This window comes from Teichococcus aestuarii (genome assembly GCF_042651065.1).
In the GTDB taxonomy this organism is placed as follows: Bacteria; Pseudomonadota; Alphaproteobacteria; order Acetobacterales; family Acetobacteraceae; genus Pseudoroseomonas; species Pseudoroseomonas aestuarii.
This window is the reverse complement of sequence record NZ_JBHSCH010000027.1, coordinates 1-49,168: the sequence shown is the minus strand read 5'-3', so window position 1 is coordinate 49,168 and position 49,168 is coordinate 1. Positions and strand designations below refer to the sequence as shown.

Below are 49,168 nucleotides of genomic sequence, written 5' to 3'. Positions count from 1 at the left end.
TCGCGCCGATCGCGATGGACCAGGGCCTGCGCTTCGCCATCCGCGAGGGCGGCCGCACCGTCGGCGCCGGCGTCGTCGCCTCCATCAGCAAGTAAGCGGCAGCGGAAGAAGAGACAGGCGCCAGACATGGACAGCCAGAACATCCGCATCCGCCTCAAGGCGTTCGATCACCGCGTGCTGGATGGCAGCACGCGGGAGATCGTCAACACCGCGAAGCGGACGGGCGCGCGCGTGCGTGGGCCCATCCCGCTGCCGACGGAAATCGAGCGTTTCACCGTGAACCGCTCGCCGCACGTCGACAAGAAGAGCCGTGAGCAGTTCGAGATCCGGACTCATCGGCGTCTGCTTGATATCGTCGACCCCACTCCGCAGACCGTGGACGCGCTGATGAAGCTCGACCTGGCCGCCGGCGTGGACGTCGAGATCAAGCTCTAAGGCCCGGGGAGCAATCTGCCATGGCCGCGAAGAATGGTCGCACCGGCCTGATCGCGAAGAAGCTGGGTATGACCCGGCTGTTCAACGACGACGGCTCGACCGTGCCCGTTACCGTGCTGCACCTGGATCAGGTGCGCGTGGTGGCCGCCCGCACGGAAGAGAAGGACGGTTACAATGCGGTTCAGCTTGGCTTCGGCCAGGCGAAGCCGAAGAATGTCTCGAAGCCCAACAAGGGTCACTTCGCCAAGGCGGGTGTCGAGGCGCCGAAGAAGGTCGTGGAGTTCCGCGTGGCGGCTGACGCCATGCTGGAGCCCGGCGCGAAGCTCTCCGCGAATCACTTCGTGAAGGGCCAGATCGTCGACGTGACGGGCACCTCGAAGGGCAAGGGGTTTGCCGGCGCCATGAAGCGCTGGAACTTCTCCGGCCTCGAGGCCTCGCACGGCGTGTCGATCTCGCACCGTAGCCACGGTTCGACGGGCAACCGTCAGGATCCGGGCAAGACCTTCAAGAACAAGAAGATGGCTGGCCATCTGGGCGTTGAGCGCGTGACCACGCAGAACCTGGAGGTCGCCGGTTTCGACCTCGACAAGGGCCTGCTGATGGTCAAGGGCGCGGTGCCTGGTGCGAAGGGCGGGTATGTGCTGGTTCGTGACGCCGTGAAGGTGTCGCGCCATGCCGACGCGCCGTTCCCCGCGGCCGTGGCCTGAGGGTAAGGACATGCAGGTTCCTGTCATCACCCTGGACAACGGTCAGGCCGGCGAGATCGACCTCCCGGACGCGCTGTTCGCCGCCTCCCCCCGCGCCGACATCATGGCGCGCGTGGTGCACTGGCAGCTCGCCAAGCGCCGCGCCGGCACCCACAAGGTGAAGGGCATGGGCGAGGTTTCCGGGACGACCAAGAAGCCGTATCGGCAGAAGGGCACCGGTAACGCGCGCCAGGGCTCGCTCCGCGCGCCGCAGTTCCGCACCGGTGGCGCCGTGCACGGCCCCGTCGTGCGCGACCACGGCTACTCGCTGAACAAGAAGGTCCGCCGCCTGGGCCTGATCAGCGCGCTGAGCCAGAAGGCCGCCGAGGGCAAGCTGATCGTCCTCGACACCGCCTCGCTCGGCGACGCCGCCAAGACCTCCGCCATGGCCTCCAAGGTCAAGGCGCTGGGCTGGAAGAGCGCGCTGGTGGTGGATGCGTCGGTCGAGGACGGCTTCGGCCGTGCCGTGCGCAACCTTCCGAACGTGAACGTGCTGCCCACGCTGGGCGCCAACGTTTACGACATTCTGAAGCATGACGTGCTGGCGGTGACCCGCCAAGCCGTCGAGGCTCTGAAGGAGCGGCTGGCATGAGCGAGACCGCGACCAAGAAGAAGCCCGTGATCTCGCGCGAGAAGATGTATCTGACCATCCTCGCGCCGGTCATCACCGAGAAGGCCACCGGCCTCGCGGAGCAGAACCAGGTCACCTTCAAGGTGCCGCTGACTGCCTCGAAGCCGGAGATCAAGGCCTCCGTCGAGGGCCTGTTCGGGGTGACGGTCGTCGCCGTGAACACCCTCGTCATGAAGGGCAAGACCAAGCGGGTGCGCGGCCGTGAGGGCGTGCGCTCCGACTGGAAGAAGGCGGTCGTCCGCCTGGCCGAGGGCCAGAGCATCGACCTCACCACGGGGCTCGCTTAACGCCATGGCGCTGAAGCACTTTAACCCGGTCACCCCGAGCCTGCGCGGCACGATCCTCATCGATCGTTCCGAGCTGTACAAGGGCAAGCCGGTCAAGCAGCTGACGGAGGGCAAGAGCCACTCCGGCGGCCGCAACAATCATGGCCGCATCACCGTCCGGTTCCGGGGCGGCGGGCACAAGCAGAGCTACCGCGTCGTTGATTTCAAGCGCCGCAAGTTCGATGTGCCGGCCACCGTGGAGCGGCTGGAATACGACCCGAACCGCACCGCCTTCATCGCGCTGCTGAAGTACGAGGACGGCGAGCTCGCCTACATCCTCGCGCCGCAGCGCCTGAAGGTGGGCGACACGGTCGTGGCCGGTGAGCGTGTGGACATCAAGCCGGGCAACGCGATGCCGCTCGGCTCGATCCCGGTCGGCACGATCATCTACAACATCGAGATGAAGCCCGGCGCGGGTGGCAAGATCGCCCGCTCGGCCGGCACCTACGGGCAGCTCGTCGGCAAGGACGCCGGCTACGCGCAGGTGAAGCTGATGTCCGGTGAGCTGCGCCTGGTGCGTGGCGAGTGCATGGCCTCGATCGGTGCGGTGTCCAACCCGGACAACCAGAACCAGCATATCGGCAAGGCCGGCCGCTCGCGCTGGCTGGGCCGCAAGCCGCATCAGCGCGGCGTCGTCATGAACCCGGTCGACCACCCGCATGGTGGTGGCGAGGGCCGGACCTCGGGTGGCCGCCACCCGGTGACGCCGTGGGGCAAGCCGACCAAGGGCTACAAGACCCGCACCAACAAGCGCACGGACAAGCTGATCGTCCGTCGCCGCAACGTGACGAAGGGCTGACCGCGATGTCGCGCAGTGTCTGGAAGGGGCCGTTCGTCGACGGCTACCTGCTGAACAAGGCGGACGCGGCCCGTGCGTCGACGCGCAACGAGATCATCAAGATCTGGTCGCGTCGCAGCACGATCCTGCCGCAGTTCGTCGGGCTGACCTTCGGTGTCTACAACGGCAAGAAGTTCATTCCCGTCCAGGTGTCCGAGAACATGGTGGGCCATAAGTTCGGCGAGTTCTCGCCGACGCGCACCTTCACCGGGCACTCCTCGGACAAGAAGGCGAAGCGGGGCTAAGCGATGAGCAAGCCAAAGCACGAGCGCACGCTCGCCGAGACCGAGGCGAAGGCCGTGACCCGGAACATCCGGGTCTCGCCCTACAAGCTCAACCTGGCCGCCGGGCTGATCCGTGGGAAGAAGGCGCAGGACGCGGTGGCGATCCTGACCTTCTCCAAGCGCCGCATCGCGCAGACGGTGAAGGCGACGCTGGAGAGCGCCATCGCGAACGCGGAGAACAACCACCAGCTCGACGTCGACCGCCTGGTCGTGTCGAAGGTGGAAGTGGGCCGCGCCATCGTGATGAAGCGCTTCCACGCGCGCGGCCGCGGCAAGGCGGCCCGCGTGGAGAAGTGGTTCAGCCACCTGTCCATCGTGGTTGCCGAGAAGCAGGCGGACGCCGAGCCGGCGCAGCAGGAGGCCGCGTAAACATGGGCCATAAAGTCAATCCGATCGGGCTGCGGCTCGGCATCAACCGGACCTGGGATTCCCGCTGGTTCGCCGATGCCGACTATTCCCGGCTGCTGCACGATGACCTGAAGCTTCGCAACACGCTGAAGTCGCGCCTGAAGGGCGCCGGCGTGTCGAAGGTGATCATCGAGCGCCCGGCGAAGAAGCCGCGCGTGACGATCCACGCCGCCCGCCCGGGCGTCGTGATCGGCAAAAAGGGCGCCGACATCGAGGTTCTGCGCAAGGATCTGGCCAAGCTGGCCGGGGCCGAGGTGGCGCTGAACATCGTCGAGATCCGCAAGCCGGAGATCGAGGCGCAGCTGGTTGCCGAGAGCATCGCGCAGCAGCTGGAGCGCCGCGTGGCGTTCCGCCGCGCGATGAAGCGCGCCGTGCAGTCCGCCATGCGCCTCGGCGCCGGCGGCATCCGGATCAATTGCGGCGGCCGCCTGGGCGGCGCCGAGATTGCCCGGATGGAGTGGTACCGCGAGGGCCGCGTGCCCCTGCATACCCTCCGCGCGGATATCGACTATGGCACGGCGACCGCGAAGACCACCTACGGCACCTGCGGTGTGAAGGTCTGGATCTTCAAGGGCGAGATCATGGCGCACGACCCGCTCGCGCAGGATAAGCGCGCGGCGGAGCAGGCGCCGCAGCGCTGAGGATAACGGACAATGCTTTCCCCGAAGCGCACGAAGTTCCGTAAGGCGCACAAGGGCCGTATCAAGGGCGTGGCGAAGGGCGGCTTCACGCTGTCCTTCGGCGGCTTCGGCCTGAAGGCGCTCGAGCCGGAGCGCGTCACCGCGCGCCAGATCGAGGCCGCGCGTCGTGCCATCACCCGCGCCATGAAGCGCCAGGGCCGGGTGTGGATCCGCATCTTCCCCGACGTTCCCGTCTCCACGAAGCCGGCGGAAGTCCGCATGGGTTCGGGCAAGGGCGCGCCGGAGTACTGGGCGGCCCGCGTCAAGCCTGGTCGCATCATGTTCGAGATCGACGGCGTCTCGCTCGAGACGGCGCGCGAGGCGCTGACCCTCGGTGCGGCGAAGCTGCCGATCAAGACCAAGCTCGTGACCCGCCTGGGCGCGGCGGAGGCCTGATCCTATGACCAAGATCGTGGATGTCCGCGCCAAGAGCGCGGACGAGCTGAAGACGATGTTGCTGGACCTCCGCAAGGAGCAGTTCAACCTGCGCTTCCAGCGCGCGACGGGCCAGCTTGAGGCGGTTTCCCGCATCAAGGTGGTGCGCCGCGACATCGCCCGTGTTAAGACCGTCCTGGCCGAGCAGTCCCGCTCGGCCGCCAAGGCCTGACGAGGAGACCCCGGCTATGCCGAAGCGCGTCCTCACCGGGCGGGTGGTTAGCGACAAGATGGACAAGACCGTCACGGTTCTTGTCGAGCGTCGCGTGATGCATCCGCTCTACAAGAAGTTCATCCGGCGCTCGAAGAAGTACGCCGCGCATGACGACGCCAACCTGTGCAAGGAAGGCGATGTCGTGGCGATCGAGGAGTGCCGCCCGATCAGCAAGCGGAAGACCTGGCTGGTGATCGAGCGCAACGGCGCCGCGGTCGAGACGGCCGGCTTCACCGTGGGCGCCCCCGTGGCCGCCGACGCGCAGGCCTGAGAATCGAGACTGACCGATGATCATCGTTGAGTCCAACCTCGAGGTCGCCGACAACTCGGGCGCGCGCCGCGTCCAGTGCATCAAGGTGCTGGGCGGCTCCAAGCGCCGCACCGCCTCGGTGGGCGACGTCATCGTGGTGTCCGTGAAGGAAGCGATTCCCCGCGGCAAGGTGAAGAAGGGCGACGTGCAGCGCGCCGTGATCGTGCGGACGGCCTATCCCGTCCGCCGTCAGGACGGCACCGTCATCCGCTTCGATCGCAACGCGGCCGTGCTGCTGAACAAGCAGAACGAGCCGATCGGCACCCGCATCTTCGGGCCCGTCGTGCGCGAGCTGCGCGCGCGGAAGTTCATGAAGATCATCTCGCTGGCGCCGGAGGTTCTGTAATCCATGGCCGCGAAGATCAAGAAGGGCGACCGCGTCCAGATCCTGACGGGTAAGGACAAGGGCAAGCGCGGCGAAGTGCTGCGCGTGCTGCCCGCCGAGGGCCGTGCCGTCGTGCAGGGCCTGAACATGGTGAAGCGCCATACCAAGCCGAAGGGCATGGGCCAGCAGGGCGGCATCGTGGAGAAGGAAGCGTCGCTGAACCTCTCCAACATCGCCCTGATCGATCCCAAGTCCGATAAGCCGACCCGCGTCGGCTTCAAGGTGCTTGAGGACGGCAAGAAGGTCCGGGTCGCGAAGGCCTCGGGCGAGGTGATTGACGCATGAGCGACGCCAAGGAACTGCCCCGTTTCCAGCAGCTTTACGCTGAGACGCTGCGCCAGGCCCTGACGGAGCAGTTCGGCTACCAGAACCCGATGCAGGTTCCGAAGCTGAGCAAGATCGTCATCAACATGGGCGTTGGCGAGGCCGCGGCCGATCAGAAGAAGCTCGATGCCGCGCTGGCCGAGCTGACCGTGATCGCGGGCCAGAAGCCGGTGAAGACCCTGGCGAAGAAGGCGATTGCCGGCTTCAAGATCCGCCAGGGCCAGGCCATCGGCTGCAAGGTGACGCTGCGTCGCGCCAAGATGTTCGAGTTTCTCGACCGTCTGGTGACGATCGCGCTGCCGCGCATGCGTGACTTCCGTGGCCTTCCGGGTAATAAGGGCTTTGACGGCCGCGGGAACTACGCCCTCGGCCTGAAGGAGCAGATCGTGTTCCCCGAAATCAGCTATGATAAGGTGGACGTGGTCCGCGGCATGGACATCGTGTTCGTCACGACGGCGAAGACGGACAAGGAAGCCAAGGCTCTGCTGAAGGGCTTCGACCTTCCTTTCGTCAACTGAGTTTGGAAAACCGCCCAGGTGCCCTCAGCCAGGGGTGCCGGGCAGGTTCCGGAGGATTTAAACCGCATGGCCAAGACCTCGGCTGTCGAGAAGAACAAGCGCCGCGAGCGCCTCTCGAAGCTGCATTCCGCCAAGCGCTCTGCGCTGAAGGCCACGATCATGGATCGTGAGCTGCCGGTGGAGGAGCGCTTCGAGGCGACGCTGAAGCTCGCGGAGATGCCGCGCAATGCTTCGCGCGTTCGCGTGCGCCTGCGCTGTGAGCTGACCGGCCGCCCGCGCGGCAACTACCGCAAGTTCAAGCTGAGCCGTAACGCGCTCCGTGACCTGGCCTCGAACGGCCAGATCCCGGGTCTCGTCAAGGCCAGCTGGTAAGGGGGACGCATGTCGCTGTCCGATCCGCTGGGCGATATGCTGACTCGCATCCGCAACGGGCACCGTGCCCGTAAGGCGCGCGTCACGTCTCCCGCCAGCCGCCTTCGCGCCGATGTGCTCGAAGTCCTGAAGCGTGAAGGCTTCATCCGCGCGTACCGGGCCGAGGAAGTTCGCCCCGGCATCAACGTGCTGGACATCGAGCTGAAGTATTCGGAGGGCGAGCCCGCCATCAAGGAGATCATGCGTGTCTCCAAGCCTGGCCGGCGCGTCTACTCCAAGATCAAGGAGCTGCCGAAGTTCTACAACGGGCTCGGCATTTCCATCCTCTCCACGCCGCGTGGCGTGATGAGCGACAACGAGGCCCGCGCTGCCAATGTCGGCGGCGAGGTCCTGTGCCGCGTGTTCTGAGGGAGGGATAGGTATGTCGCGCGTCGGCAAGTATCCCGTCACGGTTCCCGCCGGTGTTACGGTCGCTCTGAAGGACGGCGTCATCTCCGCCAAGGGCAAGCTGGGCGAGCTCTCGCTCCCGCTGGTCACGGATGCGGTGGATGTGTCCGTCGAGGACAACAAGGTCACGGTCAAGCCGCTGGGCTCGGACCGCCGTGCGCGCACCCTCTGGGGCACCACGCGGAGCCTGATCAACGGCATGGTCACCGGCGTCTCCGCCGGCTTCACCAAGTCCATGGAGATCACCGGCACGGGTTACCGCGCCGCTGTCCAGGGCAAGGAGCTGGTGCTGAACCTCGGCTACAGCCACGAGATCCGCTACGCGATCCCGGAAGGCATCAAGATCACCACGGAGCGCCCGACCGCCATCAAGGTCGAGGGCGTGAACAAGCAGGTGGTCGGCCAGGTTGCCGCTGAGATCCGCGCCTTCCGCGGCCCCGAGCCGTACAAGGGCAAGGGCGTGCGGTACACGGACGAGACGATCCTCCGGAAGGAGGGGAAGAAGAAGTAAGATGGCGAACAAGCTCAACCTGCTGGAGCGGCGGCGCAAGCGCCTGCGCTACCAGCTGCGCCTCAAGAGCGGTGGTCGGCCCCGTCTTTCGGTCTTCCGCTCCGGGAAGCACATCTACGCCCAGGTCATCGACGACAAGGCGGGCCGTACGCTCGCCGCGGCCTCCTCGATCGAGAAGGCCCAGCGCGAGGGCCTGCGCACGGGCGCGGACCGCGAGGCGGCGACCGCGATCGGCAAGCTGCTGGCCGAGCGCGCTCTGGCCGCCGGCGTGACCCAGGTCGTGTTCGATCGTGGTCCCTACCTGTATCACGGCCGGGTGAAAGCCCTGGCGGACGGCGCCCGCGAGGGCGGGCTGTCGTTCTAAGGAGCACAGAATATGGCACGTGAACCGAGGAGCGGCGGCGGCGGTGACCGCGATCGCCGCGGCCGGGGTCCGGACCGCAACACTGAGCGCGAGCCGGGCGACGAGCTGAAGGACAAGCTGGTCACCATCAACCGCGTCGCCAAGGTGGTGAAGGGTGGCCGTCGCTTCTCCTTCGCCGCGCTGGTCGTGGTGGGTGACGAGAAGGGCCGCGTGGGCTGGGGCGCCGGCAAGGCGCGCGAGGTTCCGGAAGCGATCCGCAAGGCGACCGAGCGCGCCAAGCGGACGATGATCCGAGTGCCGATGCGCGAGGGCCGCACCCTGCATCACGACGTGATCGGCGAGTTCGGCGCCGGCCGCGTGATCCTGCGCGCCGCCCCCGCGGGTACCGGCATCATCGCCGGCGGCCCGATGCGCGCGGTGTTCGAGACGCTGGGCATGGGCGACGTCGTCGCCAAGTGCACCGGCACCACGAACCCGCACAACATGGTCAAGGCGACCTTCGCCGCCCTGACGCGCTGCACCAGCCCCCGCGCTGTGGCCGCCCGTCGTGGCAAGAAGGTGTCCGACCTGCTCGGCCCGCGCAAGGATGCGGAGCCGGCGGCGCAGGAGGCTGCCAGTGTCTGAGGCCAAGAAGACCGTTCGGGTGACGCAGGTCGCGTCCCCCATCGGCCGCAAGCCCGGTCAGCGCGAGACGCTGATCGGTCTCGGGCTCAACAAGATCCGCCGTTCGCGCGAGCTGGAGGATACTCCGGCCGTGCGTGGCATGATCCGCAAGGTCGCGCACCTGATCCAGGTGGGCGAGACCACGGAGAAGTAAGATGAAGCTCAACGAGCTGCGCGACAACGCAGGCGCCCGCCTGAAGTTCAAGCGCGTCGGCCGTGGCATCGGGTCGGGCAAGGGCAAGACCTCCGGCCGCGGCGTGAAGGGCCAGAAGGCCCGCACGGGCGTGTCGCTGAACGGGTTCGAGGGCGGTCAGCTCCCGATCTACCGGCGGCTGCCGAAGCGGGGCTTCGTCAACCTGTTCCGCAAGGCATACGCGCCGCTGAACCTGAAGGCGCTCAACGCCGCGCTCGAGTCGGGCCGCCTGCCGGCGGACCAGCCGATCGACGAGGCGGTGCTGGAGGCGGCCGGCCTGGTCCGCACCGGCGCCAAGATCGCCGGCGTGCGCCTGCTGGCGCATGGCGAGATCAGCCGCGCGGTGACCATCACGGTCTCCGGCGCCTCGGCGGCCGCGAAGGCGGCGATCGAGGCGGCGGGCGGCACCATCACGGTGCTGGTGCCGGCGAAGGAAGCGGCGCCCGCGGCGTGACGCTTGCGCCCCCCGCCTCCGGGGGGCTAGGTGATGCATCGTCAGGGCTGGCAGCGGCGCCGCGGGAATTGCCCCCCGGCGCCGCAGTCATGTTGCCCGCCGGATGAAGAAGGGCGAAATCATGGCGTCCGCCGCCGAACAGCTTGCGGCCAACCTCAACCTCGGCGTCCTTGCCAAGGCCACCGAGCTCAAGAAGCGCATCTGGTTCACGCTGGCCGCGCTGATCGTCTACCGCATCGGCACCTACGTGCCCGTGCCGGGGGTCGATGCCGCCGTCATGGCGGACATCCTCCGCCAGCATGGCAGCGGCATCCTGGGCATGTTCGACATGTTCACGGGTGGCGCGCTGGGCCGCATGACGGTCTTCGCGCTGAACATCATGCCGTACATCTCGGCCAGCATCATCATCCAGCTCATGAGCGCGGCGGTGCCGGCGCTCGAGGCCCTCAAGAAGGAGGGCGAGTCGGGCCGGAAGAAGCTGAACCAGTACACCCGCTACCTGACGGTGCTGATCGCCGTGTTCCAGGCCTACGGCATCGCCGTGGGGCTCGAGCAGATGCAGGGCAGCTTCGGCCCGGCGGTGTACGATGCCGGCCTGTTCTTCCGCATCTCCTGCGTGGTCACGCTGGTGGGCGGCACCATGTTCCTGATGTGGCTGGGCGAGCAGATCACCGCCCGCGGCGTCGGCAACGGCATCAGCCTGATCATCTTCGCGGGCATCGTGGCCAACCTGCCCTCCGCCCTGGTGGCGACGCTGGAGCTGGGCCGCACCGGCGCCCTCTCGCCGGTGTTCATCATCGCCTTCCTGCTGATCGCGCTGGCCGTCATCGCCTTCGTGGTGTTCATGGAGCGCGCCCAGCGGCGCATCCCCATCCAGTACCCGAAGCGCCAGGTCGGCAACCGCATGTTCGGCGGCGAGAACACGCACCTGCCGCTGAAGCTGAACACGGCCGGCGTCATCCCGCCGATCTTCGCCTCCTCGCTGCTGCTGCTGCCGGCCACCTTCGCGGGCTTCGCGGCGGCGGACCCCACGGCCGATTCCTGGCTGCTGCGGGTGGCGAACATGCTGGCGCACGGGCAGCCGCTCTACATGGCGCTCTACGTGGCGCTGATCATCTTCTTCGCCTTCTTCTACACGGCCGTGGTGTTCAACCCGACCGAGACGGCGGACAACCTCAAGAAGCATGGCGGCTTCGTGCCTGGCATCCGCCCCGGCCAGGCCACGGCGGACTACCTCGACCGCGTGCTGAGCCGGCTGACGGGCGTGGGCGCCATCTACCTCTGCATCGTCTGCCTGCTGCCCGAGATCCTGATCAGCCAGTACGGCGTGCCCTTCTACTTCGGCGGCACTTCCCTTCTGATCATCGTTTCGGTCACCATGGACACGGTGGCGCAGGTGCAGTCGCACCTGTTCGCGCACCAGTATGAGGGCCTGATCCGCAAGGCCCGCATGGGCGGCGGCCGCGGCGGCACCCCGCGGCTCCGCTGAAGGGAAGGGGACGGAGCATGTGCATGAGGCCGGGAAAACAGCGCCGATGAACCTGATTCTGCTGGGGCCCCCGGGGGCCGGGAAGGGCACCCAGGCCAAGCGGCTGGAGGAGCGCCACGGCATCGCGCAGATCTCCACCGGAGACATGCTGCGCGCCGAGGTGCGGAGCGGCAGCGCCATCGGCCAGCAGGCCAAGGCGATCATGGAGGCGGGCCAGCTGATGCCGGACGCCATCATCACCGCCATGCTGGCCAACCGGGTGTCGCAGCCCGATTGCGCGAAGGGCTTCATCCTGGACGGCTTCCCGCGCACCACGCCCCAGGCCGAGGCGCTGGACGTGATGCTGCGGGACAAGGGGCTGCGGCTCGACCACGTGATCGAGCTGAAGGTGGACGACGCGGCGCTGGTCGAGCGCATCGCCGGCCGCTTCACCTGCGCCCAATGCGGCGCCGGCTACCATGACAGCTTCAAGCCCACCGCGAAGCCGGGGGTCTGCGATGCCTGCGGCAGCACCGAGTTCGTGCGCCGCGCCGACGACAAGGCGGAGACGGTGGCCGCACGGCTCGAGGCCTACCACCGCCAGACGGCGCCGCTGCTTCCCTACTACGACGCGCAGGGCAAGCTGAGCCAGGTGGACGGCATGGCCTCGATGGACGAGGTGGCCCGCCAGATCGAGGCGGTGCTGGGCCGCTGAGCCATCGGGGCCGCGGGCCGGGGTGGCGAGGGGGGCGGGTTTTCCGCCCCCTTTTTCATGCGGTCGTTCCGGCTTGACTCCTGGGGCGCGCCCTCGCTAAACCCGCCCCTCTCGCGGGCGGAGGCAACTCCGGCCGCGATGATGGCCGTGTCTGAGGCACTTCCGACCCCGGGCCCGGCTGATCACCTTCGCCGGACACATTCTGCCGGTACCGAACGGGAGCCCATGAAGGCTCCAGGAGCAGGTCATCGATGGCACGCATTGCAGGCGTGAACATTCCTACCAACAAGCGCGTTCTCATTTCTCTTCGCTACATCTACGGCATCGGTCCGTCGAACGCGAAGGTGATCTGCGAGCAGCTCGGCATCCCCGAGGATCGCCGCGTCAACCAGCTGACGGATGAGGAAATCCTCAAGATCCGCGAGCTGATCGACCGCGAGTACCGGGTCGAGGGCGATCTGCGTCGCGAGAACGCGATGAACATCAAGCGCCTGATGGACATGGCCTGCTATCGTGGCCTGCGTCACCGCAAGGGCCTGCCCGTCCGTGGCCAGCGCACCCACACGAACGCCCGTACCCGCAAGGGCAAGGCCGTGGCGATTGCCGGCAAGAAGAAGGTGACCAAGTAATATGGCCCGTCAGCCCACCGGTCGCCCGCGGAAGAAAGAGCGCAAGAACATTGCCTCTGGCGTGGCGCATGTCCTCGCCTCCTTCAACAACACCATCGTCACCATCACCGACAGCCAGGGCAACGCCATCGCGTGGTCCTCGGCCGGCAGCCAGGGTTTCAAGGGCAGCCGCAAGTCGACCCCGTACGCCGCCCAGGTCGCCGCGGAAGACGCCGGCCGCAAGGCGCGCGAGCACGGCATGGAGACGCTGGAGATCATGGTCTCCGGTCCCGGCTCGGGGCGTGAGTCGGCCCTGCGCGCCCTGCAGGCCGTCGGCTTCTACGTGACGGCCATCAAGGACGTGACCCCCATCCCGCACAATGGCTGCCGTCCGCGCAAGCGGCGTCGGGTCTGAGGCGAGGCTGCAGGAGAAACCGTAGTGCTCGAGCGCAACTGGCGTTCCCTGATCCGTCCCGAGAAGCTCGATGTCGAGCCTGGGGCCGACCCCTCGCGCGTTGCGACGGTGGTGGCGGAGCCGCTCGAGCGCGGCTTCGGCATGACCCTCGGCAACGCGCTGCGGCGCGTGCTGCTGTCGTCGCTGCAGGGTGCGGCGGTCACCGCCATCCGCATCGACGGCGCGCTGCATGAGTTCTCCAGCCTGCAGGGTGTGCGGGAGGATGTCACCGACATCGTCCTGAACATCAAGCGCCTGGCCATCCGGATGCAGGGCGAGGGCGCCAAGCGCCTGCAGCTCACCGCCTCCGGCCCCGGCGAGGTGACGGCGGGGCAGATCCAGACCACCGGCGACATCGAGATCGCCAACCCGGAGCTGGTCATCTGCACGCTCGACGACGGCGCCAAGCTGTCGATGGAGCTGACCGTCGATGTGGGCAAGGGCTATGTCCCCGCCTCCGAGAACCGCCCCGAGGATGCGCCCATCGGGCTGATCCCCGTGGACGCCATCTATTCCCCCGTCCGCCGCGTGGCGTACCAGGTGCAGCCGACCCGCGTGGGCCAGCGCACCGACTACGACAAGCTGGTGCTGACGGTGGAGACGGACGGCACGGTGGCGCCGGACGATGCGGTGGCGCTCGCCGCCCGCATCCTGCAGGACCAGCTGCAGCTCTTCATCAACTTCGATGAGCCTCGCGAGCGCAAGGTGGAAGAGGTGCAGGACGACCTGCCCTTCAACCGCAACCTGCTCCGCAAGGTGGACGAGCTGGAACTGTCGGTCCGCAGCGCGAACTGCCTGAAGAACGACAACATCGTCTACATCGGCGACCTGGTGCAGAAGACGGAGCAGGAGATGCTCCGCACTCCGAACTTCGGCCGCAAGTCGCTGAACGAAATCAAGGAGGTTCTCGCCTCGATGGGGCTGAGCCTGGGCATGACCGTGCCCGGCTGGCCGCCGGAGAACATCGAGGACCTCGCCAAGAAGATCGAAGAGCCGTTCTGATTTTCGGCCGCGTGAAGGAATAGGACCATGCGTCACGGGGTTGCCGGCCGGAAGCTCGGCGTTACCTCCACCCACCGTATTGCGATGCTCCGCAATATGGCGACCAGCCTGCTCAAGCACGAGCAGATCACCACGACCCTGCCCAAGGCGAAGGAGCTGCGCCCGTATGTCGAGCGCATCATCACGCTCGGCAAGCGTGGCGACCTGCACGCCCGCCGGCAGGCCTACGCGCAGATCATGGACAAGAAGGTGGTGGACAAGCTCTTCACCACCATCGCCGAGCGCTACAAGGCGCGCCAGGGTGGCTACACCCGCGTCCTGAAGGCCGGCATCCGCTACGGCGACGCCGCCGACATGGCGGTGATCGAGCTGGTGGAGCGCGACGTCGCCGCCAAGGGCCTGGATTCCGGCCCGAAGCCCGAGGTCGCCGAGACCGAGGGCCAGCAGGACGCGGCGTAAGCCGCTCCTGCCACGGCAGGGTTGAGCGGGCGGGGCGGATGGGCAACCATCCGCCCCGTCTGCGTTCGCGGGGATCTTGCGGTGGGCCGTGCCGCGGGGCTTGATGCCCGCCACAGCGGAAGGAGCGCCCCGCCATGCGTGTCTCGGTCGTGCAGATGAACCCCGGCCACGACAAGGCCGAGAACATCGCCCAGGCCACCCGGCTGGTCGAGGCGGCCATCGCGGCGGACCGGCCTGGCCTTGTCGCCTTGCCGGAGATGTGGACCTGCCTCGGCGGCGACCGCGCCACCCGCCTCGCCGCCGCCGAGGCGCTGCCGCCCGAAGGCTCCGGCGCGGCGGGCGGCGAGGCCTATGAGTGCCTGCGCGGCCTGGCGCGGCGCCATGGCGTCCATCTCCATGGCGGCAGCATCGCCGAGAGCGGGGCGGAGGGCGGGCGGCTCTACAACACCACCCTGGCCTTCGGGCCAGACGGCACCGAGCTGGCGCGCTACCGCAAGATCTTCCTGTTCGACATCACCCGGCCGGACGGCAGCGGGCACCGGGAGAGCAACACCTACGCGGCCGGCGATCAGGTCGTCACCTATCGGGCGGGCGATCTCCGCGTCGGCTGCGCCATCTGCTACGACCTCCGCTTCCCCGAGCTGTTCCTGGCGCTGCGGCGGCAGGGGGCGGAGCTGATCCTGCTGCCTTCCGCCTTCACGCTGGAGACGGGCAAGGACCATTGGGAGCCGCTGCTGCGGGCGCGCGCCATCGAGACGCAGTGCTGGCTGGCCGCCCCCGCCACCTGGGGCCAGCACCAGGAGCGCGCCGGGCCGCGCCGCACCTACGGCCATTCCCTCGTCGTCGATCCCTGGGGCCATGTGGTCGCCCGCGCCAGCGACGGGAAGGGCTGGGCCACCGCGCGGCTGGACCCGGCGCTCACCGCCCGGCTGCGGCGGGACATGCCGGTGCTGGAGCACCGCGACGCCGCGCGGGTGCGCTGGGCATGACCGCCGCGCTGCTCGGCCCCGGCCATCTAGGCGACATGCCGGACCTGCCGCGGGAGCTGCACGGCCGCATCGCCTTCCTCGCCGCGCCCACGGAGGTGGCGGAATCGGCGCGGGCGCATTTCGTTGCCCTGCATGGCGATGCGCCGCCGGAGGAGGCCGCGGTGGTGGTGGCGCTGGGGGGCGACGGCTTCATGCTGGAGACGCAGCACCGCTTCCTCGGCCGCAACCTGCCGGTCTATGGCATGAACTGCGGCAGCGTCGGCTTCCTGATGAACGCCTTCCAGCCGGAGGAGCTGCCGGCGCGGCTGGCCGTGGCGCAATCCGCCACGCTGCACCCGCTGCGGATGCGCGCGGTGGACGCCACCGGCACGCTGCGCGAGGCGCTGGCCATCAACGAGGTGTCGCTGCTGCGGGAGACGCGCCAGGCGGCCAAGATCCGCATCCTGGTCGATGGCAAGGAGCGCCTGGCGGAACTGATCTGCGACGGCATCCTGGTGGCCACCCCCGCCGGCAGCACCGCCTACAACCTCTCGGCCTATGGCCCGATCGTGCCGCTCGGCGCCAACCTGCTGCCGATGACGCCCATCTCCGCCTTCCGCCCGCGCCGCTGGCGCGGCGCGCTGCTGCCGGCCGACGCGGTGGTGCTGTTCCAGATCCTGGAGCCGGGCAAGCGCCCCGTTGCCGCCGTGGCCGACAATGTGGAGGTGCGCGACATCCGCTCCGTCGAGGTGCGGGAGGATCGGAGCCTGCGCATGACCATGCTGTTCGACCCCGACCATGGCCTCTCGGAGCGGATCATCGCCGAGCAGTTCACCGTGTGATCCCGAGGCGCCGCTTCCCGTGCCTGATGCCGCCGGTCTATCGTTGCGGGTGTGCAAAAAGTTCCTGGGAGGAACGGGAATGTCGAACGGTGTTTCGCGGCGGCTGGCGCTCGCCATGCCCGCCTTGCTTCTGGGCGCCCCGCCGCTGAGCAGGCCCGGGCGGGCGCAGGGTGGCTTTCCCGGCCGACCGGTCCGCTTCATCGTGCCCTACACGCCGGGTGGCGTCTCCGACATCACAGCCCGGCTGATGGCCGAGCCGCTGGCCGGCAAGTGGGGCTTCCCCGTGCCGGTGGAGAACCGCCCGGGGGCGGATGGCATCATCGGCACCGAGGCGCTGGCCCGCGCGGCGCCGGATGGCCACACGCTGGCGCTGGTCTCGGTCGGCCACCCGGTGAACGCGGCCTTCTACAGGCTGCCCTACGACACCATGGCCGATTTCAGCTTCGTCACCCTCACCACGCGCACGCCGCTGGTGCTCTGCGCCGCGCCCGGCTTCGGCCCCTCCACGCCGGAGGAGCTGGTGCGGCATGCGAAGGACAAGCCGCCGGGCACCGTCACCTTCGCCGGCACGGGGGGCGTGGTGCGGCTGGCGCCGGTGCTGTTCGCGCAGCGGGCGGGGGTGGAGTTCACCTACGTGCCCTATCGCGGCAGCACCCAGGCGCATCCGGACCTGATGTCCGGGCGGGTGGACATCATGTTCGACACGGTGCCGGCGGCGCTGGGCCATATCCGGGCGGGCAAGCTGAAGGCGCTGGCCACCACCGGCGCCGAGCGCGCGCCGCAGCTGCCCGACGTGCCGACCATCGGCGAGGCGGCCATGCCCGGCTTCGAGGCCAGCACCTGGGGCATGGTGATCGCCCCCGCGAAGCTGCCGCCGGCGGTGCTGGCGAAGCTCTCGGCCGATTGCGCCGAGGCGGTGCGCCAGCCCCCGGTGGTGGAGCGCCATGCCGCGCTCGGCGCCGCCATCCAGACCTCCGCGCCGGAGGAGACGCGCGCCTTCGTGCAGGCGGAGATGGAGAAATGGGGCGAGGCCGCCCGCCGCGCCGGCATCCAGCCGCAGACGGTGGGCTGAAGCGGGACGGGATGGCGGGGGAGGGAGGCCTCCCCCGCCGCGTGGCTCAGTTGGCCTTGCGCACGCCCATGGCGACGGTGCGCTCATCCATGCGCGGCTCGTAGGTGAGGCCCTTCCGCACCGCCCAGGTGTTCACCAGCTGGTAGAGCGGCGTGACCGCCACATCGTCCATGGCGAACTTCACCGCCTCCTGCAGCAGCTTCTCGCGCTGCGCGTCGTCGATGGTGGCGGCGGCGCGGGCGGTCATGGCATCCAGCTCGGGGTTGGAGTAGCGGCCGGAATTGCTGGCGCCGGTGCGCTTCTCGCGGTCGTAGGTGCCGATGATGTTGACCAGCAGGTAGCTCGCCTCGCCGGTGGTGCTGCCCCAGCCAGACAGCCGCATGCCGAATTCCTGCCGGTTGGAGCGCACCGAGAAGGTGGTCCAGGGCAGCGCCTCCACCTGGGTCTGCACGCCGATGCGGGTCCACATCTGCGCCACGGCCTGGGCGGTCTTGGCATCGTTCGGGTAGCGGTCGTTTGGGCTGTGCAGGGTCATCCTGAAGCCCTGCGGGAAGCCGGCCTCGGCCAGCAGCTTCTTCGCGCCGTCCGGGTCGTAGGCCGGCGGCTTGACGGCGGGGTTGTAGCCGAAGGTGCCCGGCGGCAGCCACTGGCCGGTGGGCTGGGCAGTGCCCTCCATGATGCGCTCGGCCAGCGCCTCGCGCTGGATCGCCATGGAGAGGGCGCGGCGCACGCGCAGGTCCTGGAAGGGGTTCTGCGGCAGCGGCTTGCCGGCATTGTCGGTGACGAAGGGCACCTCGCCGGTGCGCGAGAAATCCGCCATCAGGTAGATCAGCCGCACGCCCTGGATCTCGGCGATGGTGATGCGGCTGTCGCGGCGCAGCCTGGCGAGATCGGTGGAGGGCACCTGGTCGATCACGTCCACATCGCCGGCCAGCACGGCGGCGCTGCGCGCCCCGTCATTGCCGATGAAGCGGAAATTGACCTTCTCCCACGGCTCCTTGCCGCCCCAGTAGGCGTCGTTGCGCACCAGCTCGGCGCGGTCGCCGGGGCGGTAGGCCTGCAGCCGGTAGGGGCCGGTGCCGATGGCGGCCTTGCCGCTGTTGTAGTCCTCGGTGGTGGCGCCCTCGCCCGCATGGCGGGAGATGATGGAGATGGCGCCCAGTTCCACCGGCAGCAGCGGGTGCGGCGCGGCGGTGTGGAAGCGGATGGTCAGCGGATCGACCACCTCGACCTTGGTGATGGCGCGCACGAAGCCGCCCATGCCGCCCGGGCTGTTCGGCACGTTGGGCGCGCGGGCGATGCTGAAGGCGACGTCATCGGCGGTGAAGTCACGGCCATCGTGCCACTTCACGCCGGAGCGGAGCTTGAACTCCCAGAGGGTGGGTTCCACCGCGCGCCAGCTCTCGGCCAGCATGGGGTAGGGCTGCGCGTTGGCGTCGCGCCCCACCAGGTAGTCGAAGACATGCATGGCCAGCGCGTGGTTGGGCGCCGCGTTGTAGAAATGCGGGTCGGCCGAGGTGACGGCGCCGCCGATGCCGATGTTCAGGGTCTGCGCCTGCGCCGGCAGGGCGATGGCCGAAAAGGCCAGCGGCACCGCGAGAAAAGTAGCGCAAAGCGATATTTTTCTTGGAATTTCCATGTTTGTTTCTCCGGACTGTCAGAACGCCGCAACCTAGCGACCCGGGGCCGCGCCTGCTACACTCCGCCGTGAAGAGGGTGTAATCTCCCGGGGGACGGTATCATGATGATCAGCATGCGGGCGGCCGCGATGGCCGCCGTTTCGGCGTTTGCGCTGAGTTCGGCGGTACCCGCCTCGGCGCAGAACCTCTCCATGGCGGTGGGCGCGCAGGTCACCTCGCTCGACCCCCACTATCATGCGCTGTCGCCGAACCTCGCCGTGGCGACGATGATCTTCGACACGCTGACGGCCTTCGATTCGGAATCCCGGATGGAGCCGGGCTTGGCCGAGAGCTGGCGCGCGGTGGAGCCCACGGTGTGGGAGTTCAAGCTCCGCCCGGGCGTGAAGTTCCACAACGGCAACGCCTTCACCGCCGAGGACGTGGCCTTCACCATCGCCCGCGTGCCGCAGGTGGTGAACAGCCCCTCCTCCTACGCCATCTACACCCGCGCCATCGAGCGGGTGGAGATCGTCAACCCGCTGACGGTCCGCTTCCACACCCGCTCGCCCTACCCGGTGCTGCCGAACGACCTCGGCCAGGTGGCGATCCTCGACAAGGAGACGCATGAGGGCGCCTCCACCGAGGATTTCAACAGCGGCAAGGTGGCGGTGGGCACCGGCCCGTTCCGCTACGTCAACTTCCGCTCGGGCGACCGGCTGGAGCTGGAGCGCAACGACGCCTACTGGGGCGACAAGCCGCACTGGGCCCGCGTGAACTACCGCATCCTGCCGAACGACGCCTCGCGCACCGCGGCGCTGCTGGCCGGCGACGTGGACTTCATCGACCAGGTGCCGACCAGCGACCTCGCCAACCTGCGCCGCAGCGACAAGGTCCGCGTCTCCGAGAAGGACGGGCTGCGCATCATCTTCCTGGCGCTGGACCACCTGCACCCGGAAGGCTCGCCGCAGATCACCGACGCCGAGGGCAAGCCGCTCGGCAAGAACCCGCTGCACGATCTGCGGGTGCGCCGCGCCCTCTCCACCGCCATCGACCGGCCGGCCATCGCCAGCCGCGTGATGGAGGGCACCTCGATGCCCTCCGGCCAGTTCCTGCCGCCCACCGCCTTCGGCGCCATCCCCGACCTCGCCGCCCCCAAGGCGGACCCGGACGCGGCGAAGAAGCTGCTGGCCGAGGCCGGCTACCCGAACGGCTTCCGCATCACGCTCAGCGGCCCGAACGACCGCTACATGAACGACGCCCGCATCGTACAGGCGATCGGCCAGATGTGGACGCGCATCGGCGTGCGCACCCAGGTGGACGCGCAGCCCTGGACCACCTTCATCAGCCGCGCCGGCCGCCAGGAATTCTCCGCCTTCCTGGTCGGCTGGGGCAGCTCCTCCGGCGAGGCGTCGAACCCGCTGCGTTCGCTCGTCGCCGGCTACGACCGTGACAAGGGCTTCGGCACCTCCAATCGCGGCCGCTATTCCAACCCCGAGGTGGACGCCAAGCTCGAGGCCGCGCTGCGCGAGCTGGACGACCCCAAGCGCGAGGCGCTGCTGCGCGACGCGACCCGGCTTGCCATGGAGGATGTCGCCATCATCCCGATCCACATCCAGAAGAACCTGTGGGCGATGCGCCCGACGCTGCAGCATGACAGCCGCGCCGACGAGCTGACCCGCGCGCAGGATGTGCGCCCCGCCAGCAGCCAGCCCGCGGCGCGCTGACGGCCATGGCGGTCTATCTCCTCCGGCGGCTGCTGCAGTCCGCCCTCGTCATGCTGGCGATGTCCGTCATCGTCTTCATCGGCGTCTATGCCATCGGCGACCCGGTCGAGATCCTGATCTCGCCGGACGCCGACCAGATGGAGCGCGAGCGCGCGATCAAGGCGCTCGGCCTCGACCTGCCGCTGTGGATGCAGTACCTCTCCTTCCTCGGCAACGCGCTGCGCGGCGATCTCGGCCGCAGCTTCGTGTTCAACGAGCCGGCGCTGCAGCTGATCCTGCAGCGCATGCCGGCGACGCTGGAGCTGGCCTTCGGCGCCATGTTCATCGCGCTGCTGATCGGCCTGCCGCTCGGCCTCTATGCCGGCCTCAAGCCCAACTCGACCGGCTCCAAGCTGGTCATGGCCGGCTCCATCCTCGGCTTCTCGCTGCCCACCTTCTGGGTGGGGCTGATGCTGATCATGGTGTTCGCCGTGCAGCTCGGCTGGCTGCCCTCCACGGGCCGCGGCCCGACGGTGGAGGTGCTCGGCCTGCGCTGGTCCTTCCTCACCTGGGACGGGCTGCGCCACCTGGCGATGCCGGCGCTGAACCTGGCGCTGTTCAAGATCAGCCTCGTCATCCGCCTGACCCGCGCCGGCGTGCGCGAGACGATGCTGATGGACTACGTGAAGTTCGCCCGCGCCAAGGGCCTCAGCCCGGCGCGCGTGACCTATGTCCACGTCTTCAAGAACATCCTGATCCCGGTCGTCACCGTGGTCGGGCTGGAGCTGGGCTCCACCATCGCCTTCTCGGTGGTAACGGAGAGCGTCTTCGCCTGGCCGGGCATGGGCAAGCTGATCATCGACAGCATCAACGTGCTCGACCGCCCCGTGATCGTCGCCTACCTGATGATCATCGTGCTGATGTTCATCACCATCAACCTGCTGGTGGACCTCGCCTATTCGGCGCTCGACCCGCGGGTGCGGCTGGAGAACAAGTGAGATGAGTGTTTCCACAGCCGAGACCGCCGTGCCGCCCGCCAAGGCGCCCAAGGTCGAGACGCCGTTCCGCCGCTTCGTCTCCGAGTTCTGCGAGAGCAAGCTGGCCCTGGTCGGGCTGATCGTCTTCGCGATCATCGTCTTCATCGCCGTCTTCGCGCCCTTCCTGTCGCCGCAGAACCCCTACGACCTGGCGCAGCTCGACATCATGGACGGCCGCCTGGAGCCGGGCACGCGCGACGGCGCCGACACCATGACCTACTGGCTCGGCACCGATGACCAGGGGCGCGACATGCTCTCCGGCATCATGTACGGGCTGCGCATCTCGCTGATGGTGGGCGCGGGCTCCGCCATCATCGCCTGCGCCGTCGGCGCCTCGCTCGGCCTGCTCGCGGCTTACGCCGGCGGGCGGACCGACACCGTCATCATGCGGCTGGTCGACCTGCAGCTCTCCTTCCCGACCATCCTGGCGGCGCTGATGATCCTGGCCTTCCTGGGCAAGGGTATCTTCAACGTCGTCATCGCGCTGGTCATCGTGGAATGGGCCTACTACGCCCGCACCGTGCGCGGCACGGCGCTGGTGGAGCGGCGGCGGGAATACATCGAGGCGGCGCAGTGCCTGGCGCTGCCGACGCGCCGCGTCATCTTCCGCCACCTGCTGCCGAACTGCCTGCCGCCGCTGATCGTCGTCGCCACCATGCAGATCGCCCGGGCCATCGCGCTGGAGGCGACGCTGTCCTTCCTCGGCCTCGGCGTGCCGATCACCGAGCCCTCGCTCGGCCTGCTGATCTCGAACGGCTACGAGTACATGCTCTCCGGCAAGTACTGGATCAGCTTCTACCCGGGCATCGCGCTGCTCGTCACCATCGTCTCGATCAACCTGGTGGGCGACCAGATGCGCGACGTGCTCAATCCGCGGCTGAAGAAGTAAGGGGCGGCATGTCTCAGACCCAGATGCAGACCACCTCCATGGCCGCCACCGCCGCGGCCCCCACGCTCGAGGTGCGTGACCTGCAGACCCACTTCTTCACCCGCGCCGGCGTGGTGAAGGCGGTGGACGGCGTCTCCTTCACCGTCGGCCGCGGCAAGGTGCTCGGCCTGGTGGGCGAGTCCGGCTCCGGCAAGACGGTGACGGGCTTCTCCATCCTCGGGTTGGTGGACGCGCCGGGCCGCATCGTCGGCGGCGACATCCTGTTCCACGGGCAGAACCTGGCGAAGCTCAAGGAAGAGGAGATGCGGCAGCTTCGCGGCAACCGCATCGCCATGATCTTTCAGGACCCGATGATGACGCTGAACCCGGTGCTCCGGGTCGACACGCAGATGATCGAGACCGTGCTGGCCCACACCAAGGTCAGCAAGGAGGAGGCCCGCCAGCGTGCCCGCGACACGCTGGGCATGGTGGGCATCCCCTCGCCGGACGAGCGCCTCAAGAGCTACCCGCACCAGTTCTCGGGCGGCATGCGCCAGCGCGTGGCCATCGCCATCGCGCTGCTGCACCGCCCCGAGCTGATCGTGGCCGACGAGCCGACCACGGCGCTGGATGTCACCATCCAGGCCCAGATCCTGGCCGAGGTGCAGAAGCTTTGCGCCGAGACCGGCACGGCGATGATCTGGATCACCCACGACCTCTCCGTCGTCGCCGGCCTCGCCGACGACATCGCGGTGATGTATGCGGGCCGGGTGGTGGAGCGCGGCGCGGTGAGCGAGGTGCTCGACCAGCCGCTGCACCCCTACACCCACGGCCTGATCGGCAGCGTGCCCAGCCGCAACAAGCGCGGCGAGAAGCTGCGGCAGATCCCGGGCATGACGCCCTCGCTGCTGAGCCTGCCGCCGGGCTGCGCCTTCCGCACCCGCTGCCCCCGCGCCCAGGAGGATTGCGCCCGCGACCCGGCGCTCTCCGAGCTGATGCCCGGCCGCCTGGCGCGCTGCTTCCATCCGCATCTGGCGGCCCAGGGCTCCGCAGTCCGGGGCGCGGCCGCCGAGGGGAACCCCGCATGAGCGCGACCAGCACCGTCCGTTCCGCCGCCTCCGTGGCGGCAGGTGAGGCCGCCGCGCCGATCATCGAGCTGAAGGGCGTCTCCAAGCGCTTTTCCAAGAAGCTCGATTTCGCCGGCAAGATCGCCCAGAAGCTCGGCGCCCCGGTGAAGGACGAGACCGTCCATGCGGTGGACGGCGTCGACCTCGTCGTCCGCAAGGGCGAGGTGGTCGGGCTGGTGGGCGAATCCGGCTGCGGCAAGTCCACCCTCGGCCGCATGGTGGCCGGGATCATGCCGGCCAGCGCCGGCGAGATCTTCTGGCACGGCAAGAAGCTGGACACGCTGACGGGCGCCGAGGCGCGCAACGCCAAGCTGCAGACCCAGATGATCTTCCAGGACCCCTATGCCAGCCTGAACCCGCGCATGCGGGTGGCCGACATCGTGGGTGAGGCGCCGCTGGTGCACGGCCTGACCCGCCGTGGCGAGTGGGACGCCTATGTGGACAACCAGATGCGCCGCGCCGGGCTCGACCCGGCCTTCAAGCGCCGCTACCCGCACCAGTTCTCGGGCGGCCAGCGGCAGCGCATCGGCATCGCCCGCGCGCTGGCGGTGCAGCCCGAGTTCATCGTCTGCGACGAGGCGGTGGCCGCGCTCGACGTCTCCATCCAGGCACAGATCCTGAACCTGTTCATGGAGCTGCGGCAGGAGCTGAACCTCACCTACCTGTTCATCAGCCATGACCTCGGCGTGGTGGAGCACCTCTCCGACCGCGTGGTGATCATGTATCTGGGCCGGGTGGTGGAGGAGGCGCCGGCCGAGGAGATCTTCGCCCGCGCCAACCACCCCTACACCCAGGCCCTGCTGGCCGAGGTGCCGCGGATCGAGGCGCGCAAGAAGAGCTTCGCCGGCATCAAGGGCGAGATCCCCTCGCCGCTGAACCCGCCTTCGGGCTGCCACTTCCACCCGCGCTGCCCGCACGCCTTCGCGCGCTGCAGGGTGGAGCGGCCGGCGCTGCGCGAGATCGCACACGGCCACAAGAGCGCCTGCCACCTGAACGACGCCGCCTGAGTTACAAGCCGGCGTGAGGGAAGGGGGCCGGGGCCTTGCGGCCCTGGCCCCTTCCTTGCGAGGTGGCGCCCATGCGCCGCTTCCCGCTCCCCATCCTCCTCCCGCTCCTCCTGGCCAGCTGCGGCATGGCTGATTCGCGCGACGTGGAATTGTCCCGCACCAGCCTCATCGGGCTGACGCGCGCCGACCTGTATGTCTGCGCCGGCTTCCCCACCAAGCGCGAGCGGATCGACGTGGTGCGCGAGATGCTCAGCTACGAGCTGAAGAGCGGCCAGGGCGGCGGGCTCAACCTCACCCTGCCGGTGGCGGGCGACCTGACCGTGACCGGCAGCGGCCATTACTGCCATGCCACCTTCGAGCTGATCGATGCCCGCGTCACGCGCGTGGGCTTCGCGGGGGACAAGGACATCCCCGGCGCGCCGGGCGCCTATTGCGCGCCGCTGATCCGCGAATGCCTGCGCCCCGTGGGCGCCGCCGCGAGCCCGCCCGCCGAATAGGGCAGGGGAGAGGGGCCTACTCCTCCTCCGCCTCCGCCACGGGCAGGATGGCGGTTTCCTTGGCGGAGGTGATGGCGAGGATGGTCTCCGTCCGCTCCACCCCCGCCTGGCCGCGCACCTGCTCGGCCACGAAGCGCTCCAGCGCGGCGAGGTCGGGCAGGCGCAGCTTCAGCAGGAAGGTCCAGGCGCCGGTGACGTGGTGGCACTCCAGCACCGGCTCCGCCGCCCGCATGGCGATGCGGAAGGCGTTCTCCTCCCGCCCCGGCCGCATCGAGACGAAGACGAAGGCGAGCATGGGGCAGCCGATGGCGGCGGGGTCCAAGTCGGCGCGCCAGCCGCGGATGGTGCCGCGCTCCTCGAGTCGCTTCACCCGTTCGGCGGTGGCTGAGACGGAGAGGCCGGCCACCTTGGCAAGCTCGGCAAGGCCCGCCGCGCCATTATCCTGGAGGGCGACGAGGATGTTCCGGTCGATGACGTCCATGGCGCGAGTTTATCCGGCGTTTCCCGCGCAGGAAACGTGCAAATCTCGCGGAGCAGGGTGGCCCGGAAGGGAAAAGGGGAAGGCGGAGGGAAAAATGCCCCTCCGCGGTCCGGTCAGATGTAGTGCTCGGCCAGCGGCGCGAAGCCGTTGAAGCCCTGGCTGGCATAGGTGGTGACATAGGCGCCGGTGGAGAGCAGCTCCACCCGGTCGCCGCAGTCGAGCGCCAGCGGCAGGCGGTAGTTGGACTTCTCGTACAGCGTGTCCGTGCTGTCGCAGGTGGGGCCGGCGATGGTCACCGGACCCTCGGCGCCGCCGTCATGCGGCGTGCGGAAGGCGTACTTGATGGCCTCGCCCTCGGTTTCGGCCAAGCCGCCGAAGCGGCCGATGTCGAGATACACCCAGCGCACCGGGTCGTCCTGCTCCTTGCGGGAGACCAGCACCACCTCGGCCGAGAGCACGCCGGCATCGCCCACGATGAAGCGGCCCGGCTCGATCAGGATCTCGGGCAGGGCATTGCCGAAATGCTCGACCATGGCGCCCATGATGGCGGCGCCGAACGCGTCGATCTCCGGCACCTCGGCGCGGTAGCGCACCGGGTAGCCGCCGCCGAGATTGGCCATGCGCAGGTTGATGCCGGCGTCCTTCAGGTCGGTGAACAGCATCGCAACGCGGGCGATCGCGGCCTCATAGGCGGCGGTGCGGGTCTGCTGGCTGCCGACATGGAAGGAGATGCCGTAGGGGTCGAGGCCGAGGTCGCGCGCCATCACCATCAGGTCGCGCGCCATGTCGACCTCGCAGCCGAACTTTTTCGACAGCGGCCACTCGGCGCCGACATTGCCCACCAGGATGCGGCAATAGACCTTGGCGCCCGGCGCCGAGCGGGCCAGCTTGCGCAGCTCCGGCTCGGAGTCGAAGGCGAACATGCGCACGCCGGCGGCGTAGGCGGCCTGGATGGCGCTCTCCTTCTTCACCGTGTTGCCGAAGGAGATGTCCTCGGGCCGGGCGCCGGCGTCGAGGCAGAGGCGGACCTCCTCCAGCGAGGCGGCGTCGAAGCAGGACTGCATGTCCACCAGGCGGCCGAGGATCGGCGCGGCCGGGTTGGCCTTCACGGCATAGTAGATACGGGCCAGCGGCATGGCGGCCTTCAGCCGGCCATAGTTCTCCGCGACGCGGTCCACGTCCACGACAAGGCAAGGCGTCGCCGGGGCGGCGTCGCGCAGGAAGCGGGAGACCTTCGGGGTCATCGCACACCCTCCGATACGGGAGGACTGCCCGGTTTTGCCAGGGTCAGCCCCAAGTTGACGAAACGGTCGAACGAACCAGCGACCAAAGAGAGGCCGGGTGGGGGCTTGCGCCCTTTGCCGGGGTTGCCAGAACGCTTGACGTCGTTGCGTAAACCTTTGGCCGGACAAGACCGGCCTGGGGCCAGAGGCACGTGCGTACTGCGTCTGAGGGGGCATATAGAGATCTCTGCCCCGCGCGCAAAGCGTTTTCGGGCCTCAACCCGGTTTTTTTCCGCATACCTCCCCCGCAGCGCAGGAAAGTTCCGGTGAAGAAGCGCAAGGCGGCGGGAAGCCTCGCGCGCCAAAGCCCCGCTTCAGGCGAATCCCTCCGTTTCCGCCGCAGCCAGCGCGGCGGGGCTGCCGTGCAGCCGCACCACGGCCCGCGCCGCCTCCCGCGCCAGGGCCAGGATCTCCGCCTCGGAGGGCGAGTCGGCCAGCCCCAGTGTGGCGCGCAGGAACAGGTCGCCGCGCAGCAGGGCCAGGAACTGGTCCGCCACCAGCACCGTGTCGGTGCCGGGGCGGAGCTGGCCCCGCGCCGCCTGCTCCTCCAGCCAGCCGGCCAGCCAGTGCCGCAGCGCCTGGGGGCCGGCGGTGTAGAAGGCGCGCGCCAGCTCCGGCGCGCGGATGCACTCGGCCACCACCACGCGGTGCAGCGCGCGCACCCGCGGCTCCAGCAGGAAGCGCAGCCACCGCGCGCCCAGCGCCGCCAGGGCGGGGGCCAGCGCATGGCCCGTCCCGGCCTGCGCCGCCGAGGCCATCTCGTCCTGCATGCGCCGGCAGTTGTTGCCGACGATCTCGGCGAAGAGCGCGTCCTTGCCCGGGAAGTGCGCGTAGAGCGTGGCCTTGGAGACCTGCGCGGCGCGCGCCACCGCGTCCATCGAGACGGCGGCATAGCCTTCCGCCATGAACAGCCGCGCTGCCGAGTCGAGCACGGCGCGGCGCTTGGGGGAGGCGTCGTCGCAGCAGGGGCCGGGGAGCGGGCCGGGAGGCGGAACGGGGGCGGTTGCGGACATGATGCGTTGAATAGGGGGAGGAGAAGCCCGGCTTCAAGGAGGAAACTGAACGGTTCAGTTCAGTCTTGACTTGGGGTGGCGCCGGGCGCATCTGCCCTCCTAAATGAACTGAACCGTTCAGTTCCGAGGCTGTCCCGATGAACGCTCCCGTCTCCCCCGCCGCCGAAGCCGCCCGCGCCACCCCGGCCGGGCCGCCGCCCGCGCGCCGCTCCCGCCGCCGCTGGCTGCTTCGCCTGCTGCCGCTGGTGGTGCTGGCCGGCGCCGTGCTGGGCGGCGGCTGGTACTGGCAGGTGGGCCGCTTCCTGGCCGAGACGGACGACGCCTATGTGCAGGGCGACATCGTCGTGCTCAGCCCACGCATCGAGGCCGAGGTGGCCGAGGTCCTCATTGCCGACAACCAGCGGGTGAAGGCGGGCGAGGTGCTGATCCGCCTCGACGACCGCGACGCCCGGCTGCAGCGCGACCAGGCCGCCGCCGCCCTGGCCGAGGCCGAGGCCGCCGTCACCACGGCGCGCGAGACCCTGGCCCAGCTCGCGGCGCAGGTGGATGCCAGCCAGGCGCAGATCGAGCAGGCCGCCGCCGAGCGGCAGAGCGCCCTGGCCGAGCGCGAGCGGGCCGAATCCGAGCAACGGCGCACCGCGGCGCTGGCCGGCAGCGGCTGGTCCTCCCGCCAGTCGGCCGAGCAGGCGCTGGCCGGGCAGCGCAAGGCGGAGGCCGCGCTGCGCCCCGCCGACGACGGCCGCCCCGCCGCCGAGGCGGAGCTGCTGGTGCGCCAGCGCGCCGTGCCGGTGCAGCGCGCCCAGCTCGCCCAGGCCGAGGCGCGGCGGGAGCAGGCGCGCGCCGCGCTGGGCCTGGCCGAGAACACCCTCTCCTACACCGAGCTGCGCGCGCCCTTCGACGGCATCGCCGGCAACCGCGCGGCGCGGCTCGGCCAGCATGTGCGGCCCGGGCAGCAGCTCATCGCCGTCTCGCCGCTGCCGGAGACGCTCTATGTCACGGCCAATTTCAAGGAGACGCAGCTCGCCGGCATGCGCCCCGGCCAGCCGGTGGAGCTGGCGGTGGATGCCTTGTCTGGCCACGCGCTGCACGGGCATGTGGACAGCTTCGCCCCCGCCACCGGCAGCCAGTTCAGCCTGCTGCCGCCGGAGAACGCCACCGGCAACTTCACCAAGATCGTCCAGCGCGTGCCGGTGAAGCTGGTGCTGGAGCCGGGGCAGGACCCGGCGCTGCTGGCGCGGCTGCGCCCCGGCCTCTCGGTGGTGGCCGAGGTGGACATGCGCGCCGACCCGCACGCGCCGCGCGGCCTGTTCTCGGCCGCCGCCGCCACGCTCGGGCTGAAGTAAGGGAAGGGAGGGCGCCACGATGAGCGCCTCCACCGCCGCGCCGCAGCCCGTGGCGCTGACGCCGCGCGCCCGCATCGGCTTCATGGCCATGGTGTTCGGCATGTTCATGGCGATCCTGGACATCCAGATCGTCTCCGCCTCCATCGCCGAGATCCAGGCCGGCCTCGCCGCCAGCCCGGACGAGGCGAGCTGGGTGCAGACCAGCTACCTGATCGCGGAGATCGTCATGATCCCGCTCTCGGGCTTCCTGTCCCGGCTGCTCTCCACCCGGGTGCTGTTCACCCTCTCGGCCGGCGGCTTCACCCTGTTCTCGCTGGCCTGCGCCATGGCCTCCAACCTCGGCGCCATGGTGGCCTTCCGCGCCGCGCAGGGCTTCATCGGCGGCGCCATGATCCCGACGGTGTTCGCCGCCAGCTTCCTGCTGTTCCCGGGCGCCAGGCGGGCCTCGGCCATGGTCATCATCGGCCTCACCGCGACGCTGGCGCCGACCATCGGCCCGACGCTCGGCGGCTGGCTGACCCAGGCCTTCTCCTGGCACTGGCTGTTCCTGATCAACGTGCCGATCGGCGCCGCCATCGCCCTGGTGGTGTGGAACACGGTGTACATCGACCGCCCCGACCCCTCGCTGCTGGCGCGGTTCGACTGGTGGGGCCTGCTGTTCATGGCGCTGTTCCTGGGCAGCCTGGAATACGTCATGGAGGAAGGCCCGCGCTGGGACTGGCTGGCGGACGAGATGGTGCGCAACTTGGCCTTCCTCTGCGCCGTCTCGGGCGTGCTGTTCTTCTGGCGGGCGCTCTCGCGCGAGGAGCCGATCGTCGACCTGCGCGCCTTCACCAACCGCAACTTCACCCTGGGCTGCATCCTCAGCTTCACCATGGGCATCGGGCTGTATGGCGCGGTCTACCTGATCCCGCTCTTCCTCGGCCGGGTGCGCGGCTACAACTCCATGCAGATCGGCGAGGTGATGTTTATCACCGGCCTGTGCATGTTCCTGGCCGCCCCCGTCGTCGGCCGGCTTCTGGCGCGGTTCGACCCGCGCATCCCGCTCGCGGCGGGGCTGGTGCTGTTCTTCTGGTCGCTCCACCAGACGGCGCAGCTGACGGCGCAGAGCGCCTTCCCGGAGCTGGCCTTCCCGCTCGGCCTGCGCGGCGTGGCCATGATGCTGTGCATGGCGCCGATCAACCAGATGGCGCTCGGCACCATCCCGCCCGCGGCGCTGAAGGGCGCCTCCGGCCTCTACAACCTGATGCGCAACCTGGGCGGCGCGGTGGGGCTGGCCGCCATCAACACCCTGGCGACGGACCGCTCCTACCTGCACCGGCTGCACCTCTCCGAGCAGGTGAACTGGGCGCGGGAGGGGGTGCTCGCCTACCAGGACACGCTGGCCGGCGCCTATGCGGGGCGGCTGGGCGAGGCGGCGGCGGACGTGGCGGCGCTGGCGCGCATCAAGGCGCTGGTGGCGCAGGAGGCGCTGGTGCTGGCCTACAACGACACGCTGCTGGCCATGGCATTCTGCTTCCTGGCCTCGCTGCCGCTGGTGCTGTTCCTGCGCCGCCCCGGCCCGGGCGGCGGCGGGGACGCCCATTGACGGAAGAATTCTTCTTTTTCTGAAGAAAAAGAAGCAAAAAGACTTCTCCAGTTTGGCGTCCCGCTATCCGTCAGCGCCACGCCAAACCGACAAAAGTTTTTTGGTTCTTTTTTTCAAAAAAGAACAATTGCTTTCTAGTTCATCGCCATGCAGCGGCTGCGCGTATCCTCGCGCCGGCTGACCAGCTGGCAGGTGACCCACTTGCCCTCCTTGCGGAGCAGGTAGGCGATGCCGCCGAGATTGCCCGCCATGTCCACGATCTCCCAGCCATCGTCGAGCAGCGCCTGGAGCGGGATGGTCAGCTCCTCGTAGCGCGTCTCGATGCCGGGCTGGGTGGTCTGGGCCGGGGCCTGCGCCGGGGCCAGGCTGGCCAGGGCCAGCCCGGCCAGCAGCGCCGCCCGCCTCACCGGATCAGCCCGGAGAGCGGGCTGGAGGCGTCGGCGGCGTAGTTGCGGGGCATGCGGCCGGCGAGATGCGCGTGCCGCCCGGCCTCCACCCCCGCCTTCATGGCGCGCGCCATCCGCACCGGGTCCTTGGCATGGGCGATGGCGGAGTTCAGCAGCACCGCGTCGCAGCCCAGCTCCATCGCCTGCGCCGCCTCGCTGGCGGTGCCGATGCCGGCATCCACCAGCACCGGCACCTTCGCCTGCTCGATGATGGAGCGCAGCATGAAGGGGTTGCTGAGCCCGAGGCCGGAGCCGATCGGCGCGCCGAGCGGCATCACCGCCACGCAGCCCATCTCCTCCAGCCGCTTCGCCGCCAGCGGGTCGTCGGCGCAGTAGACCATCACCTGGAAGCCGTCCTGGATGAGGGCGGCGGCGGCCTCGAAGGTGGCCGGCATGTCCGGGTAGAGGAAGGGCGGCGGTCCCAGCACCTCCAGCTTCACCAGGTTCCAGCCGCCGGCCTCGCGGGCGAGGCGCAGGGTGCGCACCGCCTCCTGCGCCGTGTGGCAGCCCGCCGTGTTGGGCAGGTAGGTGTAGCGCTTCGGATCGACGAAATCCTGCAGCATGGGCGCGTTGCGGTCCGCCAGGTTCACCCGGCGCACCGCCACCGTCACCATCTCGGCGCCGCTGGCCTCGATGGCCGCCGCCGTCTCCTCGAGCGACTTGTACCGCCCGGTGCCAACCACGAGGCGCGAGTGGAAGCGGCGGCCCGCGACCTCCCAGGAATCCTCGGTCTGGTTCTGGTAGCCGTCCATGGACTCAGCCCCCGCCAATGAAGTGCACGATTTCCAGCGTATCGCCCGCGGCCAGGGGGGTCGCGGCATAGGCGGAACGGGGCACGATCTCCAGGTTCCGTTCCACCGCCACCTTGCGCGTGTCCAGGCTGAGCGTGCCCAGCAGGTCCGCGATGGTCGCGTCCCGCTGGATGAAACGGGTCTCCCCGTTGATGGTGATCTCGATGCTGTCCGCCATGCCGCGGAATGTGGCGCGGCGCGGCGCCGGGGGAAAGGGGGGGCGGGGCATCGCCCGCCGTCTTTGCGGCCCGGCGCGGCTCAGATGGCCAGCTGCGGCACACCCGGCAGCTCCGGCCGCGCCGGCAGGGTGGCCGGAGCGGGAAGGGGAGCGGGGGCGGGTGCCTCGGCGGGCGCCTCGGCAGGCGCCTGCTGGGGCGGCGGCAGGCTCTCCTGCGCCGGGGCCGCCGGCAGGGGCGCGGCGGGGAGCGGCGCCGTGGCGGGCGCGGCCGGCGAATCGGCGGCGGCCGGGGCGGGCGGCACCGTGCCGTCCGCGGTGGGGGCGGGGCCGGGCGGGCTCTCGTTCGGCACGGTGTAGTCGGGCACGATGCGGGCCTGGGCGCCGGCGATCACCAGCACCTTCTGCCCGATGGCCAGCGGCGTCTCGTCCCGCTGCGTCACCGAGACCAGCTCGCCATTCGGCTTGCGCACGACATACTCGAAGCCGGGCGAGGAGCCGACGCCCTTCTCCACCGCCGTGCCGAGCAGCCCGCCCAGCAGCCCGCCGCCGATGCCGGCGAAGGCGGAGGTGATGTCGCCGCCGCCCACCCGGGTGCCGACCACGCCGCCGGCGGCCGCGCCGGTCACGGCGCCGGTGGTGCCATCGGCCGAGATCTCGATCTGCCGGCGGCCGACCACCACGCCCTGCTCCACCTTGTTGGCCTGCTGCACGGCGCGGCTGGCATAGGTATCGGGCGAGTAGCTCGGGCTGCAGGCGGCCAGCATGGCCAGCACGAACATGGATGTGGCGATGGCTTTCAGGCCGGTCCTGGCAGCATGGGTCATGACGGCCCCCTTCATTCTCCGCGGCTTGCGCTGCGGCGCAAACTAGAAAGCGGCGTGCCCCGTGTCATCCCGCGCCGGTGTGCCACCAGCCATACGAAGTGTTGCGGGCAAGGTGTGGCGGGCAAGGTGTCGCGGGCGTGGCGCGGCAGGGCTGTCGTGCCGGGCCGGGGGGAGCAGGTTTTTCCAGCGGCGCTGTAACTTTTCGTCAAATTCCTAGTATGCGTATGGAGCGGCCGGGCACGCGCGGCCCGGCGCCCTTCGCTGTCGTGACCGCCGAGGAGACCCGCCCGTGCCAGACCCGCACCCACAACGCCCGCAGGCCGCCCCGGGTCAGCGCAGCCTGCAGCCCGTTGTCTTCATCGGCTCGGCCGCGCTGACCCTTGCCTTCGTCCTGTTCGGTGCGCTGGCGCCGGATGCCGCCGGCGCCACCTTCGGGGCGGTGCAGGGCTGGATCACCGCCGACCTGGGCTGGTTCTACCTGCTGACGGTGGCGGTGTTCCTGCTGTTCGTCATCTATCTCGCCATCAGCCGCCACGGCCTGGTGCGGCTGGGGCCGAACCATTCCGAGCCGGATTTCAGCTATGCCAGCTGGTTCGCCATGCTGTTCAGCGCCGGCATGGGCATCGGGCTGGTGTTCTTCGGCGTGGCCGAGCCGGTGACGCACTTCATGGCGCCGCCGGAGGGCGAGCCCGCCACCATCGCCGCCGCCCGCGCCGCCATGCGGCTGAGCTACTTCCACTGGGGGCTGCACGCCTGGGCCATCTACGCGGTGGTCGGGCTGGCGCTGGCCTATTTCAGCTTCCGCCATGGCCTGCCGCTGACCGTCCGCTCCGCCCTCTACCCGCTGGTGGGCGACCGCATCCACGGCCCCATCGGCCATGCGGTGGACATTTTCGCGGTGATCGGCACCATGTTCGGCGTCGCCACCTCGCTCGGCCTCGGCGCCCTGCAGGTGAATGCCGGGCTGTCGCACGTGCTGGGCGTGCCGGTGGGGTTCGGCGTGCAGGTCCTGCTCATCGCCGGCATCACGGCGCTGGCCACGCTCTCGGTGGCCTCCGGGCTAGACAAGGGCATCAAGCTGCTCTCCAACGGCAACCTGATCATGGCGGCGGCGCTGATGCTGTTCGTCTTCGTGGTCGGGCCCACCACCTTCCTGCTGCGCACCTTCGTGCAGAACCTGGGCGGCTATATCGACCAGTTCGCGCTGCGCACCTTCCACATGTACGCCTATGACCCGAACAGCTGGCTGGGCGACTGGACGCTGTTCTACTGGGGCTGGTGGATCGCCTGGTCGCCCTTCGTCGGCATGTTCATCGCCCGCATCTCGCGCGGCCGCACCATCCGGGAATTCGTCCTCGGCGTGCTGCTGGTGCCCACCGGCTTCACCTTCGCCTGGATGACCGTGTTCGGCGACAGCGCCCTCTGGCTGCACCTGAACGGCGTCACCACCGCCGTCTCCACCGCCGTGCAGAACGACGTGACGCTGGCGCTGTTCGTCTTCCTCGAGCAGTTCCCGCTGGCCACCCTCTCCTCCTGGCTGGCGATGGTGCTGATCGTCACCTTCTTCATCACCTCGGCCGACAGCGCGGCGCTGGTGGTCAGCACCATCACCGCCGGCGGGCGGACGGATGTGCCGCTGTGGCAGCGCATCTTCTGGGCGGTCTCTTCGGGCGTCATCGCGGCCGTGCTGCTGGCATCGGGTGAGGGGCTGCGGGCGTTGCAGACGGCCGCCATCGCCAGCGCGCTGCCCTTCGCGGTGGTGATGCTGCTGATCTGCTACGGGCTGCTGCGCGGCCTGCAGCGCGAGGGGCTGCGGCAGGACGCGCTGGCGCAGAACCTGCCGCCGCGCCAGGGCCGCTCCTGGCAGCGCCAGCTGCAGGGCATCCTCTCCCACCCCAGCCAGGCGGAGGTCGCGCGCTTCCTCGACGAGGTGGCGGCGCCGGCGCTGCGGGCGGTGGCGGAGGAGCTGCGCGGGCGCGGCCTCTCGGCCGAGCTGGAGGCGCGCGAGGGCCGGCTGCGCCTGGTCTCGATGCCTGGCGCGCCGGAGGAGTTCCACTACGGTCTGCGCCTGCGCCGCTACGCCATGCCGAGCTTCTCCTACTTCGAGAGCGGCCCGGATGTGGCGCCGCGCGAGCATTACTGGCGTGCCGAGGTGTTCCTGGAGGATGGCAGCCAGGATTACGACGTGATGGGCCTGACGCGGGAGGAGCTGATCCAGGACGTGCTGGCCCAGTACGACCGGCACTTCCAGTTCCTGCACGCCCTCCGCTCGGTGTGAGGCCGGCGGCCCGGCGGCGGGGCAACCCGCGCCGCCGCCACCGGTTGCCCCGCAGACAACCCGGAGCCGAGGAGACCAGCATGAGCCATCACCTCTCGCCCGAGATGCGGGCCTGCATCGAGAGCTGCCTCCGCTGCTACAGCATCTGCCTGTCCAGCTTCTCCGGCCATTGCCTGGAGGCGGGCGGCCCGCACACCGAGCCGGCGCATGCGCGGCTGATGCTGGCCTGCGCCGAGATCTGCCGCACCTCGGCGCATTTCATGCTGCTGGGCACGCCGCACCACCGCCACACCTGCCGGGAATGCGCCGAGATCTGCCGCGAATGCGCCGATGACTGCGAGCGCGTGGGCGGCATGGAGGAATGCGTGGCGGCCTGCCGCAGCTGCGCCGAGAGCTGCGCCGCCATGGCCGCCTGAGGGCCGCCGCCGGGGGCGGGCGCGGGCGACGCCCGGCGCGGCCCCCGGCCCGTTCCTCGCCGGCCGGCCCGCCCCGGCCGCGCGTATCGCGGCGTAACGGGGCTTGACCGCGCCGCCGCCCGGGCGGAAACCGGATGCTTGCGGTGTTCGGACCCCTCGTGTTAGGCGCCGCCGCACCGCACCGGACGGAAGCCGCACGTGAACCCGCCGCTGATCTTTGTTCTGAACGGTCCCAACCTGAACCTGCTCGGCACCCGCCAGCCGGAGATCTACGGGGCCGAGACGCTGGACGACATCGAGGCGCTCTGCGCCGAGACGGCGGACGCGCTGGACCTCGCGATCGACTTCCGCCAGAGCAACGTGGAGGGCGAGCTGATCTCCTGGGTGCAGGAGGCGCGCAACCACGCGGCGGGCATCATCATCAACCCCGCCGGCTATTCCCACACCTCGGTCGCGCTGATGGATGCCCTGCTGGCCTCCGACCTGCCGGTGGTCGAGGTGCATCTGAGCAACATTCATCGCCGGGAATCCTTCCGGCACCTGTCCTACGTGTCGCGCGCGGCACAGGGCGTGATCTGCGGCCTCGGGCCGCATGGCTACGCGCTGGCGCTGCGCGGCATCGCCGGCATCCTGGCCCAGTCCGAGCAGGACTGACGCGGCGCCAGGGCAACGGCAGAGAAAGAGGCTCCCCGAGAACGTCATGAGCGGCATTTCCTTCACCCCGGAGGCGATCCGGGCGCTGGCGCAGATCCTGCGCGAGACGGATCTGAGCGAGATCGAGCTGGCCGACGGCGAGAGCCGCCTGCGCGTCACCCGCAGCGTCACCGTGGCGCAGGTGGCGGTGGCGGCGCCCGCCCCGGTGGCAGCCGCCGCCGCGCCGGCCGTGGCCGTTCCCGCGGCGGCCCCCGCCGCGGCCGAGATCACCGCCAGCACGCCGGGCGCCGTCACCTCGCCGATGGTGGGTGTCGCCTATCTCTCGCCCGAGCCGGGCGCGGCGCCCTTCGTGCAGCTCGGCGCCCGCGTGGCGGCGGGGCAGACCCTGCTGCTGATCGAGGCGATGAAGACCTTCAACCAGATCAAGGCCCCCAAGGCCGGCACCGTGACGCGCATCCTGCTGGAGAGCGGCACGCCGGTCGAGTATGGCGAGCCGCTGATGGTGGTCGAGTAAAGGCACTCCGTGATGTTCAAGAAGGTGCTGATCGCCAACCGGGGCGAGATCGCGTTGCGCGTCCACCGCGCCTGCCAGGAAATGGGCATCCGCACCGTGGCGGTGCATTCCACCGCCGATGCCACCGCCATGCATGTGCGGCTGGCCGATGAGAGCGTCTGCATCGGCCCGCCGGCGGCGCGGGACAGCTACCTCAACGTCGCGGCCATCCTCTCGGCGGCCAGCATCACGGGGGCGGATGCCATCCACCCCGGCTATGGCTTCCTCTCCGAGAACGCCTCCTTCGCCGAGATGGTGGAGGCGCACGGCTTCGCCTTCATCGGCCCCACCGCCGAGCACATCCGCATGATGGGCGACAAGATCGCCGCCAAGCAGGCGATGCAGTCGCTCGGCGTGCCGCTGGTGCCGGGCAGCGATGGCGAGCTGGCCAGCCTGGAGGAAGCCCAGGCGGTGGCCGAGGCCATCAAGTACCCGGTGCTGATCAAGGCCGCCGCCGGCGGCGGCGGGCGCGGCATGAAGGTGGCCCACTCCGCCGAGGAGCTGGAGGAGGCCTGGCGCGTCGCCCGCACCGAGGCCAAGGCCGCCTTCGGCAACGACGCCGTCTACATGGAGAAGTATCTCGACCGGCCGCGGCACATCGAGCTGCAGGTGATGGCCGACATGTACGGCAACGTGGTGCATTTCGGCGAGCGCGACTGCTCCCTCCAGCGCCGCCACCAGAAGCTGGTGGAGGAGGCCGGCTCGCCCGCGCTGACGCCGGACGAGCGCGCGGCGATCGGCGCGCAGGTGACGCAGGGCCTCTCGAAACTCGGCTACCGCAACGCCGGCACGCTGGAATTCCTGTGGCAGGACGGCCAGTTCAGCTTCATCGAGATGAACACCCGCCTGCAGGTGGAGCATCCGGTGACGGAGATGGTCTGCGGCGTGGATCTGGTGAAGGAGCAGCTCCGCGTCGCCGCCGGCGAGCGGCTGGGCTACACGCAGGAGGACATCACCTTCAGCGGCCACGCCATCGAGTGCCGCATCACCGCCGAGGACCCGGAGAGCTTCGCGCCCTCGCCCGGCCGGGTGAACACCTATCACGCGCCGGGCGGGCTGGGGGTGCGGGTGGATAGCGCCCTCTACTCCGGCTACGCCGTGCCGCCGCACTACGACAGCCTGGTGGCCAAGCTGGTGGTGCACGGCAAGACGCGCGCCGAGGCCATCGCGCGGATGCGCCGCGCCCTCTCCGAGATGGTGGTGGACGGCATCAAGACCACGCTGCCGCTGCACCAGCGCATCATGGACGACGCGCAGTTCCAGTCGGGCGACTACACCATCCACTGGCTGGAGCGCTTCGTCGGCCTGCGCGGCTGAGGCCGCGCCCAGGATGACCGGCGCGGCCAAGGCCGCGTTGGGGAAGATCTGCGCGGCCAAGGCCGCGTGGGTGAACACGGGGCGGCGCTTCCGACAGGGCGCCGCCCCCCCCCGCTGTCCCGCGCCCCGGGGCGGCAGGAAGGCGGCCGGCACCGTGAAAAAGGCGGGTTGCCCCTTTCCCTTCATCTTTTGGCTATGCCCGGGACGCAGCCTGCGCGCCTTCCTGCCGTTAACCAGGACAGGACCGCCCGCCTCACGCCTCCGGGAATGTCGATGAACGGCCTGATTTCCGTCCCCCCGCCCGCGACGCCGCAGCAGAGCGAAGCCATGCCTCCCGAGGCCCGTTCCGCCTGGCGATGGGCCGTTCTGCGCCCCTGGCTGCTGCTGGGCGGTGGCGCCCTGATGGCGGCGCTGGCGCTGTTCGCGCTGCATGGCCTCTCGCGCGAGCTGGACTACGCGGCCGTGGTGGCCAGCCTCTCGGCGCAGAGCCCCTGGGTGCTGCTGGCGGCGGTGGCGGCCACGGCGCTCAGCTTCGTCGCCATGCTGGGCTATGACCTCTCGGCGCTGCGGCATGTGGCGCCGGGGGCGGTGCCGCCGCGCATCGCCGCGCTCGCGGCCTTCTGCGGCTTCGCGCTCAGCAACACGGTGGGGGTGGGGGCCTTCACCGGCGCCGCCGTGCGCTGGCGCATCTACGCCGCCGCCGGGCTGAAGCCCGAGCGCATCGCCCGGCTGCTGGTCTTCGTCACCGCCAGCTTCGTGCTGGGGCTGTTCGCCGTCGGCGCGCTCGGGCTGCTGATCACCGCCGAATCGGTCGATGACTGGTCGGGCCTGCCGCCCGTGCTGCTGCGCGGCGTCGCCCTGCTGTTCCTGGCCGCCATGGGCGGCCTGGCGCTGCTCGGGCGGCTCAGGCCCGGCGCGCTGCGCCTCGGGCGCTTCGTGCTGCGGGTGCCGCCCATGCGGCTGGTGCTGTTCCAGGGGCTGGTCTCGCTGGTCGATATCGGCGCCGCCGCCACGGTGCTGTGGCTGCTGCTGCCGGCCGGCGCGGTGGACCTGCCCTTCTTCATCGCCCTCTACGCCGTGGCCATCGCCATCGGCGCCGCCAGCCACCTGCCGGGCGGCATCGGCGTGTTCGAGGCGGTGGTGCTGCTCGCCTTCCGCGACACCGGCGTGCCGCTGGACCAGGTGGCGGCCGCGCTGGTGCTCTACCGCCTCATCTACTTCGCGCTGCCGCTGGGGCTGGCGCTGCTGCTGCTGGCCGGGTTCGAGGTCAGCCGGCGCGCGCACCTGCTGCGGGGCGGCACCCGCGCGGTGCGCGCCGCCACCCGGCTGATGCCGCGCTTCCTCGGCGCCACCGCCTTCGCCGCCGGCGCCGGGCTGCTGCTGGGCGGCGTCACGCCCCCCGCCGGCGAGATGCCCGGCCTGCTGGCCCCCGCCCTGCCGCTGCCGCTGTTCGAGGCCAGCCACCTGATCTCCAGCGTCGGCGGGCTGCTGCTGCTCTTCGTGGCGCATGGGCTGGTGCACCGGCTGGACGGCGCCTGGTGGCTGGCGCTCGCCCTGGCGCTGGGCGGCCTCGTGCTCTCGGTGGCGCGCGGCGGCGGCGCGCTGGAGCTGGCGCTGCTCGCGCTGCTGGCCATCGCCCTCCTCGCCTCGCGCGAGCGGTTCGACCGCCGCGCGCGGATGCTGGCGCCGAGCTTCACCCCCGGCTGGTGGCTGGCCGCCGCGGGGGTGGTGGCCGCCGCCGCCTGGCTGCTGTTCTTCGCCCACCGGGACGTGGCGTATTCCCGCCAGCTCTGGTGGCAGTTCGAGCTGGACGCCTCCGCCCCGCGCAACATGCGCGCGGCGCTGGGGGCGGTGCTGGCGCTGTTCGCCGCCGGGCTGTGGGCGCTGCTGCGCCCGGTCCGCCACGCCACCCACCCGCCGACGCCGGAGGAACTGGAGCGCGCCACCGCCATCCTTACCCGGCAGGAGCGGGCGGACGCCAACCTGGTGCGGATGGGCGACAAGGCGCTGCTCTTCGCCGAGCAGGGCGATGCCTTCATCATGTATGGCCGGCGCGGCCGATCCTGGATCGCGCTCTACGACCCGGTGGGGCCGAAGGCGCGGCGGATCGACCTTGTCTGGCGCTTCGTCGAGATGGCCGATGCCCAGGGCGGGCGCGCCGCCTTCTATCAGGTGCGGCCGGAGAACCTGCCGCTCTACATCGATGCCGGGCTGCGGCCGCTGAAGCTGGGGGAGGCGGCGCGTGTGCCGCTGGAGAGCTTCAGCCTGACCGGCAAGTCCCGCCAGCCGCTGCGCAGCGCGCTGAACCGCGCCGAGCGCGAGGGCCTCACCTTCGCGGTGCTGCCGCCCGAGGCGGTGCCGGCGGCGATGGCCGAGCTGTCCTCCGTCTCCCGCGAATGGCTGGCGCAGCACAATGCGCGGGAGAAGGCCTTCTCCCTCGGTGCCTTCGAGCCGGCCTATGTGGCGGCGCAGCCGGTGGCCGTGGTGCGGGACCTGCAGGGCGCCATCATCGCCTTCGCCACCCTGCTGGAGACGCCCGGCCACCGCGCCGAGATGTCGATCGACCTGATGCGCCACCGCGCCGAGATCCCGCCCGGCACGATGGACTTCCTGTTCCTGAAGCTGATCCTGCGCGCCAAGGAGAGCGGCCACGCCTATTTCGACCTGGGCATGGCGCCTCTCTCGGGCCTGGCCGCGCACCGGCTGGCGCCGGTCTGGCACCGGCTGGGCGGGCTGGTCTTCCGCCGGGGCGAGCGCTTCTACAATTTCCGCGGCCTGCGCGCCTTCAAGGAGAAGTTCGAGCCTGTCTGGGAGCCGCGCTACCTCTGCGCCCCCGGCGGGCTGGACCCCTGGGTGGTGCTGGCCGATGTGGCGGCCCTGCAATCGGGCGGGCTGCGCGGGGTGATCGGGAAATGAGCATGCGGCGGCGTCCGCTCCTGGCCGGCCTGGCCGGCGCCCTGGCCCTGCCCCCCGCCGCCCGCGCGGCGGCGCCGCGGCGCGACACCGCCGCCTGGCTGGTGGAGATGCCGCCGCGCCAGAAGCAGGGCGACATCTTCGCCATCATCCTCTCCGGCGATGGCGGCTGGCGCGACCTGGACCGGCAGATCGGCCGCCACATGCGGGACCGGGGCATCCCCGTGCTCGGCTTCGACTGCCTGAACTGGTTCTGGAAGCGCCGCTCGCCGGAGGAGGTGGCGGCGGAGCTGGACCGCGTCATCGCCCTCTACGCCGCCCGGTGGGAGACGCCACGCGTGGCGCTGATCGGCTACTCCTTCGGCGCCGATGTCATGCCCTTCGCCTGGAACCGCATGGCGGCGGAGAACAAGGAGAGGGTGGTGCTGATCAGCCTGCTGGCCTTCGCGAAGGAGGCGGCCTTCGAGATCAAGGTGGGGGATTTCATCGGCCTCTCCCGCCCCAGCGCCCTGCCCACCGCGCCGGAGATCCCCGGCCTGCCGCCCGCCCTGGTGCAATGCGTCTATGGCTCGGAGGAGGAGGCGGAGACGGCCTGCAACGCCTTCCAGGGCACGCCGGCCCAGCGCATCCGCATCAAGGGCGGCCACCATTTCGACGAGGACTATCCGGCCCTCGCCGAGCGCATCATGGCCCGCCTGCCGCGCTGAGGCCCGCGGCCATGCCGCAGGCTGGCCTCCGGCCCCCGGCGGCGTCATGATGGGCGCCATGTCCCGCCACCTGGTGGAAATCACCCCCGACCTCCTGCTGCGCGCCTACCGCGCCGGCCTCTTTCCCATGGCGGAATCGCGCGCCGGCAACCGCCTCTACTGGCTGGACCCGGAGCTGCGCGGAGTCCTGCCGCTGGAGGGCTTCCACCTCTCCCGCCGGCTGCGCCGCACCGTGCTCTCCGGCCCCTACACCGTGACGGCGGACACCGCCTTCGCCCAGGTCATCGCCGCCTGCGCCGCCCCCGCCCCGGGGCGGGAGGACAGCTGGATCAACCCCGAGATCGAGCGGCTGTTCAACGATCTCCACCGCATGGGACATGGCCATTCGGTGGAGACCTGGCAGGAGGGTGAGCTGGTGGGCGGCCTCTACGGCGTCTCGCTGGGCGGCGCCTTCTTCGGCGAGAGCATGTTCAGCCGCGCGCGGGACGCCTCGAAGGTGGCGCTGGTGCATCTGGTGGCGCGGCTGCGGCTGGGAGGGTTCACCCTGCTGGACACCCAGTTCATCACCGGGCACCTCGCGCAGTTCGGGGCGGCCGAGATCCCCCGCGCACTCTACAAGCAGCAGCTCGCGGAAGCGGTCGAGCGGCCGGCGCGGTGGGATCTGGACAGCGCGGAGATTGAGGCGGAGATCAGGGGGATGCGGGAGTAGAAACGGAAAAGGCCAGGAGAAGGAATTCCCCTGGACCCCGTCTTTTCTCTGCCCGTCTTTTCCCCGTCCGTCAGCTGCGGGTGGGGGCGGCCCAGAGGAGGTCCTGCTCGGGCAGGGGGAGTTCCTCCAGCTCGGCCAGGAAGCTCTCCGCCCAGCGGGTGGCGGTCTGCTCCTCCAGGCCGCGCATCATGTTCTCCCAGCGCTCGCGGCGCTCGGGCAGCGGCATCTTCAACGCCTTGTCCAGCGTCTCGCCCATCGCCTCGGCGTCCAGCGGGTTGACCAGCAGCGCGCCTTCCATGGTCTCGGCGGCGCCGGCGAAGCTGGAGAGCACCAGCACGCCAGGATCCTCGGGGTCCTGCGCCGCCACGTATTCCTTGGCCACCAGGTTCATGCCGTCGCGCAGCGGGGTGACGAGGCCGACACGGGCGGCGCGGTAGAACCCCGCCAGCGTGTCCCGCGCCACCGCGCGGGCCACATAGCGCACCGGCGTCCAGTCGAACTCGGCGTAGTCGCCATTGATGCGGCCGGCGAGCGAATCCAGCTCGCGGCGCAGGTTGCGGTAGCTGGCCACCTCGTTGCGGCTGCGCGCCGCCACCTGCAGGTAGGTCACCTTGTTCAGATGCTCGGGGAAGTTGGCCAGCAGGGCGGCGAAGCCGCGCATCCGGTGCGGCAGGCCCTTGGTGTAGTCCAGCCGCTCGGCGCCGACGATCAGCGCGCGGTCGCCCATGCTGGCGGTCAGGCGCTGCGTCTCGGGGCCGTAGGCGGCCTTGCGCGCCAGTGTGGCGAAGCCGCGCGTGTCGATGCCGATCGGGTGGGCGGAGAGCTGGGCGCGGCGCATCTGGCCGGCCACCTCGCCGCGCACGCCGCCGGTGGCGTCGGGCGTCAGGCCAAGGCCATCCTGGAAGCAGTTGATCATGCCCGCCAGGTCACGCTTGGTCTGCACCCCCACCAGGTCGTAGGCCAGCAGGTCGCGCAGCAGCCGCTCGGCGTCGGGAAGCGCCGAGAGCACCGCGAAGGGCGGGAAGGGGATGTGCAGGAAGAAGCCGATGCGCTGCTGGGCGCCCAGCGCCCGCAGCTCCGCCGCCATGGGGATCATCTGGTAGTCATGGATCCAGACGGTGTCCTCGGGGCCGAGCAGCGGGAGCAGCGCCTGCGCGAAATCCCGGTTCACCTTCCGGTAGGAGGCGGCCTCCGCCCGGTCGTACTCCATCAGCCCGAGGCGGAAGTGGAACAGCGGCCAGAGGGTGTTGTTGGAGTAGCCGGCGTAGAAGCCCTTGTGGTCCTCGTCCGACAGGTCGATCGTGGCGTAATCGATGCCGCCCGCTCGGACCTGGCGGGGCTCCAGGGTCGGGTTCTTGCGGGTCTCGCCGCTCCAGCCGAACCACAGCCCGCCGCTGGCCTTGAGCACGTCCTTCAGCGCCACGGCCAGGCCGCCCGCCGAGGGTTCCCCCCGCCGCGGCACCGCCACGCGGTTGGAAACGACGACTACCCGCCCCACAGACCGTGCTCCCACGAACGGCTCAAACGCATCGCCGACAGAATCAGGCCAACATGGGAATAGGTCTGAGGAAAGTTCCCCCAGAGCTGATTCCTTTTCGGGTCCAGGTCCTCTGCGAGTAGCCCCAGGTGATTCCGGCACGACAGGATGCTCCCGAACATGGCGCGCGCTTCCTCCGTCCGGCCGGCGGCAGCGAGCGCGTCCACGTACCAGAACGAACAAACGAGGAAGGCGGTTTCAGGTTTCCCGAAATCGTCAGACATATCGTAACGGTAAAGAAACCCGTCATGGATCAGCCGCCGCCCGATCATGTCGAGCGTGCCGAGGAAGCGCGGATCGGTGGCCGGCAGGAAGCCGATCTCGGGCAGCAGCAGCAGCGCCGCGTCCATCCCGTCGCTCTCGAAGCTCTCGACGAAGCTGCCGAGATGCGGCCGGAAGGCCTTCTCGCAGATCACCGCGTGCAGCTCGCGCGCCGATTTCGCCCAGCGCTCCGCCCGGTCATGCAGCCCGAGATGCTTGGCGATGCCGGACAGCCGCGCCATGCCCGCCCAGCACATGGCCGCCGAGAAGGTGTGGATGCGCGCCCGCCCGCGGTATTCCCAGATGCCGGCATCCGGCGTCAGGGCGCGGGCCTCGGCCTGCTCGCCCAGCTTCTCCAGCAGGCGGAACAGCGGCTCGCCGGCTGGGCGGGGCAGGCGCTGGTCGAAGAACATCTGCGCCGCGGCCATGATGACCGAGCCATAGACGTCGTTCTGCACCTGCTCGGCCGCCTGGTTGCCGACCCGGACAGGACCCATGCCCAGGAAGCCCGGCAGCGCTTCCTCGATGCGTTCCGGCATGGGGAGGGAAGGCACCAGGGGGTAGCAGGGTTTCAGCACGCCGCCCGGGGAGATCGCCACCACGTTGGTGACGTAGCGGATGTACTCCTCCATCGTCCGGGTGGTGCCGAGGCGGTTCAGCGCCTGCACGGTGAACAGCGCGTCGCGCAGCCAGCAGTAGCGGTAGTCCCAGTTGCGCTCGGTGTCCGCCGCCTCGGGGATCGAGGTGGTGAGCGCCGCCACCACCGCGCCCGTCTCCTCGAAGGTGCAGAGCTTCAGCGTGATGGCGGCGCGGATCACCGCCTCCTGCCACTCGAAGGGCAGGTGCAGGCCACGCGTCCAGTCCAGCCAGTAATTCTCCGTCTCGCGGATGAACTCCTGGCCGATCGCCTCCGCCCCCTCCGGCACCGTCTCGTCCGGGCCGAGGATGAGGGTGACGGGCTGGTCGAGCAGGAAGGGCGCCTCCTCGGCCAGGCAGGCCAGCGGCGCGTCGGTGGTGACGCGCAGCGCCGCGTCGTCGGTGAAGTAGCGCAGGTGGTTGGAGCCGGAGCGGCGCACCGGCTTGTCCCGCCCCCAATGGGCGCGCGGGCGGATGCGCAGCCGGATCAGCGGCTGGCCGGAGAGCGGCTCGATCCGCCGCACCAGCATGGGCGGGCGGAAGCTGCGGCCGAAGCGGCGGAAGCGCGGCGCGGCGTCGATGATGCGCAGCCGCCCGCCATGCTCGTCCTCCAGCTCGGTCTCCAGCACTGCCGTGTTGCGGCGGTAGGTCTGGCGGGTCTTGGTGAGCCCGATCAGCTCGCATTCCATGAACCCGTCTTGCGGCTCTGCGCCGCCGAGCAGGGCCGAGAAGATCGGGTCGCCATCGAAGCGCGGCCAGCAGAGCCAGGAGCAGCGGCCCTGCCGGTCGAACAGCCCGGCGATGATGCCGTTGCCGACGGGCGCGAGGTCGAGGGGCTGGCTCATGCCGGCAGCCGGGCGGCGATGCGGTCCAGCCAGGCCAGCACCGCGGCGGGGCCGGCGAAGTCGCGCGGGATGCGGTAGCCGGTGCCGCCCAGCGCGCGGCAGGCCTCGATGCCGAACTCGTCGGTCACGTCGTCGCCGATGAAGATGGGGGTGCGTCCGGCGAAGGGCGCGTGGCGCATCAGCCAGGAGACGGCCACGCCCTTATCGGTGGCGCGCGGCCGCAGCTCGGCGGCGGCATGGGCGGGCAGCACCTGGAAGTCGGTGCCCTCGGCGAGGCCGCGCAGGAAGGCGGCGGCTTCCTCGCCGCGCTCCGGCACGGCGCGGAAATGCAGCACGAAGCCGTGCTTCTTCTCCTCCAGCAGCAGGCCGGGGCGGGCCTCGGCGAAGGCTTCCGCCGCCGCGCGCCAGTCCTCGGGCGGGAAGGGCGGCAGCGGCATGGGCGGGATGGCGGCGCCCGGCAGGGCGGAGGCGTCGATGATGGTGCCATGCTCGGCGGCGAAGGCGATGGGCGGCGCCTGGGTCAGGCCGCGCGCCACCTCCAGGCCGCGGCCGGTGACGATGGCGACCGCCCCGCCCAGCCCGGCCGAAAGGCGCGCCAGCAGGGCGGGGAGGTGCGGCGGCACCACCACGGCGTCCGGGCGCGGGGCGATCTCGATCAGCGTGCCGTCGAGGTCGAGGAAAAGCGCGGCCTCGCGCTGGGGCAAGGGCGGGGCGTCGGGAAAGGCGTTCTGCTCCATGACTTCCCGATATGGCCGGATGCGGGGAGATGGGGAACCCTGGGCCGGAGGACTCGCGGCGCAAATTCTCCGCCAGCGGGTGCGGCGGAGGCTCCTGGCGGGATTGTGACCCGCGCCCCGGCCGGCCGGGGCGCCGGGCCGGCCCCTCACCGTGTCAGAGGCACTCCAGCACGCGCAGGTCGTAGACCGGGTGCTCCAGCATCGACACGCCGGGCGCGTTGGCGAACATCCAGCCGCGGAACACCGGGAGGCCGCGCGAATCGTTGCGGGTCTCCAGCACCTCCAGCCAGGCGGCGGCGTCCGGCACCTCCTCCGGCGGGCGGGCGTTGCAGGCGTGCACGATCACCCGCAGCGTGCCGAAGGTGGCCGGGCGGCCGAGCGGCGTCTCCAGGATGGTGATGCGCGCCGTCACCTTGTCCAGCGCCTGGAGCTTGGCGTTGCGCTTCGGCACCCAGCCCTGGTCCTGCGGCTGGGCGCGCAGCGGCGCCTCCGCCAGCGGCGTGGCGGCCAGCAGCAGGCCGAGCAGAAGGGGGCGCAGCAGCGGGCGCAGGCGGCGCATCAGCCGGCCCCCCCGGCGCCGGGCCCGGCACGGCGCGGGCTGGGCAGGGCCTGCACCATCTCGGCCAGGATGCGGCGCATCGCCGCCTCGTCGACGCCCATCAGCACGGCATCCTCCAGCAGGTCCTGCAGCAGGGTGGCGGCCTCCCGGTGGTTCTCGGCCAGCACCTTCAGCTTCTCCCGGCAGGAGACGGGCTGGCCGTCGGCGCCCGGCCAGCGGGCGGGCGGCTCCAGGCTCATGGCCGCGCGGCGGGGGCCGGGGCGGGCGCGGGCGCCTCGCCCTCCTGCTGCCGGGCGGTGTTCGAGGTCAGTTCCGTCACCGAGAAGATGAAGCGGCCCAGCAGTGATTCGAGGCTGACGGCGGACTGGGTGATGGTGACCTCCTGCCCGTCCTTCAGCATGGTCTCGGAGCCGCCCGGCACCAGCGCCACGTACTTGCCGCCCAGCAGGCTCTCCGAGGTGATCTCGGCCGAGCTGTCGTCGGGGATGGCGATGTCGGAAGCGACGCGCAGCCGCAGCACCGCCAGGTAGGTACGCGGGTCGATATGCTGCTCGACGACGCTGCCGACCTTGACGCCGCCGATGCGCACATCGGCGCCCGGGGTCAGACCGTCGATCCGGTCGAACTTGGCGCTGAGGGTGATGCCGCCGCCGCCGCCGACCAGGCTGCGCCCGGACTGGCCGATCGCGAACACCAGGAAGGCGGCCGCCACCAGCACCACCACGGCGCCGGTGAGGATCTCGGCGATGTTGCGGCCCTGCATGCGGCTGCCTCCGGCCTTGCCTGCGGCGATCTGTCCTGACACGGCCTCAGCCACCCGGGGTCCAGGCTTCGTAGTCGCCGGCCGTGGGGGCGCGGCGGGCGCCGGAATAGTCGTGCCCCGGCGGGCAGTAGGCCTGGGCGGTGCCGGTCAGGTTGCGCTGGTGCTCGCGCTGCCACGGGTAGCGCTTCTGCTCCGAGAGCGGCGCGTCGGTCACGTGGTGCAGCCAGCAATGCCACTCGGACGGCACGGTGGTCGGGTCCGCCTCGCCGGCATAGAGCACGAAGCGGCGCTTGCGGCCGTAGCCGAGCCAAGTCTTGCGGCTCTCGTAATAGGTGTTGCCGAAGCGGTCGGTGCCGATCTTGCTGGCGGTGAGGCCAGTGGTCAGCCGCTGCAGGAAGGACATGTCTCGGTCGGTTCCATGACTGGGCGAGGGGGTCGCGGTTACGGCCTCGCTCCGGGGGGGGGAGGGGGGTGTGCGCCGCCGGCTTCCTTCGCACATGCGGCGGCCGGGGAAAAGGGTGGTGCCGAGGGGGGGCACCCTTCAACGCCGGCGGAGCAGGATATTGGCCGGCTGTTTGCGCAATTACCACCAGATGCGGCTTCCGTGTGGGGCGGGGCAGCGGTAGCCTGGACGCATGGCACGGATCACGGCACGGGTTCCTGGCACTCCCTGGGCCAACACTTCCTGGAGCGGTCTCGCGCTGCGGCGCCTGCGCGCGGCGGCGGACCCCGATTCCGCGCCCCGCCCCGTCGCCCTGCCCGCGAGCTGGGAGGATGCGGCGGCCGAGGCGCTGGCGGCGCTGGCCCCCGGCACCGGCCCCGTCTCGCTGCCCGCCCTGGCCGAGGAATGGATCGGCCGCCTCGCCGCCCGCGCCGTGCCGCCGAAGCTGCTGGACGCGGCGGAGGCCGAGGCCCTGGCGCGGGAGCTGCGCGCCCTGCTGCTGGCCCGGCGCGGCGCCCCCGGCGCCAGCCTGTGGCGCAACGACACCCGCGCCGAGCCGCGCTTTGTGCTCAACCTGCCCGCCTTCCTCGACGAGGCCGGCGGCTTCGACCATGCCGCCTACGCGGCCGCCGTGGGCACCGCGGTGCGCGCGCTGGAAGTGGCCACGGGCGGCAAGGCCACGCGGCTGCGCGTCGGCTTCGCCGATCTCGCCGGGCTGCTGGCGGCGCTGGGTCTGGCCTACGACTCGGCCGCGGCGCGCGAGGTCGGCACCTGCCTCTCCGCCCTGGCGCGCGGCGCCGCCGAGCAGGCCAGCGCCAATGTGGCCGAGCAACTGGGCGCGCGGGAACCCGCCGCGCTGCTGTGGCCGGCGCGGCCCGCCGGCTGCGCCGTGCCCGGCCTCGCCGCCGCC

Annotated in this window: 62 protein-coding genes and 1 pseudogene; 48 read left to right on the top strand and 15 right to left on the bottom strand. The window is 70.4% G+C overall.

Features of this window, described 5'->3' with window-relative positions:
- From ACFOY6_RS12420 to ACFOY6_RS12270, 31 genes are all read left to right on the top strand, one after another.
- Nucleotides 1–95 (top strand): EF-Tu C-terminal domain-related protein (locus tag ACFOY6_RS12420; protein ID WP_379650991.1); only part of this gene is annotated, 95 nt, incomplete at its 5' end.
- A 31-nt stretch (nt 96–126) separates the two neighbouring features.
- Nucleotides 127–435, top strand: a complete 309-nt coding sequence (rpsJ, locus tag ACFOY6_RS12415) for a 30S ribosomal protein S10 (protein ID WP_007004401.1) — start codon at nt 127–129, stop codon at nt 433–435.
- 20 nt (nt 436–455) lie between these two features.
- On the top strand, nt 456–1,142 hold the full coding sequence (gene rplC, locus ACFOY6_RS12410) for a 50S ribosomal protein L3 (protein ID WP_109517966.1): 687 nt from the start codon (nt 456–458) through the stop codon (nt 1,140–1,142).
- A 10-nt stretch (nt 1,143–1,152) separates the two neighbouring features.
- Complete coding sequence (rplD, locus tag ACFOY6_RS12405; RefSeq protein WP_109517965.1) at nt 1,153–1,773, top strand: 50S ribosomal protein L4; 621 nt, start codon at nt 1,153–1,155, stop codon at nt 1,771–1,773.
- Between the two features lie 29 nt (nt 1,774–1,802).
- Entirely contained in the window at nt 1,803–2,099 is a 297-nt protein-coding gene (locus ACFOY6_RS12400; protein ID WP_456316321.1) for a 50S ribosomal protein L23, read from the top strand.
- 4 nt (nt 2,100–2,103) lie between these two features.
- Nucleotides 2,104–2,937: a 50S ribosomal protein L2 gene (gene rplB / locus ACFOY6_RS12395; RefSeq protein ID WP_109517963.1), complete on the top strand. Its 834-nt coding sequence runs from the start codon at nt 2,104–2,106 to the stop codon at nt 2,935–2,937.
- Between the two features lie 5 nt (nt 2,938–2,942).
- Nucleotides 2,943–3,221, top strand: a complete 279-nt coding sequence (rpsS, locus tag ACFOY6_RS12390; RefSeq protein WP_109517962.1) for a 30S ribosomal protein S19 — start codon at nt 2,943–2,945, stop codon at nt 3,219–3,221.
- Between the two features lie 3 nt (nt 3,222–3,224).
- A complete protein-coding gene (gene rplV / locus ACFOY6_RS12385; RefSeq protein ID WP_109517961.1) occupies nt 3,225–3,629 on the top strand; it encodes a 50S ribosomal protein L22 in 405 nt (134 codons plus the stop codon).
- A gap of 2 nt (nt 3,630–3,631) precedes the next feature.
- Nucleotides 3,632–4,309, top strand: a complete 678-nt coding sequence (gene rpsC, locus ACFOY6_RS12380; RefSeq protein ID WP_099096422.1) for a 30S ribosomal protein S3 — start codon at nt 3,632–3,634, stop codon at nt 4,307–4,309.
- Nucleotides 4,310–4,321: 12 nt separating this feature from the next.
- On the top strand, nt 4,322–4,744 hold the full coding sequence (rplP, locus tag ACFOY6_RS12375; RefSeq protein ID WP_099096423.1) for a 50S ribosomal protein L16: 423 nt from the start codon (nt 4,322–4,324) through the stop codon (nt 4,742–4,744).
- A gap of 4 nt (nt 4,745–4,748) precedes the next feature.
- The gene (gene rpmC, locus ACFOY6_RS12370; protein ID WP_109517960.1) at nt 4,749–4,955 is read left to right on the top strand and encodes a 50S ribosomal protein L29; all 207 of its coding nucleotides are present in this window, start codon (nt 4,749–4,751) and stop codon (nt 4,953–4,955) included.
- Between the two features lie 16 nt (nt 4,956–4,971).
- Nucleotides 4,972–5,268, top strand: a complete 297-nt coding sequence (rpsQ, locus tag ACFOY6_RS12365) for a 30S ribosomal protein S17 (protein ID WP_109517959.1) — start codon at nt 4,972–4,974, stop codon at nt 5,266–5,268.
- Nucleotides 5,269–5,284: 16 nt separating this feature from the next.
- Complete coding sequence (rplN, locus tag ACFOY6_RS12360; RefSeq protein ID WP_109517958.1) at nt 5,285–5,653, top strand: 50S ribosomal protein L14; 369 nt, start codon at nt 5,285–5,287, stop codon at nt 5,651–5,653.
- 3 nt (nt 5,654–5,656) lie between these two features.
- Nucleotides 5,657–5,977, top strand: a complete 321-nt coding sequence (gene rplX / locus ACFOY6_RS12355) for a 50S ribosomal protein L24 (RefSeq protein ID WP_109517957.1) — start codon at nt 5,657–5,659, stop codon at nt 5,975–5,977.
- Complete coding sequence (rplE, locus tag ACFOY6_RS12350) at nt 5,974–6,534, top strand: 50S ribosomal protein L5 (protein ID WP_109517956.1); 561 nt, start codon at nt 5,974–5,976, stop codon at nt 6,532–6,534. Before rplX ends, rplE begins: the two co-directional genes overlap by 4 nt.
- Before the next feature lie 66 nt (nt 6,535–6,600).
- A complete protein-coding gene (gene rpsN, locus ACFOY6_RS12345; protein WP_109517955.1) occupies nt 6,601–6,906 on the top strand; it encodes a 30S ribosomal protein S14 in 306 nt (101 codons plus the stop codon).
- 9 nt (nt 6,907–6,915) lie between these two features.
- Complete coding sequence (rpsH, locus tag ACFOY6_RS12340; protein WP_109517954.1) at nt 6,916–7,314, top strand: 30S ribosomal protein S8; 399 nt, start codon at nt 6,916–6,918, stop codon at nt 7,312–7,314.
- A 13-nt stretch (nt 7,315–7,327) separates the two neighbouring features.
- Nucleotides 7,328–7,864 carry a 50S ribosomal protein L6 gene (gene rplF, locus ACFOY6_RS12335; RefSeq protein WP_109517953.1) on the top strand — a complete coding sequence of 179 codons (537 nt, stop codon included), beginning with the start codon at nt 7,328–7,330 and terminating at the stop codon, nt 7,862–7,864.
- Nucleotide 7,865: 1 nt separating this feature from the next.
- Nucleotides 7,866–8,228 carry a 50S ribosomal protein L18 gene (gene rplR / locus ACFOY6_RS12330; RefSeq protein ID WP_109517952.1) on the top strand — a complete coding sequence of 121 codons (363 nt, stop codon included), beginning with the start codon at nt 7,866–7,868 and terminating at the stop codon, nt 8,226–8,228.
- Nucleotides 8,229–8,240: 12 nt separating this feature from the next.
- A complete protein-coding gene (gene rpsE / locus ACFOY6_RS12325) occupies nt 8,241–8,852 on the top strand; it encodes a 30S ribosomal protein S5 (protein ID WP_109517951.1) in 612 nt (203 codons plus the stop codon).
- Nucleotides 8,815–9,045: a 50S ribosomal protein L30 gene (rpmD, locus tag ACFOY6_RS12320; protein ID WP_456316934.1), complete on the top strand. Its 231-nt coding sequence runs from the start codon at nt 8,815–8,817 to the stop codon at nt 9,043–9,045. The genes rpsE and rpmD overlap by 38 nt, the downstream gene beginning before the upstream one ends.
- A gap of 1 nt (nt 9,046) precedes the next feature.
- Nucleotides 9,047–9,538 carry a 50S ribosomal protein L15 gene (gene rplO / locus ACFOY6_RS12315; RefSeq protein ID WP_109517950.1) on the top strand — a complete coding sequence of 164 codons (492 nt, stop codon included), beginning with the start codon at nt 9,047–9,049 and terminating at the stop codon, nt 9,536–9,538.
- 121 nt (nt 9,539–9,659) lie between these two features.
- Nucleotides 9,660–11,027, top strand: a complete 1,368-nt coding sequence (secY, locus tag ACFOY6_RS12310; RefSeq protein WP_109518032.1) for a preprotein translocase subunit SecY — start codon at nt 9,660–9,662, stop codon at nt 11,025–11,027.
- 46 nt (nt 11,028–11,073) lie between these two features.
- A complete protein-coding gene (locus ACFOY6_RS12305; protein ID WP_109517949.1) occupies nt 11,074–11,721 on the top strand; it encodes an adenylate kinase in 648 nt (215 codons plus the stop codon).
- Nucleotides 11,722–11,972: 251 nt separating this feature from the next.
- On the top strand, nt 11,973–12,350 hold the full coding sequence (rpsM, locus tag ACFOY6_RS12300; protein ID WP_099096437.1) for a 30S ribosomal protein S13: 378 nt from the start codon (nt 11,973–11,975) through the stop codon (nt 12,348–12,350).
- A gap of 1 nt (nt 12,351) precedes the next feature.
- On the top strand, nt 12,352–12,744 hold the full coding sequence (gene rpsK, locus ACFOY6_RS12295) for a 30S ribosomal protein S11 (RefSeq protein ID WP_099096438.1): 393 nt from the start codon (nt 12,352–12,354) through the stop codon (nt 12,742–12,744).
- 24 nt (nt 12,745–12,768) lie between these two features.
- Nucleotides 12,769–13,785, top strand: coding sequence for a DNA-directed RNA polymerase subunit alpha (locus tag ACFOY6_RS12290; protein WP_109517948.1), 1,017 nt, complete (start codon nt 12,769–12,771; stop codon nt 13,783–13,785).
- 27 nt (nt 13,786–13,812) lie between these two features.
- Nucleotides 13,813–14,244: a 50S ribosomal protein L17 gene (rplQ, locus tag ACFOY6_RS12285; RefSeq protein ID WP_109517947.1), complete on the top strand. Its 432-nt coding sequence runs from the start codon at nt 13,813–13,815 to the stop codon at nt 14,242–14,244.
- A 134-nt stretch (nt 14,245–14,378) separates the two neighbouring features.
- Nucleotides 14,379–15,233 (top strand): carbon-nitrogen hydrolase family protein, encoded by an 855-nt coding sequence (locus ACFOY6_RS12280; RefSeq protein ID WP_379650981.1) that lies wholly within the window; start codon nt 14,379–14,381, stop codon nt 15,231–15,233.
- A 35-nt stretch (nt 15,234–15,268) separates the two neighbouring features.
- The gene (locus ACFOY6_RS12275) at nt 15,269–16,054 is read left to right on the top strand and encodes an NAD kinase (protein ID WP_379650989.1); all 786 of its coding nucleotides are present in this window, start codon (nt 15,269–15,271) and stop codon (nt 16,052–16,054) included.
- Nucleotides 16,055–16,133: 79 nt separating this feature from the next.
- A complete protein-coding gene (locus tag ACFOY6_RS12270) occupies nt 16,134–17,126 on the top strand; it encodes a tripartite tricarboxylate transporter substrate binding protein (protein WP_379650979.1) in 993 nt (330 codons plus the stop codon).
- A 46-nt stretch (nt 17,127–17,172) separates the two neighbouring features.
- Here the strand turns inward: ACFOY6_RS12270 and ACFOY6_RS12265 are convergent, their stop codons facing one another.
- Complete coding sequence (locus ACFOY6_RS12265) at nt 17,173–18,765, bottom strand: ABC transporter substrate-binding protein (RefSeq protein WP_379631416.1); 1,593 nt, start codon at nt 18,763–18,765, stop codon at nt 17,173–17,175.
- A 102-nt stretch (nt 18,766–18,867) separates the two neighbouring features.
- Between ACFOY6_RS12265 and ACFOY6_RS12260 the strand changes: the two genes are divergently transcribed.
- The 6 genes from ACFOY6_RS12260 to ACFOY6_RS12235 all read left to right on the top strand — a co-directional run bounded on the left by ACFOY6_RS12260 (nt 18,868) and on the right by ACFOY6_RS12235 (nt 24,984).
- The gene (locus ACFOY6_RS12260; RefSeq protein WP_379650977.1) at nt 18,868–20,469 is read left to right on the top strand and encodes an ABC transporter substrate-binding protein; all 1,602 of its coding nucleotides are present in this window, start codon (nt 18,868–18,870) and stop codon (nt 20,467–20,469) included.
- A 5-nt stretch (nt 20,470–20,474) separates the two neighbouring features.
- Nucleotides 20,475–21,446, top strand: a complete 972-nt coding sequence (locus ACFOY6_RS12255; RefSeq protein ID WP_109517941.1) for an ABC transporter permease — start codon at nt 20,475–20,477, stop codon at nt 21,444–21,446.
- A 1-nt stretch (nt 21,447) separates the two neighbouring features.
- Complete coding sequence (locus tag ACFOY6_RS12250) at nt 21,448–22,374, top strand: ABC transporter permease (RefSeq protein ID WP_379650975.1); 927 nt, start codon at nt 21,448–21,450, stop codon at nt 22,372–22,374.
- Nucleotides 22,375–22,382: 8 nt separating this feature from the next.
- Nucleotides 22,383–23,441: an ABC transporter ATP-binding protein gene (locus ACFOY6_RS12245; protein ID WP_219929769.1), complete on the top strand. Its 1,059-nt coding sequence runs from the start codon at nt 22,383–22,385 to the stop codon at nt 23,439–23,441.
- Nucleotides 23,438–24,487 (top strand): ABC transporter ATP-binding protein, encoded by a 1,050-nt coding sequence (locus ACFOY6_RS12240; RefSeq protein WP_379631410.1) that lies wholly within the window; start codon nt 23,438–23,440, stop codon nt 24,485–24,487. Before ACFOY6_RS12245 ends, ACFOY6_RS12240 begins: the two co-directional genes overlap by 4 nt.
- A 71-nt stretch (nt 24,488–24,558) precedes the next feature.
- Nucleotides 24,559–24,984, top strand: a complete 426-nt coding sequence (locus ACFOY6_RS12235; protein ID WP_379650972.1) for a hypothetical protein — start codon at nt 24,559–24,561, stop codon at nt 24,982–24,984.
- Nucleotides 24,985–25,000: 16 nt separating this feature from the next.
- On the opposite strand, the gene ACFOY6_RS12230 is transcribed toward ACFOY6_RS12235, so the two are convergent.
- The 3 genes from ACFOY6_RS12230 to ACFOY6_RS12220 form a co-directional block, all read right to left on the bottom strand.
- Nucleotides 25,001–25,465, bottom strand: a complete 465-nt coding sequence (locus tag ACFOY6_RS12230; RefSeq protein WP_109517937.1) for an Lrp/AsnC family transcriptional regulator — start codon at nt 25,463–25,465, stop codon at nt 25,001–25,003.
- Nucleotides 25,466–25,578: 113 nt separating this feature from the next.
- Complete coding sequence (locus ACFOY6_RS12225) at nt 25,579–26,709, bottom strand: type III PLP-dependent enzyme (RefSeq protein ID WP_379631406.1); 1,131 nt, start codon at nt 26,707–26,709, stop codon at nt 25,579–25,581.
- 353 nt (nt 26,710–27,062) lie between these two features.
- Nucleotides 27,063–27,761: a TetR/AcrR family transcriptional regulator gene (locus ACFOY6_RS12220; protein ID WP_379631404.1), complete on the bottom strand. Its 699-nt coding sequence runs from the start codon at nt 27,759–27,761 to the stop codon at nt 27,063–27,065.
- Nucleotides 27,762–27,898: 137 nt separating this feature from the next.
- On the opposite strand from ACFOY6_RS12220, the gene ACFOY6_RS12215 reads away from it, so the two are divergent.
- Both ACFOY6_RS12215 and ACFOY6_RS12210 read left to right on the top strand, forming a co-directional pair.
- Nucleotides 27,899–29,104 carry an efflux RND transporter periplasmic adaptor subunit gene (locus ACFOY6_RS12215; RefSeq protein ID WP_379650970.1) on the top strand — a complete coding sequence of 402 codons (1,206 nt, stop codon included), beginning with the start codon at nt 27,899–27,901 and terminating at the stop codon, nt 29,102–29,104.
- A 19-nt stretch (nt 29,105–29,123) separates the two neighbouring features.
- Nucleotides 29,124–30,692, top strand: a complete 1,569-nt coding sequence (locus tag ACFOY6_RS12210) for a DHA2 family efflux MFS transporter permease subunit (RefSeq protein WP_379650968.1) — start codon at nt 29,124–29,126, stop codon at nt 30,690–30,692.
- A 134-nt stretch (nt 30,693–30,826) separates the two neighbouring features.
- Here ACFOY6_RS12210 and ACFOY6_RS12205 read toward each other — a convergent pair whose 3' ends face one another.
- From ACFOY6_RS12205 to ACFOY6_RS12195, 4 genes are read right to left on the bottom strand one after another with little or no spacing between them, the layout of a single operon-like run.
- Complete coding sequence (locus ACFOY6_RS12205; RefSeq protein ID WP_379631398.1) at nt 30,827–31,099, bottom strand: hypothetical protein; 273 nt, start codon at nt 31,097–31,099, stop codon at nt 30,827–30,829.
- Nucleotides 31,096–31,890: a thiazole synthase gene (locus tag ACFOY6_RS12200; RefSeq protein WP_109517932.1), complete on the bottom strand. Its 795-nt coding sequence runs from the start codon at nt 31,888–31,890 to the stop codon at nt 31,096–31,098. Before ACFOY6_RS12200 ends, ACFOY6_RS12205 begins: the two co-directional genes overlap by 4 nt.
- Nucleotides 31,891–31,894: 4 nt before the next feature.
- Nucleotides 31,895–32,158 (bottom strand): sulfur carrier protein ThiS, encoded by a 264-nt coding sequence (thiS, locus tag ACFOY6_RS24390; protein ID WP_245906484.1) that lies wholly within the window; start codon nt 32,156–32,158, stop codon nt 31,895–31,897.
- Nucleotides 32,159–32,187: 29 nt separating this feature from the next.
- Nucleotides 32,188–32,931 (bottom strand): outer membrane lipoprotein, encoded by a 744-nt coding sequence (locus ACFOY6_RS12195; protein ID WP_109517931.1) that lies wholly within the window; start codon nt 32,929–32,931, stop codon nt 32,188–32,190.
- Between the two features lie 289 nt (nt 32,932–33,220).
- On the opposite strand from ACFOY6_RS12195, the gene ACFOY6_RS12190 reads away from it, so the two are divergent.
- From ACFOY6_RS12190 to aat, 8 genes are all read left to right on the top strand, one after another.
- On the top strand, nt 33,221–35,209 hold the full coding sequence (locus ACFOY6_RS12190) for a BCCT family transporter (RefSeq protein WP_379631392.1): 1,989 nt from the start codon (nt 33,221–33,223) through the stop codon (nt 35,207–35,209).
- Nucleotides 35,210–35,289: 80 nt separating this feature from the next.
- Nucleotides 35,290–35,625 carry a four-helix bundle copper-binding protein gene (locus ACFOY6_RS12185; protein ID WP_379631390.1) on the top strand — a complete coding sequence of 112 codons (336 nt, stop codon included), beginning with the start codon at nt 35,290–35,292 and terminating at the stop codon, nt 35,623–35,625.
- Between the two features lie 198 nt (nt 35,626–35,823).
- A complete protein-coding gene (gene aroQ / locus ACFOY6_RS12180) occupies nt 35,824–36,279 on the top strand; it encodes a type II 3-dehydroquinate dehydratase (RefSeq protein ID WP_109517929.1) in 456 nt (151 codons plus the stop codon).
- A gap of 46 nt (nt 36,280–36,325) precedes the next feature.
- Nucleotides 36,326–36,793, top strand: coding sequence for an acetyl-CoA carboxylase biotin carboxyl carrier protein (accB, locus tag ACFOY6_RS12175; protein WP_109517928.1), 468 nt, complete (start codon nt 36,326–36,328; stop codon nt 36,791–36,793).
- 12 nt (nt 36,794–36,805) lie between these two features.
- A complete protein-coding gene (gene accC, locus ACFOY6_RS12170) occupies nt 36,806–38,149 on the top strand; it encodes an acetyl-CoA carboxylase biotin carboxylase subunit (protein WP_109518027.1) in 1,344 nt (447 codons plus the stop codon).
- Nucleotides 38,150–38,476: 327 nt separating this feature from the next.
- On the top strand, nt 38,477–41,065 hold the full coding sequence (gene mprF / locus ACFOY6_RS12165) for a bifunctional lysylphosphatidylglycerol flippase/synthetase MprF (RefSeq protein ID WP_379650965.1): 2,589 nt from the start codon (nt 38,477–38,479) through the stop codon (nt 41,063–41,065).
- A gap of 2 nt (nt 41,066–41,067) precedes the next feature.
- Nucleotides 41,068–41,769, top strand: a complete 702-nt coding sequence (locus ACFOY6_RS12160) for a virulence factor family protein (protein ID WP_379650963.1) — start codon at nt 41,068–41,070, stop codon at nt 41,767–41,769.
- Between the two features lie 58 nt (nt 41,770–41,827).
- Nucleotides 41,828–42,478 carry a leucyl/phenylalanyl-tRNA--protein transferase gene (aat, locus tag ACFOY6_RS12155; protein ID WP_109517925.1) on the top strand — a complete coding sequence of 217 codons (651 nt, stop codon included), beginning with the start codon at nt 41,828–41,830 and terminating at the stop codon, nt 42,476–42,478.
- Nucleotides 42,479–42,548: 70 nt separating this feature from the next.
- Here the strand turns inward: aat and ACFOY6_RS12150 are convergent, their stop codons facing one another.
- The 7 genes from ACFOY6_RS12150 to ACFOY6_RS12120 form a co-directional block, all read right to left on the bottom strand.
- Nucleotides 42,549–43,976: an alpha,alpha-trehalose-phosphate synthase (UDP-forming) gene (locus tag ACFOY6_RS12150; protein ID WP_109517924.1), complete on the bottom strand. Its 1,428-nt coding sequence runs from the start codon at nt 43,974–43,976 to the stop codon at nt 42,549–42,551.
- On the bottom strand, nt 43,964–45,757 hold the full coding sequence (locus tag ACFOY6_RS12145) for a glycoside hydrolase family 15 protein (protein WP_109517923.1): 1,794 nt from the start codon (nt 45,755–45,757) through the stop codon (nt 43,964–43,966). Before ACFOY6_RS12145 ends, ACFOY6_RS12150 begins: the two co-directional genes overlap by 13 nt.
- Nucleotides 45,754–46,494 (bottom strand): trehalose-phosphatase, encoded by a 741-nt coding sequence (gene otsB, locus ACFOY6_RS12140; protein ID WP_379650960.1) that lies wholly within the window; start codon nt 46,492–46,494, stop codon nt 45,754–45,756. The genes ACFOY6_RS12145 and otsB overlap by 4 nt, the downstream gene beginning before the upstream one ends.
- A gap of 154 nt (nt 46,495–46,648) precedes the next feature.
- On the bottom strand, nt 46,649–47,053 hold the full coding sequence (locus ACFOY6_RS12135) for a DUF2155 domain-containing protein (RefSeq protein ID WP_109517921.1): 405 nt from the start codon (nt 47,051–47,053) through the stop codon (nt 46,649–46,651).
- Nucleotides 47,053–47,292, bottom strand: a complete 240-nt coding sequence (locus tag ACFOY6_RS12130) for a hypothetical protein (RefSeq protein WP_109517920.1) — start codon at nt 47,290–47,292, stop codon at nt 47,053–47,055. Before ACFOY6_RS12130 ends, ACFOY6_RS12135 begins: the two co-directional genes overlap by 1 nt.
- Nucleotides 47,289–47,816 carry an outer membrane lipid asymmetry maintenance protein MlaD gene (gene mlaD / locus ACFOY6_RS12125; protein ID WP_109517919.1) on the bottom strand — a complete coding sequence of 176 codons (528 nt, stop codon included), beginning with the start codon at nt 47,814–47,816 and terminating at the stop codon, nt 47,289–47,291. Before mlaD ends, ACFOY6_RS12130 begins: the two co-directional genes overlap by 4 nt.
- A 46-nt stretch (nt 47,817–47,862) precedes the next feature.
- Nucleotides 47,863–48,219 carry an NADH-ubiquinone oxidoreductase subunit NDUFA12 family protein gene (locus tag ACFOY6_RS12120; protein WP_379631379.1) on the bottom strand — a complete coding sequence of 119 codons (357 nt, stop codon included), beginning with the start codon at nt 48,217–48,219 and terminating at the stop codon, nt 47,863–47,865.
- 232 nt (nt 48,220–48,451) lie between these two features.
- Between ACFOY6_RS12120 and ACFOY6_RS12115 the strand changes: the two are divergent.
- A pseudogene (locus tag ACFOY6_RS12115) lies at nt 48,452–49,168 on the top strand (hypothetical protein); the annotation flags it as partial.

Excerpts from the sequence above, each read along its gene's own strand:
- rpsJ (WP_007004401.1), top strand. The coding sequence starts at position 127 with ATGGACAGCCAGAACATCCGCATCCGCCTCAAGGCGTTCGATCACCGC.
- rplC (WP_109517966.1), top strand. The coding sequence starts at position 456 with ATGGCCGCGAAGAATGGTCGCACCGGCCTGATCGCGAAGAAGCTGGGT.
- rplD (WP_109517965.1), top strand. The coding sequence starts at position 1,153 with ATGCAGGTTCCTGTCATCACCCTGGACAACGGTCAGGCCGGCGAGATC.
- rplB (WP_109517963.1), top strand. The coding sequence starts at position 2,104 with ATGGCGCTGAAGCACTTTAACCCGGTCACCCCGAGCCTGCGCGGCACG.
- rpsS (WP_109517962.1), top strand. The coding sequence starts at position 2,943 with ATGTCGCGCAGTGTCTGGAAGGGGCCGTTCGTCGACGGCTACCTGCTG.
- rplV (WP_109517961.1), top strand. The coding sequence starts at position 3,225 with ATGAGCAAGCCAAAGCACGAGCGCACGCTCGCCGAGACCGAGGCGAAG.
- rpsC (WP_099096422.1), top strand. The coding sequence starts at position 3,632 with ATGGGCCATAAAGTCAATCCGATCGGGCTGCGGCTCGGCATCAACCGG.
- rplP (WP_099096423.1), top strand. The coding sequence starts at position 4,322 with ATGCTTTCCCCGAAGCGCACGAAGTTCCGTAAGGCGCACAAGGGCCGT.
- rpmC (WP_109517960.1), top strand. The coding sequence starts at position 4,749 with ATGACCAAGATCGTGGATGTCCGCGCCAAGAGCGCGGACGAGCTGAAG.
- rpsQ (WP_109517959.1), top strand. The coding sequence starts at position 4,972 with ATGCCGAAGCGCGTCCTCACCGGGCGGGTGGTTAGCGACAAGATGGAC.
- rplN (WP_109517958.1), top strand. The coding sequence starts at position 5,285 with ATGATCATCGTTGAGTCCAACCTCGAGGTCGCCGACAACTCGGGCGCG.
- rplX (WP_109517957.1), top strand. The coding sequence starts at position 5,657 with ATGGCCGCGAAGATCAAGAAGGGCGACCGCGTCCAGATCCTGACGGGT.
- rplE (WP_109517956.1), top strand. The coding sequence starts at position 5,974 with ATGAGCGACGCCAAGGAACTGCCCCGTTTCCAGCAGCTTTACGCTGAG.
- rpsN (WP_109517955.1), top strand. The coding sequence starts at position 6,601 with ATGGCCAAGACCTCGGCTGTCGAGAAGAACAAGCGCCGCGAGCGCCTC.
- rpsH (WP_109517954.1), top strand. The coding sequence starts at position 6,916 with ATGTCGCTGTCCGATCCGCTGGGCGATATGCTGACTCGCATCCGCAAC.
- rplF (WP_109517953.1), top strand. The coding sequence starts at position 7,328 with ATGTCGCGCGTCGGCAAGTATCCCGTCACGGTTCCCGCCGGTGTTACG.
- rplR (WP_109517952.1), top strand. The coding sequence starts at position 7,866 with ATGGCGAACAAGCTCAACCTGCTGGAGCGGCGGCGCAAGCGCCTGCGC.
- rpsE (WP_109517951.1), top strand. The coding sequence starts at position 8,241 with ATGGCACGTGAACCGAGGAGCGGCGGCGGCGGTGACCGCGATCGCCGC.
- rpmD (WP_456316934.1), top strand. The coding sequence starts at position 8,815 with ATGCGGAGCCGGCGGCGCAGGAGGCTGCCAGTGTCTGAGGCCAAGAAG.
- rplO (WP_109517950.1), top strand. The coding sequence starts at position 9,047 with ATGAAGCTCAACGAGCTGCGCGACAACGCAGGCGCCCGCCTGAAGTTC.
- secY (WP_109518032.1), top strand. The coding sequence starts at position 9,660 with ATGGCGTCCGCCGCCGAACAGCTTGCGGCCAACCTCAACCTCGGCGTC.
- ACFOY6_RS12305 (WP_109517949.1), top strand. The coding sequence starts at position 11,074 with ATGAACCTGATTCTGCTGGGGCCCCCGGGGGCCGGGAAGGGCACCCAG.
- rpsM (WP_099096437.1), top strand. The coding sequence starts at position 11,973 with ATGGCACGCATTGCAGGCGTGAACATTCCTACCAACAAGCGCGTTCTC.
- rpsK (WP_099096438.1), top strand. The coding sequence starts at position 12,352 with ATGGCCCGTCAGCCCACCGGTCGCCCGCGGAAGAAAGAGCGCAAGAAC.
- rplQ (WP_109517947.1), top strand. The coding sequence starts at position 13,813 with ATGCGTCACGGGGTTGCCGGCCGGAAGCTCGGCGTTACCTCCACCCAC.
- ACFOY6_RS12280 (WP_379650981.1), top strand. The coding sequence starts at position 14,379 with ATGCGTGTCTCGGTCGTGCAGATGAACCCCGGCCACGACAAGGCCGAG.
- ACFOY6_RS12275 (WP_379650989.1), top strand. The coding sequence starts at position 15,269 with ATGCCGGACCTGCCGCGGGAGCTGCACGGCCGCATCGCCTTCCTCGCC.
- ACFOY6_RS12270 (WP_379650979.1), top strand. The coding sequence starts at position 16,134 with ATGTCGAACGGTGTTTCGCGGCGGCTGGCGCTCGCCATGCCCGCCTTG.
- ACFOY6_RS12265 (WP_379631416.1), bottom strand. The coding sequence starts at position 18,765 with ATGGAAATTCCAAGAAAAATATCGCTTTGCGCTACTTTTCTCGCGGTG.
- ACFOY6_RS12260 (WP_379650977.1), top strand. The coding sequence starts at position 18,868 with ATGATGATCAGCATGCGGGCGGCCGCGATGGCCGCCGTTTCGGCGTTT.
- ACFOY6_RS12255 (WP_109517941.1), top strand. The coding sequence starts at position 20,475 with ATGGCGGTCTATCTCCTCCGGCGGCTGCTGCAGTCCGCCCTCGTCATG.
- ACFOY6_RS12250 (WP_379650975.1), top strand. The coding sequence starts at position 21,448 with ATGAGTGTTTCCACAGCCGAGACCGCCGTGCCGCCCGCCAAGGCGCCC.
- ACFOY6_RS12245 (WP_219929769.1), top strand. The coding sequence starts at position 22,383 with ATGTCTCAGACCCAGATGCAGACCACCTCCATGGCCGCCACCGCCGCG.
- ACFOY6_RS12240 (WP_379631410.1), top strand. The coding sequence starts at position 23,438 with ATGAGCGCGACCAGCACCGTCCGTTCCGCCGCCTCCGTGGCGGCAGGT.
- ACFOY6_RS12235 (WP_379650972.1), top strand. The coding sequence starts at position 24,559 with ATGCGCCGCTTCCCGCTCCCCATCCTCCTCCCGCTCCTCCTGGCCAGC.
- ACFOY6_RS12230 (WP_109517937.1), bottom strand. The coding sequence starts at position 25,465 with ATGGACGTCATCGACCGGAACATCCTCGTCGCCCTCCAGGATAATGGC.
- ACFOY6_RS12225 (WP_379631406.1), bottom strand. The coding sequence starts at position 26,709 with ATGACCCCGAAGGTCTCCCGCTTCCTGCGCGACGCCGCCCCGGCGACG.
- ACFOY6_RS12220 (WP_379631404.1), bottom strand. The coding sequence starts at position 27,761 with ATGTCCGCAACCGCCCCCGTTCCGCCTCCCGGCCCGCTCCCCGGCCCC.
- ACFOY6_RS12215 (WP_379650970.1), top strand. The coding sequence starts at position 27,899 with ATGAACGCTCCCGTCTCCCCCGCCGCCGAAGCCGCCCGCGCCACCCCG.
- ACFOY6_RS12210 (WP_379650968.1), top strand. The coding sequence starts at position 29,124 with ATGAGCGCCTCCACCGCCGCGCCGCAGCCCGTGGCGCTGACGCCGCGC.
- ACFOY6_RS12200 (WP_109517932.1), bottom strand. The coding sequence starts at position 31,890 with ATGGACGGCTACCAGAACCAGACCGAGGATTCCTGGGAGGTCGCGGGC.
- thiS (WP_245906484.1), bottom strand. The coding sequence starts at position 32,158 with ATGCCCCGCCCCCCCTTTCCCCCGGCGCCGCGCCGCGCCACATTCCGC.
- ACFOY6_RS12195 (WP_109517931.1), bottom strand. The coding sequence starts at position 32,931 with ATGACCCATGCTGCCAGGACCGGCCTGAAAGCCATCGCCACATCCATG.
- ACFOY6_RS12185 (WP_379631390.1), top strand. The coding sequence starts at position 35,290 with ATGAGCCATCACCTCTCGCCCGAGATGCGGGCCTGCATCGAGAGCTGC.
- accB (WP_109517928.1), top strand. The coding sequence starts at position 36,326 with ATGAGCGGCATTTCCTTCACCCCGGAGGCGATCCGGGCGCTGGCGCAG.
- accC (WP_109518027.1), top strand. The coding sequence starts at position 36,806 with ATGTTCAAGAAGGTGCTGATCGCCAACCGGGGCGAGATCGCGTTGCGC.
- mprF (WP_379650965.1), top strand. The coding sequence starts at position 38,477 with ATGCCTCCCGAGGCCCGTTCCGCCTGGCGATGGGCCGTTCTGCGCCCC.
- ACFOY6_RS12160 (WP_379650963.1), top strand. The coding sequence starts at position 41,068 with ATGCGGCGGCGTCCGCTCCTGGCCGGCCTGGCCGGCGCCCTGGCCCTG.
- aat (WP_109517925.1), top strand. The coding sequence starts at position 41,828 with ATGTCCCGCCACCTGGTGGAAATCACCCCCGACCTCCTGCTGCGCGCC.
- ACFOY6_RS12145 (WP_109517923.1), bottom strand. The coding sequence starts at position 45,757 with ATGAGCCAGCCCCTCGACCTCGCGCCCGTCGGCAACGGCATCATCGCC.
- otsB (WP_379650960.1), bottom strand. The coding sequence starts at position 46,494 with ATGGAGCAGAACGCCTTTCCCGACGCCCCGCCCTTGCCCCAGCGCGAG.
- ACFOY6_RS12135 (WP_109517921.1), bottom strand. The coding sequence starts at position 47,053 with ATGCGCCGCCTGCGCCCGCTGCTGCGCCCCCTTCTGCTCGGCCTGCTG.
- ACFOY6_RS12130 (WP_109517920.1), bottom strand. The coding sequence starts at position 47,292 with ATGAGCCTGGAGCCGCCCGCCCGCTGGCCGGGCGCCGACGGCCAGCCC.
- mlaD (WP_109517919.1), bottom strand. The coding sequence starts at position 47,816 with ATGCAGGGCCGCAACATCGCCGAGATCCTCACCGGCGCCGTGGTGGTG.
- ACFOY6_RS12120 (WP_379631379.1), bottom strand. The coding sequence starts at position 48,219 with ATGTCCTTCCTGCAGCGGCTGACCACTGGCCTCACCGCCAGCAAGATC.